The organism is Amycolatopsis ruanii, from assembly GCF_003385175.1.
Classification (GTDB): Bacteria; Actinomycetota; Actinomycetes; order Mycobacteriales; family Pseudonocardiaceae; genus Amycolatopsis_E; species Amycolatopsis_E thermalba.
This window is the reverse complement of sequence record NZ_PQHY01000053.1, coordinates 1-49,127: the sequence shown is the minus strand read 5'-3', so window position 1 is coordinate 49,127 and position 49,127 is coordinate 1. Positions and strand designations below refer to the sequence as shown.

The 49,127-nt window shown below is 71.4% G+C and carries 49 protein-coding genes and 1 pseudogene; 21 read left to right on the top strand and 29 right to left on the bottom strand.

Features of this window, described 5'->3' with window-relative positions:
• Nucleotides 1-388: pseudogene (locus D0D28_RS24820) on the bottom strand (hypothetical protein); the annotation flags it as partial.
• A 57-nt stretch (nucleotides 389-445) separates the two neighbouring features.
• On the bottom strand, nucleotides 446-1,279 hold the full coding sequence (locus D0D28_RS24815) for a helix-turn-helix transcriptional regulator (RefSeq protein ID WP_116112812.1): 834 nt from the start codon (nucleotides 1,277-1,279) through the stop codon (nucleotides 446-448).
• A gap of 139 nt (nucleotides 1,280-1,418) precedes the next feature.
• Between D0D28_RS24815 and D0D28_RS24810 the strand changes: the two genes are divergently transcribed.
• Genes D0D28_RS24810 through D0D28_RS24800 form a run of 3 tightly spaced genes read left to right on the top strand, consistent with a single transcriptional unit; the run spans nucleotide 1,419 to nucleotide 4,230 of the window.
• Nucleotides 1,419-2,792: an MFS transporter gene (locus D0D28_RS24810; protein ID WP_240323333.1), complete on the top strand. Its 1,374-nt coding sequence runs from the start codon at nucleotides 1,419-1,421 to the stop codon at nucleotides 2,790-2,792.
• 51 nt (nucleotides 2,793-2,843) lie between these two features.
• Complete coding sequence (locus D0D28_RS24805) at nucleotides 2,844-3,368, top strand: RNA polymerase sigma factor (RefSeq protein WP_116112807.1); 525 nt, start codon at nucleotides 2,844-2,846, stop codon at nucleotides 3,366-3,368.
• Complete coding sequence (locus D0D28_RS24800) at nucleotides 3,361-4,230, top strand: VOC family protein (protein ID WP_116112805.1); 870 nt, start codon at nucleotides 3,361-3,363, stop codon at nucleotides 4,228-4,230. Before D0D28_RS24805 ends, D0D28_RS24800 begins: the two co-directional genes overlap by 8 nt.
• Nucleotide 4,231: 1 nt before the next feature.
• Here the strand turns inward: D0D28_RS24800 and D0D28_RS24795 are convergent, their stop codons facing one another.
• Nucleotides 4,232-5,536 carry a UDP-glucose dehydrogenase family protein gene (locus D0D28_RS24795; RefSeq protein WP_116112803.1) on the bottom strand — a complete coding sequence of 435 codons (1,305 nt, stop codon included), beginning with the start codon at nucleotides 5,534-5,536 and terminating at the stop codon, nucleotides 4,232-4,234.
• Between the two features lie 157 nt (nucleotides 5,537-5,693).
• Here D0D28_RS24795 and D0D28_RS24790 point away from each other — a divergent pair, with 157 nt between their 5' ends.
• On the top strand, nucleotides 5,694-6,452 hold the full coding sequence (locus D0D28_RS24790; protein ID WP_094003437.1) for an SDR family NAD(P)-dependent oxidoreductase: 759 nt from the start codon (nucleotides 5,694-5,696) through the stop codon (nucleotides 6,450-6,452).
• A gap of 189 nt (nucleotides 6,453-6,641) precedes the next feature.
• Here D0D28_RS24790 and D0D28_RS24785 read toward each other — a convergent pair whose 3' ends face one another.
• The gene (locus D0D28_RS24785) at nucleotides 6,642-7,784 is read right to left on the bottom strand and encodes an erythromycin esterase family protein (protein WP_116112801.1); all 1,143 of its coding nucleotides are present in this window, start codon (nucleotides 7,782-7,784) and stop codon (nucleotides 6,642-6,644) included.
• Between the two features lie 82 nt (nucleotides 7,785-7,866).
• Here D0D28_RS24785 and D0D28_RS24780 point away from each other — a divergent pair, with 82 nt between their 5' ends.
• Complete coding sequence (locus D0D28_RS24780) at nucleotides 7,867-8,574, top strand: TioE family transcriptional regulator (protein WP_116112799.1); 708 nt, start codon at nucleotides 7,867-7,869, stop codon at nucleotides 8,572-8,574.
• On the opposite strand, the gene D0D28_RS24775 is transcribed toward D0D28_RS24780, so the two are convergent.
• Complete coding sequence (locus D0D28_RS24775; protein WP_116112796.1) at nucleotides 8,558-10,192, bottom strand: TM0106 family RecB-like putative nuclease; 1,635 nt, start codon at nucleotides 10,190-10,192, stop codon at nucleotides 8,558-8,560. The genes D0D28_RS24780 and D0D28_RS24775 overlap by 17 nt on opposite strands.
• Before the next feature lie 103 nt (nucleotides 10,193-10,295).
• Between D0D28_RS24775 and D0D28_RS24770 the strand changes: the two genes are divergently transcribed.
• Entirely contained in the window at nucleotides 10,296-10,760 is a 465-nt protein-coding gene (locus D0D28_RS24770; protein ID WP_116112794.1) for a DUF6474 family protein, read from the top strand.
• 6 nt (nucleotides 10,761-10,766) lie between these two features.
• On the opposite strand, the gene D0D28_RS24765 is transcribed toward D0D28_RS24770, so the two are convergent.
• Genes D0D28_RS24765 through D0D28_RS24750 form a run of 4 tightly spaced genes read right to left on the bottom strand, consistent with a single transcriptional unit; the run spans nucleotide 10,767 to nucleotide 14,329 of the window.
• On the bottom strand, nucleotides 10,767-11,729 hold the full coding sequence (locus D0D28_RS24765) for a glycine betaine ABC transporter substrate-binding protein (protein WP_116112791.1): 963 nt from the start codon (nucleotides 11,727-11,729) through the stop codon (nucleotides 10,767-10,769).
• Nucleotides 11,726-12,502, bottom strand: a complete 777-nt coding sequence (locus D0D28_RS24760) for an ABC transporter permease (protein WP_116112789.1) — start codon at nucleotides 12,500-12,502, stop codon at nucleotides 11,726-11,728. Before D0D28_RS24760 ends, D0D28_RS24765 begins: the two co-directional genes overlap by 4 nt.
• Nucleotides 12,499-13,644, bottom strand: a complete 1,146-nt coding sequence (locus D0D28_RS24755; RefSeq protein ID WP_116112819.1) for a betaine/proline/choline family ABC transporter ATP-binding protein — start codon at nucleotides 13,642-13,644, stop codon at nucleotides 12,499-12,501. Before D0D28_RS24755 ends, D0D28_RS24760 begins: the two co-directional genes overlap by 4 nt.
• 37 nt (nucleotides 13,645-13,681) lie before the next feature.
• A complete protein-coding gene (locus tag D0D28_RS24750; protein WP_094003430.1) occupies nucleotides 13,682-14,329 on the bottom strand; it encodes an ABC transporter permease in 648 nt (215 codons plus the stop codon).
• 187 nt (nucleotides 14,330-14,516) lie between these two features.
• On the opposite strand from D0D28_RS24750, the gene D0D28_RS24745 reads away from it, so the two are divergent.
• The 4 genes from D0D28_RS24745 to D0D28_RS24730 all read left to right on the top strand — a co-directional run bounded on the left by D0D28_RS24745 (nucleotide 14,517) and on the right by D0D28_RS24730 (nucleotide 17,457).
• On the top strand, nucleotides 14,517-15,071 hold the full coding sequence (locus tag D0D28_RS24745) for a hypothetical protein (protein WP_240323332.1): 555 nt from the start codon (nucleotides 14,517-14,519) through the stop codon (nucleotides 15,069-15,071).
• A 25-nt stretch (nucleotides 15,072-15,096) separates the two neighbouring features.
• Nucleotides 15,097-15,825: a YcnI family copper-binding membrane protein gene (locus D0D28_RS24740; RefSeq protein WP_116112784.1), complete on the top strand. Its 729-nt coding sequence runs from the start codon at nucleotides 15,097-15,099 to the stop codon at nucleotides 15,823-15,825.
• Nucleotides 15,825-16,358: a copper resistance CopC family protein gene (locus tag D0D28_RS24735; protein WP_094003427.1), complete on the top strand. Its 534-nt coding sequence runs from the start codon at nucleotides 15,825-15,827 to the stop codon at nucleotides 16,356-16,358. Before D0D28_RS24740 ends, D0D28_RS24735 begins: the two co-directional genes overlap by 1 nt.
• A 73-nt stretch (nucleotides 16,359-16,431) precedes the next feature.
• Entirely contained in the window at nucleotides 16,432-17,457 is a 1,026-nt protein-coding gene (locus tag D0D28_RS24730; RefSeq protein WP_116112782.1) for a copper resistance D family protein, read from the top strand.
• Between the two features lie 155 nt (nucleotides 17,458-17,612).
• On the opposite strand, the gene D0D28_RS24725 is transcribed toward D0D28_RS24730, so the two are convergent.
• Both D0D28_RS24725 and D0D28_RS24720 read right to left on the bottom strand, forming a co-directional pair.
• On the bottom strand, nucleotides 17,613-18,521 hold the full coding sequence (locus D0D28_RS24725) for a phosphotransferase family protein (RefSeq protein ID WP_094003425.1): 909 nt from the start codon (nucleotides 18,519-18,521) through the stop codon (nucleotides 17,613-17,615).
• Nucleotides 18,522-18,525: 4 nt separating this feature from the next.
• Nucleotides 18,526-19,908: a helix-turn-helix domain-containing protein gene (locus D0D28_RS24720; RefSeq protein WP_116112779.1), complete on the bottom strand. Its 1,383-nt coding sequence runs from the start codon at nucleotides 19,906-19,908 to the stop codon at nucleotides 18,526-18,528.
• Between the two features lie 287 nt (nucleotides 19,909-20,195).
• Between D0D28_RS24720 and D0D28_RS24715 the strand changes: the two genes are divergently transcribed.
• The gene (locus D0D28_RS24715; protein ID WP_094003423.1) at nucleotides 20,196-20,522 is read left to right on the top strand and encodes a hypothetical protein; all 327 of its coding nucleotides are present in this window, start codon (nucleotides 20,196-20,198) and stop codon (nucleotides 20,520-20,522) included.
• Nucleotides 20,523-20,533: 11 nt separating this feature from the next.
• Nucleotides 20,534-20,935: a hypothetical protein gene (locus D0D28_RS24710; protein WP_094003443.1), complete on the top strand. Its 402-nt coding sequence runs from the start codon at nucleotides 20,534-20,536 to the stop codon at nucleotides 20,933-20,935.
• 249 nt (nucleotides 20,936-21,184) lie between these two features.
• Here D0D28_RS24710 and D0D28_RS24705 read toward each other — a convergent pair whose 3' ends face one another.
• Both D0D28_RS24705 and D0D28_RS24700 read right to left on the bottom strand, forming a co-directional pair.
• A complete protein-coding gene (locus tag D0D28_RS24705) occupies nucleotides 21,185-22,432 on the bottom strand; it encodes an MFS transporter (protein ID WP_116112776.1) in 1,248 nt (415 codons plus the stop codon).
• Nucleotides 22,429-23,703, bottom strand: a complete 1,275-nt coding sequence (locus D0D28_RS24700; protein ID WP_116112774.1) for a GH1 family beta-glucosidase — start codon at nucleotides 23,701-23,703, stop codon at nucleotides 22,429-22,431. Before D0D28_RS24700 ends, D0D28_RS24705 begins: the two co-directional genes overlap by 4 nt.
• Before the next feature lie 121 nt (nucleotides 23,704-23,824).
• Between D0D28_RS24700 and D0D28_RS24695 the strand changes: the two genes are divergently transcribed.
• Nucleotides 23,825-24,451, top strand: coding sequence for a TetR/AcrR family transcriptional regulator (locus D0D28_RS24695; RefSeq protein WP_094003420.1), 627 nt, complete (start codon nucleotides 23,825-23,827; stop codon nucleotides 24,449-24,451).
• Nucleotide 24,452: 1 nt separating this feature from the next.
• On the opposite strand, the gene D0D28_RS24690 is transcribed toward D0D28_RS24695, so the two are convergent.
• Nucleotides 24,453-25,361, bottom strand: coding sequence for an SDR family oxidoreductase (locus D0D28_RS24690; protein WP_116112772.1), 909 nt, complete (start codon nucleotides 25,359-25,361; stop codon nucleotides 24,453-24,455).
• 87 nt (nucleotides 25,362-25,448) lie between these two features.
• Here D0D28_RS24690 and D0D28_RS24685 point away from each other — a divergent pair, with 87 nt between their 5' ends.
• Entirely contained in the window at nucleotides 25,449-26,021 is a 573-nt protein-coding gene (locus tag D0D28_RS24685; protein WP_116112770.1) for a TetR/AcrR family transcriptional regulator, read from the top strand.
• A 32-nt stretch (nucleotides 26,022-26,053) separates the two neighbouring features.
• Here D0D28_RS24685 and D0D28_RS24680 read toward each other — a convergent pair whose 3' ends face one another.
• Entirely contained in the window at nucleotides 26,054-27,241 is a 1,188-nt protein-coding gene (locus D0D28_RS24680) for an alanine racemase (protein ID WP_116112767.1), read from the bottom strand.
• A gap of 85 nt (nucleotides 27,242-27,326) precedes the next feature.
• On the opposite strand from D0D28_RS24680, the gene D0D28_RS24675 reads away from it, so the two are divergent.
• Nucleotides 27,327-28,634, top strand: a complete 1,308-nt coding sequence (locus D0D28_RS24675) for a D-arabinono-1,4-lactone oxidase (protein ID WP_116112764.1) — start codon at nucleotides 27,327-27,329, stop codon at nucleotides 28,632-28,634.
• Nucleotides 28,635-28,652: 18 nt separating this feature from the next.
• Here the strand turns inward: D0D28_RS24675 and D0D28_RS24670 are convergent, their stop codons facing one another.
• The 3 genes from D0D28_RS24670 to D0D28_RS24660 all read right to left on the bottom strand — a co-directional run bounded on the left by D0D28_RS24670 (nucleotide 28,653) and on the right by D0D28_RS24660 (nucleotide 31,988).
• Entirely contained in the window at nucleotides 28,653-29,303 is a 651-nt protein-coding gene (locus tag D0D28_RS24670; protein ID WP_116112761.1) for an SDR family oxidoreductase, read from the bottom strand.
• A gap of 21 nt (nucleotides 29,304-29,324) precedes the next feature.
• Nucleotides 29,325-29,960, bottom strand: a complete 636-nt coding sequence (locus tag D0D28_RS24665; protein ID WP_094003414.1) for a hypothetical protein — start codon at nucleotides 29,958-29,960, stop codon at nucleotides 29,325-29,327.
• 276 nt (nucleotides 29,961-30,236) lie between these two features.
• Nucleotides 30,237-31,988, bottom strand: a complete 1,752-nt coding sequence (locus tag D0D28_RS24660) for a serine/threonine-protein kinase (RefSeq protein ID WP_205413347.1) — start codon at nucleotides 31,986-31,988, stop codon at nucleotides 30,237-30,239.
• 93 nt (nucleotides 31,989-32,081) lie between these two features.
• Here D0D28_RS24660 and D0D28_RS24655 point away from each other — a divergent pair, with 93 nt between their 5' ends.
• The 4 genes from D0D28_RS24655 to D0D28_RS24640 all read left to right on the top strand — a co-directional run bounded on the left by D0D28_RS24655 (nucleotide 32,082) and on the right by D0D28_RS24640 (nucleotide 35,844).
• Nucleotides 32,082-33,152 carry an HpcH/HpaI aldolase/citrate lyase family protein gene (locus D0D28_RS24655; RefSeq protein WP_116112759.1) on the top strand — a complete coding sequence of 357 codons (1,071 nt, stop codon included), beginning with the start codon at nucleotides 32,082-32,084 and terminating at the stop codon, nucleotides 33,150-33,152.
• Nucleotides 33,149-34,012, top strand: a complete 864-nt coding sequence (locus D0D28_RS24650) for an HpcH/HpaI aldolase/citrate lyase family protein (protein WP_116112757.1) — start codon at nucleotides 33,149-33,151, stop codon at nucleotides 34,010-34,012. The genes D0D28_RS24655 and D0D28_RS24650 overlap by 4 nt, the downstream gene beginning before the upstream one ends.
• 67 nt (nucleotides 34,013-34,079) lie before the next feature.
• The gene (locus D0D28_RS24645) at nucleotides 34,080-35,180 is read left to right on the top strand and encodes an AAA family ATPase (protein ID WP_116112754.1); all 1,101 of its coding nucleotides are present in this window, start codon (nucleotides 34,080-34,082) and stop codon (nucleotides 35,178-35,180) included.
• Entirely contained in the window at nucleotides 35,140-35,844 is a 705-nt protein-coding gene (locus D0D28_RS24640; RefSeq protein ID WP_240323331.1) for a DUF4276 family protein, read from the top strand. The genes D0D28_RS24645 and D0D28_RS24640 overlap by 41 nt, the downstream gene beginning before the upstream one ends.
• On the opposite strand, the gene D0D28_RS24635 is transcribed toward D0D28_RS24640, so the two are convergent.
• The 9 genes from D0D28_RS24635 to D0D28_RS24595 are packed head-to-tail and all read right to left on the bottom strand — an operon-like array spanning nucleotide 35,841 to nucleotide 45,957.
• A complete protein-coding gene (locus tag D0D28_RS24635; RefSeq protein ID WP_094003408.1) occupies nucleotides 35,841-37,556 on the bottom strand; it encodes a hypothetical protein in 1,716 nt (571 codons plus the stop codon). The genes D0D28_RS24640 and D0D28_RS24635 overlap by 4 nt on opposite strands.
• Nucleotides 37,557-37,585: 29 nt before the next feature.
• Nucleotides 37,586-38,977, bottom strand: a complete 1,392-nt coding sequence (locus tag D0D28_RS24630) for an amidase (protein ID WP_116112752.1) — start codon at nucleotides 38,975-38,977, stop codon at nucleotides 37,586-37,588.
• Nucleotides 38,974-39,738, bottom strand: a complete 765-nt coding sequence (locus D0D28_RS24625; RefSeq protein ID WP_094003406.1) for an SDR family NAD(P)-dependent oxidoreductase — start codon at nucleotides 39,736-39,738, stop codon at nucleotides 38,974-38,976. The genes D0D28_RS24630 and D0D28_RS24625 overlap by 4 nt, the downstream gene beginning before the upstream one ends.
• A complete protein-coding gene (locus D0D28_RS24620) occupies nucleotides 39,735-41,174 on the bottom strand; it encodes an aldehyde dehydrogenase family protein (protein WP_094003405.1) in 1,440 nt (479 codons plus the stop codon). Before D0D28_RS24620 ends, D0D28_RS24625 begins: the two co-directional genes overlap by 4 nt.
• A complete protein-coding gene (locus D0D28_RS24615; RefSeq protein WP_116112749.1) occupies nucleotides 41,174-41,938 on the bottom strand; it encodes an ABC transporter ATP-binding protein in 765 nt (254 codons plus the stop codon). Before D0D28_RS24615 ends, D0D28_RS24620 begins: the two co-directional genes overlap by 1 nt.
• On the bottom strand, nucleotides 41,935-42,705 hold the full coding sequence (locus D0D28_RS24610; RefSeq protein ID WP_116112746.1) for an ATP-binding cassette domain-containing protein: 771 nt from the start codon (nucleotides 42,703-42,705) through the stop codon (nucleotides 41,935-41,937). Before D0D28_RS24610 ends, D0D28_RS24615 begins: the two co-directional genes overlap by 4 nt.
• Nucleotides 42,702-43,532 (bottom strand): ABC transporter permease, encoded by an 831-nt coding sequence (locus D0D28_RS24605; RefSeq protein ID WP_116112744.1) that lies wholly within the window; start codon nucleotides 43,530-43,532, stop codon nucleotides 42,702-42,704. The genes D0D28_RS24610 and D0D28_RS24605 overlap by 4 nt, the downstream gene beginning before the upstream one ends.
• Nucleotides 43,529-44,476, bottom strand: coding sequence for an ABC transporter permease (locus tag D0D28_RS24600; protein ID WP_116112741.1), 948 nt, complete (start codon nucleotides 44,474-44,476; stop codon nucleotides 43,529-43,531). Before D0D28_RS24600 ends, D0D28_RS24605 begins: the two co-directional genes overlap by 4 nt.
• Entirely contained in the window at nucleotides 44,476-45,957 is a 1,482-nt protein-coding gene (locus tag D0D28_RS24595) for an ABC transporter substrate-binding protein (RefSeq protein WP_116112738.1), read from the bottom strand. The genes D0D28_RS24600 and D0D28_RS24595 overlap by 1 nt, the downstream gene beginning before the upstream one ends.
• 75 nt (nucleotides 45,958-46,032) lie before the next feature.
• On the opposite strand from D0D28_RS24595, the gene D0D28_RS24590 reads away from it, so the two are divergent.
• Together D0D28_RS24590 and D0D28_RS24585 are read left to right on the top strand one after the other, a co-directional pair.
• On the top strand, nucleotides 46,033-46,773 hold the full coding sequence (locus D0D28_RS24590) for a FadR/GntR family transcriptional regulator (RefSeq protein ID WP_094003410.1): 741 nt from the start codon (nucleotides 46,033-46,035) through the stop codon (nucleotides 46,771-46,773).
• A gap of 43 nt (nucleotides 46,774-46,816) precedes the next feature.
• Nucleotides 46,817-47,668 (top strand): class I SAM-dependent methyltransferase, encoded by an 852-nt coding sequence (locus tag D0D28_RS24585; RefSeq protein WP_116112736.1) that lies wholly within the window; start codon nucleotides 46,817-46,819, stop codon nucleotides 47,666-47,668.
• On the opposite strand, the gene D0D28_RS24580 is transcribed toward D0D28_RS24585, so the two are convergent.
• Both D0D28_RS24580 and D0D28_RS24575 read right to left on the bottom strand, forming a co-directional pair.
• The gene (locus tag D0D28_RS24580; protein ID WP_094003398.1) at nucleotides 47,665-48,153 is read right to left on the bottom strand and encodes an SRPBCC family protein; all 489 of its coding nucleotides are present in this window, start codon (nucleotides 48,151-48,153) and stop codon (nucleotides 47,665-47,667) included. The genes D0D28_RS24585 and D0D28_RS24580 overlap by 4 nt on opposite strands.
• On the bottom strand, nucleotides 48,150-48,488 hold the full coding sequence (locus tag D0D28_RS24575; RefSeq protein WP_116112734.1) for an ArsR/SmtB family transcription factor: 339 nt from the start codon (nucleotides 48,486-48,488) through the stop codon (nucleotides 48,150-48,152). Before D0D28_RS24575 ends, D0D28_RS24580 begins: the two co-directional genes overlap by 4 nt.
• Nucleotides 48,489-49,127 lie beyond the last annotated feature (639 nt).

Sequence of the window (49,127 nt, the reverse complement as noted above, 5' to 3'; positions counted from 1 at the left end):
CCCCCTGACCGGCCCACCCCGCCGTACCACCCTCGACCTCGTTCTTCAAATCCCCCGCGACCACACCCACCTCGGCCGCCACATTCGCCCAGGTATCCGAAAACGACTGGATCACCGGCGGATCCCCCGCCAACCAGTCCAACGCCTCCTTCAACGGCCGCACGTGCTCGATCAACCACGCCACCCCGTACTGAGCCAGCGTCCCCAGCGGATCGATCACCATCGACAGAACCTCGAGACCAGTGCCCAACGCACCCAGCCCACCCTCGACCCACGACCCGTCCTTCACCCCGTTCGACAGGTCCTGCGCCGACTCCAGAATCCCGATGCCAGTGACCGCCGTCGTCTGGGACTGCGCCTGCGCCACCAGCGGGTTGCCCTCGGTCATCCGTCCCCCAATCCTCCGGGGTACGACGGAACCAGCCCGCCTACCGGTTCCGCAAGATCAACGCGCCCGCAACTCGGCGGTCGTCTCGCTGTCCGCGGGGGTGTAGGTGGTCAGCCGGACTTCGGAGTGCCTGCCGAACCACAGGTGGGTGAAGTCGAAGGTGAGCAGGCCGGCTTCCGGGTGCACGAACACCTTCGTCAGGTTGCACAGCGGCTGCACGTCGTGCTGGTTCCACACCGCCTCGAACTCCGGGGACTCCTGCCGCAGCCGCTTGACCAGCGCCTTCCAGCCCGGTTCGGCGATGTGCTCGGCCATCGAGGCGCGGAACTGCGCGACCGTGCGCGGCATCCCGTCCGCCCAGTCCCGCAGCCGCGCGCGCCACCTCGGGTTCGTGAAGCACTGCAGCAGCGAGTTGCGGTCCTCGAACGGGATGCTGTCCACGTCCATCAGCCAGTCGAAGGCGGCGTTGTAGGCGAGGATGTCGGTGCGCGCGTTCTGCACCACGGCGGGGAACGGCTCCAGCTGGTCCAGCATCGCCCGGACCTGGGGCGTGACGACCGTGCGGTCCACCTCGATCGGGGGTTCCGGCAGGCCGGCGAGGGTGTAGAGGTGGCTGCGCTCGTACGGGTCGAGCCGCAGGGTGCGCGCGATCGCGTTCAGCACCTGCTCCGACGCGCGGATGTCGCGGCCCTGCTCCAGCCAGGTGTACCAGGTGACGCCCACCCCGGCGAGCTGCGCGACTTCCTCGCGGCGCAGCCCGGGCGTGCGCCGACGGCCGCCGGAGGGCAACCCGACCTGCTCGGGCGAAATCCGTTCCCGCCGGCTGCGCAGGAACGACGCCAGCTCACGACGGCGGATCTCATCGGTGGAGGCGGCCAGGGCGGTGGTCATGATCCCAGCCTGACACGCCACCGACCCTGTTACCAGGTAGTCCGGATACCTGGATAAGCACTCACTGGTACCAGTCTCCAGCCGCGTTGATCGTGGTAGTCATGACGACAACCCTGGCGCCGCCGAGACCCGGCCGGCACTGACCCGAGGCGGGCTGTCCACCGTCCTGCTGGGGGCGGCGCTGGCGCCCATCGACCTGTTCATCGTCAACGTCGCACTGCCCACGATCAATGCCGACCTGCACACGACCACCGCCACCCTGGAGTGGATCGTCGCCGGGTACGGCATCGCGTTCGCCCTGCTGCTCGTCGTCGGCGGGCGGCTCGGGGACGCGTTCGGCCACCGCCGCGTGTTCTCGCTCGGCCTGGCCGCGTTCACCCTCACCTCGCTGGTCTGCGGGATCGCGCCGACCGCCGGGGTCCTCGTCGCGGCCCGCGTGGCCCAGGGCGCCGCGGCCGCGCTGATGGTGCCGCAGGTGCTCTCGATCATCCAGGCCACCACGACCGGCGAGCAGCGCTCGCGCACGATCGGCTACTACGGCGCGACCGGTGGAATCGCGATGGTCGTCGGGCAGCTACTCGGCGGCGTCCTGGTGTCCGCCGACCTGGCAGGCAGCGGCTGGCGGCCGATCTTCCTGGTCAACGTGCCGATCGGGGTGCTCGGCCTGGTCCTGGCCCGCCGCCTGCTGCCGGAGACCCGGGCGCGCAACCCGCTCGGCGTGGACGGCTGGGGCACCGGACTGCTCGGGCTGACGCTGCTCACGCTGCTGGTCCCGCTCATGGAGGGCCGCGCGCTGGGCTGGCCCGCGTGGTGCTGGGTGCTGCTCGCCGCGTTCCCGTTCGCCGCGGCGGCCTTCGTGACCGTGGAACGGCGGCTCGAAGCGCGCGGGGTGACGCCGCTGCTGCCGCCGTCGCTGGTGCGGATGCCGAGCGTGGGCCGCGGGCTGTCCGTCGCGGTGCCGTTCTTCCTCGGCTTCGGCGGGTTCCTGTTCGTCTACGCACTCGTGTTGCAGGACGGGCTGCACCTCGGCCCGCTCGCCTCGGGCCTCGCGCTCACCCCGATGGCCGTCGCGTTCCTGGTGATGTCCCTGCTCAGCAGCCGGTTCGTGGCCCGGCTCGGCCACCACGTCATCGTCCTCGGCACCACCGTGCAGGTGGTCGGGCTGCTCGCGTTGATCGGCGCGGTGCTGCTGTCCTGGCCGGACGTCACCGTCCTCGCCCTGACCCCCGGCATGCTGGTGACCGGCGCCGGGCAGGGGCTCGCCGGGCCGACGCTGGTCCGGGTCGTCCTGTCCCGCGTGCCGTCGGAGAGCGCGGGCGCGGGCAGCGGGATGCTCACCACGACCCAGCAGAGTTCGCTCGCGCTGGGGGTCGCGACGCTGGGCACGTTGTTCGTCGCGCTGACCGGCACGTGGGGCGTGGCGGGTGCGTTGCTGCTGGTCACCGGCGTGCAGGCGGTCATGATGGTAGGCGTGGCGGTGAGCGCGCGCCGGCTGCCGGACCCGCGCGGCTGAAAATCCGCCCGGAGACGTCGGAGAAGCGCCGTCCCGGACGACGATGGGGGTGTGAGCGAACCGCGGGTACGACCGGACCCGGCCTTCGCGCTGCTCGACCTGTACGAGACGGCGCTGCCGGAGGTGTACGGCTACCTGCTCGCGCGCTGCGGCGACCGGGGCGTGGCCGAGGAGCTGACCTCGGAGACGTTCCTCGGCGCCGTGAGCGCGTGCCGGAACCCGGGCGCCCCGCCGGTGAGCACGCCGTGGCTCATCGGGGTCGCCCGGCACAAGCTGGTCGACCACTGGCGGCGGCGGGAACGCGAGGAGCGCGGGCTGCGCGTGGTGCACGAGACGGAAGCCGCCTCGGTGGACCCGTGGGACGCCGAACTGGACGCCCTGCTGGCCCGCGAGGTGCTGGAGTCGCTGGGCGCGCACCACCGGGCCGCGCTGACGCTGCGGTACCTGGACGGGCTGCCGGTGCCGCAGGTCGCCCGGCTGCTGGGCCGGACCGTGCACGCCACGGAAGCGCTGCTGGTCCGGGCGCGAGCCGCGTTCCGGGCCGCCTACCGGGAGAAGGAGGTGCGGAATGACTGACCCCTTCGACGCCCTCCGCGCCCCCGTCCAGCCGGTCGACCCCGATCCGCGGTTCGCCGCCGAGCTGCGCGAGCGCCTGCGTCGCGCTGTGTTGAACGGAGGAGAGATGACCAGCACGGAAGCACCCGCACGGGCGGAACTGCACTCGCTGACCCCGTATCTCGCCGTGTCCGACGCGCGGCGGGCCCTGGACTTCTACGTGGAGGTGTTCGGCGCGCAGCGCCGCGGCGACCCGATCGTCATGCCGGACGGCCGGATCGGGCACGCCGAACTGGTGATCGGCGACACCGTCCTGATGCTGGCCGAGGAGTTCCCCGAGATCGGTCACGTCTCGGCGGCCGGTGGCGCGAGCGTCCGCATCGAGGTGTCCGATGTGGACGCCGCGGTGGAGCGCGCCGTCGAGCGGGGCGCGCAGGTGCTCGACCCGGTCTCCGACCGCGGGCACGGCCGCTCCGGCTCGATCCGCGACCCGTTCGGCCAGCGGTGGCTGCTCGCCCAGGCGCCGGTCCGCGCCAGCGGCCAGGACACCGCGCGGCACGGCCAGGCCATGTACTTCACGTTCCAGGTCCCCGACGACGAGGCCGCCAAGGCGTTCTACGGCAGCGTGCTCGGCTGGCAGTTCTCGCGTGGTTCCGTCGAAGGCGCCTGGGGTTTCGAAGGACCCGGCCTGGAGGGTGGCCTGTGGGGCGGGCCGCGGCAGGTCGGCTGGAAGCTGATGTACGCCGTGGACGACGTGCCCGCCGCGGTGGAGCGGGTCCGGGCCGCCGGCGGTCAGGTGACCGAAGTGGACCGGAAGCCGTACGGCCTGACCGCCGACTGCGTGGACAACCAGGGCATCGAGTTCTGGCTCTGGCAGCCGTGAGTCAGCCGGGCAGGGCGACGCGGGCCGTGCGGGGGCGGCCGAGCCCCACATAGGACAGTCCGGCGCCGGTGATGGTCCGCGGCTCCAGCAGGTTCCGCGTGTCCACCACCCCGTCGCCCTGCATCAGGTCCGCCGTGTAACCCCAGTCCAGCTTGGTGAACTCGGCCCACTCGGTGAGCACGACGATCGCGTCGGCGTCCTTGGCCACCTGGTACGGGTCGTCGACCACGGTCATGCCGGGCAGCGCCGCGCGCACCGCCGGGTCGTAGGCGGTGACCTCGGCGCCGTGCGCGGCGAGCATCGAGGTGACCGACAGCGCGGGCGAGTCGCGGAGGTCGTTGGTGCCGGCCTTGAACGCCAGGCCCAGCACCCCGATCCGGGAACCGGCCAGGCTGCCGCCCACCGCGCCGGCGATCTTCGCGACGATCCGGTCCCGCTGCGCGATGTTCTCCACGATCGCCGCGGTCAGCAGCGAGAAGTCGAACCCGACCGACTCGGCGACCTGCACCAGCGCGTGCGTGTCCTTGGGCAGGCACGAGCCGCCCCAGCCCGGGCCGGGCTTGAGGAACGACCGGCCGATGCGGCGGTCGTAGCCCATCCCCTCGGTCACCGACACGATGTCCGCGCCCAGCCGGTCGCACAGTTCGGCGATCGCGTTGACGTAGGACAGCTTCATCGCGAGGAAGCAGTTCGCCGCGTACTTGACCAGCTCGGCGCTGGCCGCGTCGGTGATGACGTTCGGCGCGGACAGGTCGCGGTACAGGTCGGCGATGCGCCGGGCGGCGTCCTCGTCGTCGGAGCCGACGACGATCCGGTCCGGGTGCAGGAAGTCGGCGACCGCGGTGCCCTCGCGCAGGAACTCGGGGTTGGCGACCACCGGCACGTCGTCGCGGCCGAGCAGGGCGCGGATGCGCTGGGCGGTGCCGACCGGGACGGTCGACTTGGTGACCACCGCGCACCCGGACGGCAGGACGTCGGCGATCTCGCCGATCACCGCTTCGACGGCCCGTAGGTCGGCGGCGCCGCCCGCGCCCATCGGGGTCGGCACGCACAGGTAGACCGCGTCCGCACCGGCCACCGCGTTGCGGGACCCGACGACGAACCGCAGCCTTCTCGCGGCGAGCCCGCGCGTGACCAGTTCCTCCAGGCCGGGTTCCAGGATGTCCACCCGTCCCGCGGCGAGCCGGGCCACCTTGACGTCGTCCACGTCCACGCAGGTCACCTGGTGTCCGAGGGCGGCGAGGCAGGCCCCGGTGGTCAGTCCGACGTATCCGGTGCCGATCACGACGATGCGAGCTCCGCTCATGAGCCGACGGTGACAGCCGGAGTTGACCGCAGTCCTAACGGAAGTCGTCCGCGCCGAATACGTCGCGCGACGGGTGAGGAGGGCCACGCCGGTGCCACGCAAACGAGCGTTAACCTCATGGGCAGAGCAGAGTGGCCGGCCACGGAAGGAACCGTTCATGCAGATCAAGGACACTGCCGCGATCGTCACGGGTGGCGCGTCGGGCCTCGGCGGCGCCACGGCGAAGGCGCTCGCCGCGCGGGGCGCGCACGTGTTCGCCCTGGACCTCGCCGCCGGGATCGAGAAGGCGGAGAAGGTCGAGGGGATCACCTACGTCGAGGCGGATGTCACCGACGGTGACCAGGTGGCGGCGGCGGTGGAGCAGGCCGCGGGCGGCGCGGTGCCGCTGCGGGTCGTGGTGAACTGCGCCGGGATCGGGCCGTCCGCGCGGATCCTGTCCAAGAAGGGCACCCACGACCTGAACCTGTTCCGCAAGGTCATCGAGGTGAACCTGATCGGCACCTTCAACGTGACGACCCTGGCCGCCGAAGCGATCGCCAAGACCGAGCCCGTCGAAGACGGCGCGCGCGGCGTCATCATCAACACCGCTTCGGTCGCCGCCTTCGACGGGCAGATCGGGCAGGTCGCGTACTCGGCGTCGAAGGGTGGCGTGGCCGGGATGACCCTGCCCGCCGCCCGCGACCTGGCCTCGCACGGCATCCGGGTCATGACGATCGCGCCGGGCATCATCGACACCCCGATGCTCGCCACCGTTTCCGAGGAGTTCCGCGCCGGCCTGGCGGCGGGCGTGCCGTTCCCGAAGCGCCTCGGCCGGCCCGACGAGTACGCCCAGCTCGCGGTGAACATCGTCGAGCACGACTACCTCAACGGCGAGGTCATCCGCATGGACGGCTCGCTGAGGATGGCCCCCCGCTAAAGGGTGTTCCGGAAGCGGCTTGCGTAGCGGCGCAGGTAGCGGAACCTGAGACGGCCCCTGGCTGTGGGATCGCCTCCTCATGTATGGCCGATACACCACGTCGGCGCTGTCCTCGCCAGGAGCCGCCTCAGAACCCGCGGCGGTGCCGGTTGACGGCCCGCGCAAGCGGCTCCGCCGCTTGTGAAGAACCTAGCCGCGCAGGGCGAGGGCCTGGGTGTCGGTGCCGGCGCTGACGTGCAGGATCGCGTCGGCGCCGTCCACCGTGTCCTGGTCCAGCGGGAAGTAGCCCTGCATCGGGTTGGTGTCGGTGCGGACGTCCGCCGGCGCGATGTCCCGCGCCGGCACCACACCCCAGGTCCCGATGCGGCGCTGCAGCAGCCCCTCGAAGGTCTCCGGCCGGGGCTCGCCCAGCTCGATCGCCCTGCTGCGGCCCAGGCTGCCGACGATCAGCCGGTACCGCTCGCCCACCAGCGACGACACGATGGCGCCCGCGCTGGACCAGTTCACGTCCATCGGCCCCATGCGCATGTGGCTCTCGTTGCGCTGCAGGTGGCGGTTCTGGGCGAAGACCAGCACCGGGCCGCGCTCGATGTCGCGGATGTCGAGCAGGTTCTGGGCCATCATCGCGTCGCGGAACGCGCTCATGCGGGTCCAGCGCGCGGTGTCCGCGCCGGGTTCGGCGGCCTGCCGGTGGTAACGCAGCAGGCCGAGACCCGCGGTGAGGTGGATCCTGGCCCGGTGCCACGCGGCGCGCGAGGTCGCCGCGATCAGCATCGGCGCGCTCGCGTGGAGGGTGACGAGCATGTCATCGGCGAGCACCCGGAGCCGGTCGGCCTCCGATGTGGCGCCGGGCGAGGAAGCCGCGTCCATCACCGCCTCCGTGCGGCTCCACCGTTCGTCGTCGCCGGTGAGGCCCGCGATGTCGTGGTCCAGGCCCAGGTAGTCGCGGGCGTGCTCCAGGTAGGTGCGCGGGCTGGGCGCGTTCATCATCTCGGTGGAGACGTCGAAGCCGTGGAAGGCCAGCGGCCGCTCGGCGGTCTCGTTGTACTCACGCATCCACTCGACCAGCCGCCGGTTGTTGTCGAGTTCGCCGAAGCGGTGCGAGAAACCGTCGCGCAGCACCGCGTCGAGCGTGCCCACGCCGTGCTGGACGTAGTCGTTCACGGTGAGCGCGGCGACGCGATCGGTCTCCAGGGCGATCCCGGTGAACCCGAGATCGGCCAGCTGCGCGAAGAGCTCGTTGCGGATCCGGGCGAAGGCCGACTCCAGGTGGGTGGGCTCGCCGAGGGCCAGGAAGTCGACGGCCGGGGTGAGCAGTTCTCGAATGTCCATGAGCCTCAATCGTATCTTTGAAACAACGGTTGAGACTTCACCAGCGATTTCCCCGGAACAGGTGGGGTAAAGTCTCCAACATGTGGTCACCTTGAAACCGGCCGACCTCGCGCGCGAGCACCGCATCTCGACCCAGGCGGTCCGCAACTACGAGCGGGACGGGTTCCTCCCGCCCGCCGGCCGCACGCCCAGCGGGTACCGGATCTACACGGAGGTGCACGCGGCGGCGCTGCGGGCGTTCCTGGCGCTCGTCCGGGCCTACGGGCACGCGGTGGCCGGACAGATCATGAACGCGGTCAACGACGGACGGCTCGACCAGGCGCTGACGCTCGTCGACCGCGGCCACGCCCAGCTGTTGCGCGACCGCGAGACCCTGGATTCGGTGCGCACGGCGATCGGCCACCTGACCGAGACCCCGTCCGTTCCGGACGCCGCACCGCGGACGATCGGCGAACTCGCCCGGAGGCTCCGGGTCACGCCGGCGACCCTGCGCAAGTGGGAGGCGGCGGGCATCGTCGCGCCCACCCGGGATCCGGCGACCGGGTACCGCCTCTACCAGGCCGCCGACGTGCGCGACGCCGAACTGGGGCACCTGCTGCGGCGCGGCGGTTACCTGCTGGAACACATCGCCGCGGTGGTGCGGCAGATCCGGGCCGCCGGCGGCACCGAGGCGCTAGCCGACGCGTTGACGGCGTGGCAGGAGAAACTGACCGCGCAGGGGGTGGCGATGCTGGACGCGGCCACCCACCTCAGCCGATATCTGCGCGTGGCGCCTACAGATCGCCCATGAACGGGATGCTGTTCGCGGTGGTGGTCATCCAGTGGCGCAGCGCGTGGGTGGCTCGCACGTCGTCCTCGTTGTAGCGCAGCAGCCGGTCACGCTGGCTCAGGTCCGGCTCGCCGCCGTCCATGCCGACCGCCTGGCGGTACCAGCGCATCGACGCCTCACCACCGGCTTCCGGGTCCCGCCAGGTGAACCCGGCCACCGGGGCGACGACCTTCAGCCCCTTGCCGCGCGCGCACAGGAACTGGTCGGACACGCTGCGGAACAGGTCCACCCACTCGTCGGAATCCACAAAGGACTGGATTTCCCGCTTGGCCGGCATGCCGGGGAAGTCGCCGAACCGCTCGACGGAGCCGAAGAGCCAGCGGTTCTCGGCCATCGCGTTGTAGCAGTAGGCCCGGAACGTCAGGCCCGCGGCGAGGGTGCGTTCCCGGACCTCGCGCAGCCACGTCCAGAACTCCGTGAACGACCGCGCCTCGTCGCCGGTGGGCAGCGGTTGCCAGGTGACGAACGCGCGGTAGCCCTGCTCGACGCCGATGTCCGCGCCGCTGAGCAGGCAGCCCCACAGGTAGGCGCCCGACTCGCCGAAGGACTCCATGTCGATGTCGACCTCGACGTCCGCGCGGGCCACCTCGACCTCGCGGACGCGGCGCACCATCGTCAGGTCCGCGAGCCACGCCCGAGCCAGTGCCACGGCGTCGGCGAACGGGCCGGACGTCCAGATGATCGGCGGCTCGTCGTCCGGGTCGAGCGCGGCGAGCTTGTCCACTGTGGAAACCCCGGCGCGGCGCAGCTCCATCGCGTCCTCACCGCGGACGACCAGGCTCACGTCCCGCATCGCGGTCAGCTCGGCCTCGCACGTCGGCCACCACGGGCACGTCCGGCACTCCAGCACGCGCGACGGTTCGGCCAGCGCGGGGCCGCCGGAGCGGGCGGCCTCGGCGATCGCCAGCCGGTCGGCGAACCGCAGGTCGTACTCGGTCAGCGCGGTGCGCCCGTTCGGCCAGGTGGCGGCGGTCAGGTCGTGCCACAGCACCACGTCGGCGTCCAGGCCGATGACGCCGCCGACGAGACGGCCGGACGCCACCCCGTGCGCCTCGAGCATGCGGCGCAGGTGGGCCAGGCGCATCTGGTCGCGCGGGTGGGAGCGGACCCGGCGCGCCGGGTCGGGGATCGCGTGACGCGGGTCCAGGTCGTGCGGCGGGGTGGTGACCGCGCCCGCGCCCGGGTCGGTGATCCGGTGCCGGACCACCAGCACCGGCAGGTACCCGCCGTCGGCGCGGACCAGCAGCTCGGACCCGCCGCGGCGGTGGCCGGCGCGGTCGGCGGGCAGCAGCGCGCCCCAGATGTAGTCGGCACCCCGCGCCATCGCCTGCTGGGTGGCGGCGGCGCGGCCCGGCGGCGGCAGCTCGCGGTCGACGACCACCCAGCTCGCGCCCGGGTTCGCCGCGATCAGCCGGTCGCGGATCTCGATCCGGTGGGCGGCCGCGTCGGCGATGCGCTGCTCCGCCGACGGGTCGGGCGGGGCCAGCGGCACCTCGCGCATCGCGGGGTCGTGGTCGAGGTGCACGCGACGACGGCAGCGGCTCACCGCGCCGGCCTCGAGCAGCACCTCAGTTTCCATGACACCTACTTTAGAGAGGACCACCGACAGTTCCGCGCCGAGTGTGAGCGGCGCATTACGTGCCGGACATGCTCCCGCCCGTGCCTGCCGCTACATTCAGCCCATGGCTCGCAAGAAGACCAGGACGCCGGCCGAGACGGGCATCACGCCGAAGAAGGCCAGGAACGCCGTCGCCGTGGCGAAGATCGTGGTGCCCGCGGTGGCCCCCGCGCTGGCACCGCTCGCGGTCAAGGCGGCGAGCGCGGTCCGCGACGCCTACGACCACTACCAGGCGCGACGGCTCGGCGTGCCGCTCGACCGGCTGTCGGAGTTCACCGGCCGCGGCGCGCACCTGCTGGCGCGGATCGCCGGCACGTCCGAGGCGCTGGCCGAGGTGCGCAAGGCCGAACGCGCGACCGAGGACGACGTCCGCTTCGCGAAGGACTCCCAGGCGACGCTGGAGCAGCTGACCGCCGCCATCCGGGCGGCCGAACGCATGCCCGGGTCCCGCCGCAAGGCCGCCCACCAGGCGGTGACGGCCGAGCTGGAGCGGATCGAGGGCCAGCTGCTCAAGCGCCTCGGCGTCTGAGCCCGGCTACTGGATGAAGCCCTTCGAGATCATCCAGTCCCGCGCCACTTCACCCGCGTCGCGGCCGTCGACGTCCACCTGCTTGCACAGTTCGATCATCTGCTGGTTGTCCAGCGCCTTCGCGACGGGTTCCAGCACTCCGCGGACGGCCGGGTGCGCGTCCAGGAACTCCTTCTTCATCGTGACCGCCGCGTTGTACTGCGGGAAGAACCGCTTGTCGTCGGTGAGCACCCGCAGGTTCAGGCCCGCGATGCGGCCGTCCGTCGTGAAGATCTCGCCGAAGTTGCAGGTGCCGCTGGCGACCGCGGAGTAGATCGTGCCCGTGCCGAACGTCTTGACCTCCGTGGTCGGGAACCCGTACGTCTTCTGCACCCCCGGCATTCCGTCCTGGCGGCTCGCGAACTCGGTCTCGACGCAGAAGATCGCCTGCTCCGGGTGCTGCTTCAGGAACTCCGTCATGTCCGAAGTGGACCGCAGGTTGTGCTGCCGCGCGTACGCCTCGGTGGTGGCGAAGGCGTAGGTGTCGTTCACCGGCGAGTAGTCCAGCCAGGTGATGCCGAACCGCTCCTCGTCCGCCTTCTTCGCCGCGTCGAACTGGGCCTTCTCGTCCGGGATCGGCTCGGTGTTGCCCTGGTAGGAGATCCACGCGGTGCCGGTGTACTCCCACGAGATGTCGATCTGCCCGTTGATCAGCGCCTGCCGCGCGGAGTTCGACCCGCTGATGTTGGTCAGGTCGGTGATGTCCGCCCCGGCCGCCGACAGCGCCAGCTCGGCCATGTAGCCCAGGATGATGTTCTCGGTGAAGTCCTTCGACCCCACCGCGATGTTCACGCCCGCCAGGCTCGGCACCGGCCGGATCGATCCGGGCTTCACCTCGTACGGCAGCGCCGCGTTCACGTCCAGACCGCACGCGGTCAGCGACGTCGTCAGCAACGCGGCGCCCACGATCGCCTTGAGCCGGTGCTTCACGACAACCCCCTCGGTCCGAAGACGCGTTCCATGACCGCGCCCAGCCAGTCGATCAGCAGCGCCAGGCCGACCGCCAGGATCGCGCCGAACACCAGCACCGGGACGCGGTTGAGCTTGTAGCCGGTGTCGATCAGCTCGCCGAGCCCGCCGCCGTTGACGAAGAACGCCAGCGTCGCCGTGCCGACCGCCAGCACCAGCGACGTGCGCAGCCCGGCCAGGACCAGCGGCACCGCCAGCGGCAGCTCGATCCGGAACAGCACCGCCCGGCCGGACATGCCGATCCCGCGGCCCGCGTCGATCAGCGCCGGGTCGACCGAGTTGATGCCGACGATCGTGTTCCGCAGCACCGGCAGCAGCGAGTAGAACGCGATCGGCAGGACCGCGCACCAGAACCCTTCCCAGCTGGTCCAGAGGAAGAACAGCACGATCACGCCGAGCGCGGGCGCGGCCTGCCCGATGTTCGCGATCGTCAGGAACACCGGCGCGACCGGCCGCGCCCAGGAGCGGGTGAGCACCGCGCCGAGCGGCACCGCGACGCCGACCACGATGACCGCGACCGCGACCGTGATCAGCAGGTGCTGCCACGTCGCCTCCAGCAGCCGGGCGGCGTTCAGGTTCTGCGCCTCGATGGCGTCGTTGTCCCGCAGCAGCGCCCAGGCCACGACCGCGGCGACGACCACCACGACCACCGCGGGCTGCACCAGCAGCCGCGCCCGTTCGGCGCGGCGGGAACCGGATTCGGTGGTGAACCCCTTGTCGACGGCTGTGGTCACGCCGGTCCCCCGTCGTCGGAGTGCTCCTCGCGCAGCCGCTGGATGGTGCCCATCACCGTGTCCAGCTCGATGATGCCGGCGTACTCGCCGCGCGCGCCGGTGACCGGCACGCCGCCGCCCTCGACCAGCATCGCCTCGAGCGCGTCCTGCAGCGTCGACTGCAGGCTCACGTAGTCGCCGATCGGCTTGCCCACGTCCGCCAGCGACGACGCGCTGCCCAGGTCGCGGACGTGCACCCAGCGGACCGGCCGGCGGCGGTGGTCGAGCACCAGCGCGTAGGTGTTGCGCCGCGAGGTCATCCGCTCGCGCAACTCGGCGGGCGAATCGGTGATCGACGCGGTCATCGCGTCCTGCTTCAGCTCGACGTCGCGCACCCGCAGCAGGGTGAGCTGCTTGAGCGAGGCGCCGGCGCCGACAAACCCGGCAACCGTGTCGTCGGCGGGGTTGGCCAGGATCGCGTCCGGGGTGTCGTACTGCAGGATCTTCGACTGGTTGCCGAGCACCGCGATCTTGTCGCCGAGCTTCACGGCCTCGTCGAAGTCGTGGGTCACGAACACGATCGTCTTGCGCAGCTCGGACTGCAGCCGCAGCAGCTCGTCCTGCAGGTTGCCGCGGGTGATCGGGTCGACCGCACCGAACGGCTCGTCCATCAGCAGCACGGGCGGGTCCGCGGCGAGCGCCCGGGCGACCCCGACGCGCTGCTGCTGGCCACCGGAGAGCTGGCGCGGGAACCGGTCGTGGAACTGCGCCGGGTCGAGACCGACCAGGTCGAGCATCTCGTCGACGCGGTCGGCGATCTTCTTCTTGTCCCACCCGAGCAGCCCGGGCACGACCGCGACGTTCTGCGCGACCGTGAAGTGCGGGAACAGCCCGGCCTGCTGGATCGCGTAGCCGACCTTGCGGCGCAGCCGGTCCGGGTTGAGGCTCAGCGCGTCCTCGCCGCCGATGGTGATCCGGCCGGACGTCGGCTCGATCAGCCGGTTGATCATGCGCATCGTGGTGGTCTTGCCGCAGCCGGACGGGCCGACCAGGATCACGATCTTCCCGGCCGGGATCGTCATGGTGACGTCGTCGACGGCAGGCTGGCGCGAGCCGGGGTAGCGCTTGGTGACGTGCTCGAGCTGGATCTCGACGCCGGACACCGCGCCGGAGTCCGCCTTGGCCGGCGATTCGATGGTTTCAGACACGGACACCCCTCGGAACGGTGAATCGGGCGATGAGGACGTAGATGCCGTCGAGGATCAGCGCGAGGACGACCACGCCGATCGTGCCGGTGAGGGCCTGGTTCATGGAGTTGGTGCTGCCCGCGTTGGTCAGCCCGGCGAACACCTCGGACCCCAGGCCCGGGCCCTTCGCGTAGGCGGCGATCACCGCGATGCCCATGAGCATCTGGGTCGCGACGCGCATGCCGGCGAGGATCGCGGGCCAGGCCAGGCGCAGCTCGACGCGCGTGAGCACGCCGAACCGGCTCATCCCGATGCCCTTCGCGGCGTCGGTGACCGCGGGATCGACCCCGCTCAGCCCGACGATGGTGTTCCGCACGATCGGCAGCAGCGCGTAGAGCACGAGCGGGATCACACTGGGCGCGACCCCCAGGCCGACGATCGGGATCAGCAGCCCGATCAGCGCGAACGACGGAATGGTGAGGACCGTGCTGGCCAGCGCGGTGGCCAGGGCCGATCCGATGGGGCTGCGGTAGACCGCGACGCCGATCAGGACACCGATGGCGGCGGCGATGATCGTGCACTGCACCACGGCGCTGACGTGGAGCCAGGCCTGCAACCCGAGTCTGCTCCAGCGATCGGCCACGTACTCGAACAGGTTCATCCCGTGCGGCCGCCTCCTCCCGATCAGTCGTTCACTCGTCCGGCCTACTTACCGTTGCCGAAAAACGTACGAGTCTCAACCACCGACACCGGCTGACTGTCCGATCGAGACCGATCCGGCTGGTCGGCCGCGTTCACCACCCGGGACGCGGTCGCGGTGATCAGCACCCGTCTCATACCCTGGATCGGTGAGCAGACGACCCCGGCGACACGGTGCGTTACGCAGCGTGCGCGGAGTCCTGCTCGCTTTCACCTCCGGCGGCCTGGCCGTCAGCGCGCACGCGCTCGCCCACGGCGGCGTGCCGGACACCGCGCTGACGCTGCTGCTCGTCCTGCTCGTCGGCTGGATCGGCACCGCGCTGGCCGACCGCACCCGCGGCCCGCTCGGCGTGCTCACCGTGCTCGGCGCGGCCCAGCTGCTGATGCACGTCGTGCTCGACGAGCTGATGCCGCATCCGGCGTCGATGCCCGGCGCGATGCTCGCCGCGCACGTCGCCGCCACGCTGCTGACCGGCCTGCTGCTGGCGTACGCCGAAGCGCTGCTGCACGTCGCCGCCGCGCGGCTGGCCCTGCTGCTGCCGGTCCTGTTCGGACCGCTTCCCCCACCGGTCCCGCTGCCCGCCGCGCTGGCGCTGGCGCCCGGCGTGCCGCAGGTGTTGGTGCTGTTGAGCCGCATGCACGCGAGGCGAGGCCCGCCCGTGCTCGCGACGCGCAACCCCCTTCACCTCAGCGCAGCGCGCTGACCCACTCTCTTCTTTCAGGAGCATCATGACGAACAACGCCGTCATCCGGCGCGGGCTCGTGCTGGCCGGCACCGTCGGTATCGCGGGCCTGCTCGGCGCGGGCGTCGCGTCCGCGCACGTCACCGCCAACGTCCTCGGCTCGGACCCGCGGCAGGGCGGGTACGGGGCGATCACCTTCCGCGTGCCGAACGAGGAGGAGACCGCCGCCACCGTCAAGGTGGAGATCGACTTCAAGCCGGAGTACGCGATCAGCTCGGTGCGCTACCAGCCGATCCCCGGCTGGACGGCGGAGGTCACCAAGACCCCGCTGCCGTCGCCGGTCAAGAACGGCAAGGGCCTGGACGTCACCGAGGCGGTCACGAAGATCGTCTTCACCGCGCAGCCAGGCACGAAGATCGGCCCCGGCGAGACCCAGTACCAGGACTTCGGCATCACCGCGGGCTCGCTGCCCGCGGTGGACGAACTGGTGCTGCCGGCCATCCAGACCTACGACAACGGCACCGTCGTGGCGTGGGACCAGGTCCAGGCTCCCGGAGCGGAGGAGCCGGAGCACCCGGCTCCGACCGTGAAGCTGGCCGAGGCGTCGGCCGACGGTCACTCGCACGACGCGACGACCGCCGCCGCCACCGCCGCGGCCGCGGACTCCACCGACGACACGGCCCGCTGGCTCGGCGGCGCCGGACTGGTCGTCGGCGCGCTCGGCCTCGGCGTCGGCGCCGGAGCGGTCCTGCGCGGCCGGAAGGTGTCGAAGTAATGCGCCGCCTGCTCGTCACGATCGCCGCCGCGCTGGTCGCGATGGTCGTCACCGCCACCCCGGCGCTGGCGCACAACGTGCTCGTCTCCTCCGACCCGGCCAAGGGCGCCACGCTCGACACCGCGCCGTCGCAGGTCACGCTGACCTTCGACGCGCCGGTGCAGGGCGGCAACGTCAACCAGGTCTCGGTCACCGGCCCGGGCGGCACCCAGTGGGCCGAGGGTGACGTGCGGATCAGCAGCAACGTGGTCACCGTCGCGGTGCGGCCGCTCGGCCCGGCCGGGCAGTACACCGTCGGGTTCCGGATCCTGTCCGCCGACGGGCACCCGGTGACCGGCGAGGTGCCGTTCACCCTCACCAAGGCCGGCACCGGCACCCCGGCGACGGCCAGTGCCGCGACCGGGACCGACACGGCGCAGCCCGCCGCGCAGTCCGGTGGCGGGGTCCCGGTGTGGGTGTGGATCGTCGGCGCGGTGGTCCTGCTGGCCATCGGGCTGACGCTGGCGCTGCGGATGGGCAGGGACAAGGCGTGACCCCGCGACAACGACGCACGAGCATCGCAGGGCCGGCCGCGGCCCAAGGAGCGCAGTGGGGAGGCGTCGCGGCATGACTACGGCGGCCGGGACCACCTCGCAAGTCCGTTACCAGGCGATCGTCGAGGTCGTCACCGCGGCGCTGGCCGGTGCGCTGATCGGCGTCGCGCTGACGGCCACCGCGCCGGTGCCGGGTGTGGCGGAGGTCAGCGAGGTGGTCTCGGCCGCCATCCCGATCGTCCGCGTGCTGCTCGACATGGCCGCGGTCACGACGATCGGGGTCGCCCTGCTGTCCGTGCTGGTCGGCTACGACCGGCCGAAGCTGACCGAGCCGATCATGCGGCGCGCCCGGCCGATCGCGCTGGCCGCGTCGCTGGTCTGGACGATGACCGCGCTGGTCACGCTCGTGCTGCAGACCGCCGAGTACCGGCCGCAGGTGCCCACGGTGAGCTTCGCCGACATCTGGGACTACGTGGTCGGAGTCGGCGCGGGCAAAGCGCTGCTCGTCGTCGCCGTGCTCGCGCTGGTCCAGGTCGGGCTCGGGGTGCTGACGCTGCGGCACGGCGAGAAGGTGCCGGCCGAGGTGCGCGTCGGGCTCGGCCTGTTCGCCCTGCTGCCGCTGCCGGTCACCGGGCACGCGGCGAACTGGGACTACCACGACTACACGATGATCTCGATGGAGCTGCACGTCATGGGCGCGGTCGCGTGGACCGGCGGCCTCGGCGCGATGGTCGTGCTGCTCGCCGGCAACCGGACGCTGCTCGCGCACGCGCTGCCGCGGTTTTCCAAGCTGGCCACGCTGTGCCTGGCCCTGACCGTGGCGACCGGCCTGTTCAACGCGGTCGTGGAGATCCTGCTCAACCCGACGATCGACCTGGTCACCGCGCTGTTCACCACGCCGTACGGGCAGCTCGTCGTGCTCAAGATCGGGTGCGCGGCCGGGATCGGCGTGCTCGGCGCGATGGTCCGGTGGAAGCTGATGCCGCGGATCATCCGGCACGAGCGGACCGCGCTGGCGACGTGGGCGACGCTCGAGCTGACCGTCATGGGGCTCGCCTTCGGGTTCGCCGTCGTGCTCACCCGCGCCCCGGTCAGCTAACCGTTAGTAGCTGCAACTTGCACGGGTGGGGGATCGATTAATCCAGGCAGGGTGACTAGCTGGGCCGAATTTCCTACTGCCCGCACATGCCTCCGCACATACGACGAGCGGTCTCCTGCGGTCGGTAAATGTCCACGTATTTCCCAGGATGTGGACTAGCGGTAGCGGGCCCATTCGGTGCCGGCGCGGCCCGCGCGCAGGTCGCCCAGCCGCCGACGCAGCTCACCGCGCACGTGCGGGTGGCTGCGCAGGATCGGCAGCACGCTGGTCACCAGCTTGAGCTCGCGGGCGGCCCGCAGCACGGCGAACCCGTCCCAGCGGGTGACGTCGAAGCCGTAGACGTCGGCGAGCATGCGGTAGCGGCCCGCCGGGTCACCGAACCGTTCGCGGCCCACGGCCAGCGGCGTGAGGTCCCATTCCGGCGGGCCGACGCACGAGGAGTCGAAGTCGCACAGCACCGGGCCGTCCGGGCCGACGATCACGTTGCCCGGGTGCGCGTCGCCGTGGATCAGGCTCCGTTCCAGCGGGAAGTCCAGCTCGCCGAGCGCGGCCTCGACCTCGGCGCTGCGGCGCAGCAGGAACCGCCGGTCGTCCGGGTCGAGTTCCTCGGCGTCGGCCACGCGGGCACGCACGTCCGCCAGCGGCGCCCACTCGCCGACGCCCTCCGGCGCGGGCAGGGCGTGCACGCGGCGCAGCAGCCTGCCCAGGTCGGCGGCGGTCGCGCGGCGCTCACCGGGCGGGACCCGGACCCACGCCGTGACGACGTGCTCGCCGACGTGGATCGGCTGGTCGACCCCGGGCAGCAGGCGGATCGCGGGCACGTCGTGGGCCTCGAAGTGCCGCGCGACCCGGACGACCTTGGCGACCCGGTGCCGCAGCGCCCGCGACCCGACGATCCGCATCACGACGGGCGCGCCGGCCAGCTGGTAGACGGCGTTGTTGGTGAACCGGAGCAGCTCGGCGCCCCGGTGGTCCAGCCCGAGCAGGGCGCACGCCTCGGCCAGCGCGGCGGCCAGTTTCTCCTTGGTGAACCGACCACCCAACTCGTCCGCGACGGCGCGCATCTTCCTAGGCGGCGAAGAACGAGCTGATGCGCTCGTCCAGGTCGCGGGCGTCCGGGTTGTTGCGGCGCTTCGCCGCTTCCTCCTGCATCGGCACCATGCGGTCCTTCACGCGGGCCGACTTGAGGCCGTCCGCGGACTCCAGCGCCAGCCGGCCGATCCGGGCGCCGTGGTCGATGTCGCCGTCGATGAGGTGGTTGGTGGCCAGCGCGGCCTGGTTGAACACCTTGCTGCGCTGCATGTCCTCGCCGTAGGCGTCGATCGCCCTGGTCAGCGCCGGGATCGCGTACTGCGTGTGCTTCGTGTCGACGCCGCGGGCCAACACCGTGTGGACGGTGCCGATCATCGCGTAGACGTCGGTCTCGTTGAAGAACTTCACCCAGTCCTCGGCCTCGGCCACGTTGGCCCGGGCGAACTCGTCCTTGGCCAGGCCGAGCAGCTTGAGCGACTGCTCCTCGTTGCCCATCATCGCGTAGGCCCACGCCTGGTTCGCCGCGAGCACGGAGATCGCCAGCTCGGAGCCGGATTCCTGCGCCGCGATCTGTCCCAGCTGGAACAGCTTGAGCGCGTCGTTGGGCGCCTCCTGGTGCAGGTAGACCCGGCCCATCCGGTACAGGATGTTGGCCACCAGGTGGTCGTTGTTGCCCTGTTTCGCCAGCTCCAGCGCGTTGGCGAAGTGCCCGCGCGCGGAGTCCATCAGTCCACTGTCGAACGACGTCCAACCGGCCAGGCTGTGCAGGTCGGCCAGCGCCACGAACAGGCGCGACCGGACCGGGGTGGCGGCCGAGGAGTCGAGCATCTGCTGCCCCCAGGACAGCTGGGCCACCACGGCGTCGCGGCAGAACCCGCCGCCGTACTGGTAGTCGAGCGCGCGCAGCGCTCTGGTCGCGGCCTCGACCTGGCGCACATCGGTCATCCCGATGTGGCCGGGTGCCGGCGTCCTCGCGGGGCTCGCCGCCCATGCCTTGGGCGACGATCCCAGGATGGCCGCCCCCATCGTGACCTGGGCGGCGTGCGCGAGGAAGTTCCGCCGCTTCACGGACTCGTCCTCCTCAGCCTGCTGCTCGTCGGCGGCGCCGACGACCTGAATCTCGGTGGCCTCGTCGTAGGCGAGGCCCATGTATCCACGGGGGACACCCAGGCCGTCGGCGATCCGGGCGAGCACGTCGTAGGCCATCACCTGGCGGCCCTTGAGGATCTCCGAGACCTCCGACTGGGACTGGCCGGTGAGTGCGGCGATCTGGCGCTGGGAGATGCCCTCCTTGCGCAGGTTCCGGTACACGGCACTGATGTTGCGGGCGGCCAGGGCCTCCCTCATCTCCCGCTTCTCCCAGGCATCCGAGCTGATCGGATGTCCCTGGCGGCCATCAGTGTTCTCACCGGCGTCCATTGCGCCCCCTCACCGTCCAGTCCGGGCGTCGATTCGCAGCGTAGGCATACCCATTGAACCGTGGGAAACGTCGTTTCGGGACCCCTGATCGGTCGGGGTGAACTCCGACGACCGTTCACCGGCCCGCCCGCGCCGGTCGCCGCTGTGACCGCGGTTCGCCTTCTCTTCGGCTGCGGTTCATCGCAATCTAGTTCTCGGGTTCGGCGTGACCGAGCGGATACAGGCAGCGATCACGCAGAGCTACGACGAACACGGACAGCAAGCCCGACACAGAGCGGAGACACGCGGTGGAGTTCATGAACTCGATCTCGGCACCACGCGCCCAGGTCCACCGGCGGTCCTTCGCCCCGTCCGGCGCCCCCGTCGCCAGCCGGTCGGCGATGCCGGCCGCGGACCCGCGTGCCGCGCAGCTGCGCCGCTACGAGGGCGGCCAGCTGGTGTGGCGGGTGCAGTGCGGCGACATGATCAACCGCGACCGCTGCGTCACCGTGCTCGTCCAGGACGACCAGGTGGTCCTCGTCGGACCGCCCGGGGAAACGGCCCGCCTCACCGCGGGTCAGCTCGGCCAGCTCCAGGCGGCGTTGAACGAAGCCGCCAAACTGGCGGAAAGGTGACGGTGAGTTCCGTGGATCAGATCCTTGGGCAGGTACTCCGCAATGCCGTGTGGGAACGCCTCGACATGCTCGCCGACCTCGCCACCAGGGCGGACGCGCAGTCCCTGGTCTCGGTGGCCCGGTCGGAGCTGCCGCGGCTGACCGAGGGCTGGCGCGCGATGCTGACCGCCCACGAGCCCGACGAGCGGGGCGACTGCCCCACCTGCTCCACCCGGTGGCACCGCTGCAAGGCGCCGTGCTCGGTGTGGCAGGTCGCGCACGAGCACCTCGTCGCCGGTGGCCTCGCCCCGCAGCGGGACCTGCGCCGCCCGTGGCGCCGGAAGACCAACCCGGTTCCGCCTCAGCCGCGCGGTACGACGCCGGGTGAGTCGACCGGTCGCCACGCGCTGATGCCGCAGGTCGCGAACCGCTGACCACTCGGCGATTAATCGAAAAAACTAGGCCACAACCTCTGGCGGAACACTCCCGTCACCGCTATGTTGTCGATCATGGTCGAGGTCGCGAAGTTGCAGATCGCACCTTGACCGACCCCGCCCCCGCGGGCCCCGAAACTCCGCGGACCGGTGCCGTTGCACTCCCCTCCCCCGACCGGCACCGGCCCGCGGGCCCAAAAGGTACGGAGCCGAAGGCTCCTCCGGACTCCGGAGGAGCCTTCGGTGATTTCAGCGGACCGAGCGGACGCCGAGGACGGACGCCCCGGCCGCGAGCGTCGCGACGGCCGACGCGGCGAACAGCCCCGGATACCCGCCCAGTTCGGCCAGGATGACCGTGGCCGCGAGCGGTGCGATCACCTGCGGCAGCGCGTTCGCGATGTTGATGACCCCGAGGTCCTTGGCGCGATCCTGCGCGGCGGGCAGCACCTCGGTGAGGATCGCCAGCGCGACCGCCCAGTAGGCGCCGAATCCGATGCCGCGCAGCGGGGACGCCGCCAGCGCCGCCGGCCAGGTCTGCCACAGCACCAGCACGAGCGCCGCCGCGGCCATCACGACCACCGCGCCCAGCACGAACGGCTTGCGGCGGCCGGTCCGGTCGGACAGCGGCCCGACCACCAGGCCGGCGATCACCAGCGCGACGCCGTAGAGGCCCATCATGATCAGCAGCCCGGTGTCCGGATCCGGGTGGTGGACCGCGTCCGTCAGGAAGAACAGCAGGAAGAACGTGCCGAGCGAGTTGCCCAGGTTGATCAGGAAGTGGCAACCCCAGGCCCACGCGAAGTCCGGGTGCCGTCGCGGCGACACCCACAGCCCCCGCAGGTCCACGCGCCATCCGGTGGCCGGCCGGCCGGACGCGACGGCGGTGGTGTCCGCGGTCCGCAGCACGAACGCCGCCACGCCGAGGACCACGACCACCGCGCACGCCAGGTAGCCGCCGGGCAGGCTGGTGACCAGGACCGTCACCAGCACGGCGCCGAGCACGGTGCCCAGCATCTGGCTGATGCCGACCAGCCCGCCGATCCGCGCGCGCTGGCCGACCGGGACCCGGTCCGGCACCGCGGAGGTGAGCGTCGCGAGCATGCCGCCGAGCCCGGCCTGCACCAGGCACCAGCCGGCGACCATGACCGCCACGTTCGGCGCCAGCGCCAGCACCACCAGGCCGAGGGCCCCGCACACCGCGCCGGCGAACGTCCACGGGTGCCGTCGCCCGAACCGCGAGCGCGTGCGGTCCGAGGCCAGCCCGACCAGCGGGTTGGTGAGCAGCGCGACCACCGCGCCGACGCCGGTGACGATGCCGAACACCAGTTCCTTGTGCGCGGCGTCCAGGTGCGCGGCCTGCTCGGGCAGCAGCACCTGGATCGGGGCGTAGATGCCCAGCCACAGCCCGGTGTTCGCGCCGAAGAGCAGGCTGATCCAGCCGGGCCGGACGGGAACCGTCGGCTCGCCGAGCGCGCCCGGCGTCCGCGTTTCCGTCATGACCGCACCAGCTTCCGGTACCAGGAGAAGGAGTCCTTCGGGGTCCGGCGCTGGGTTTCGTAGTCGACGTGCACCAGGCCGAATCGCGGCGCGTATCCCTTGGACCATTCGAAATTGTCGATCAACGACCAAACGAAATACCCACGGACTTCAACTCCCGCCGTTATCGCAGTGGCGACGGACCGCAGGTGCGCGTCCAGGAACTCGATGCGTTCCCGATCATGAATGCCGTCGAAGCTCGCGCCGTTCTCGGTCAGGTACACCGGTGGCAGCTTCTCGCCGTAGCGGTCGCGCAGGCCGACCAGCAGCTCGTGCAGGGCTTCCGGCACGATCGGGGAGTCGTTGGTGGTCCGCGGAAAACCCTCGATCGGGCGAAGTTCGAACGGCAGCGGATTGCCCTCGCCGGGCGCGGCGGCGCCGTGCGGCTCGTAATAGTTGACGCCGTAAAAATCCAGCGGTTGAGCGATGTTCACCAGGTCATCGGCATGTCCGGCGGGAAGGTACGGGACGATTTCGGCGGGATAACTCCCGAGTAGCACCGGGTCCGAAAAGGTCCGGTTGAGCAACGCGTCCAGCCGGCGCGCGGCATCATGATCAGCTGACGAGTTTGAAGTAGGCCAAACTGGACAATGATGGTTGGCGGTGCCGATGTTCGACGCACCCGCGGCCCGCAGAGCCTGGACCGCGAGGCCATGGGCGAGGTGTTGGTGGTGTGCGGTGGGAAGGGCGTCCAGCAGGAGCGTCCGGCCGGGCGCGTACTCGCCGATCGCGTACCCGAACACCGTCGTCACCATCGGCTCGTTGAGGGGGATCCACATCCGCACGCGATCAGCGAAGCGCTCGCCGAGGACCGAGGCGTACTCGGCGAACCGGAGCGCGGTGTCCCGGTTCAGCCAGCCGCCGGCGTCCTCGAGCGGCTGCGGGGTGTCCCAGTGGTAGACCGTCGCCACCGGCGCGATGCCCGCTTCGCAGAGCGCGTCGACCAGCCGGTCGTAGAAGGCCAGGCCCTTCGGGTTCGGCGCGCCGGACCCCGGCGGCTGGATCCGCGGCCAGGCGAAGGAGAAGCGGTAGGCGCCGACCCCCAGCTCGGTCAGCAGCGCCACGTCCTCCGGCCAGCGGTGGTAGTGGTCGCACGCGACGTCGGCCTGCCCCGGGGCGAAGGTGTCCCAGACCGACGGACCGCGCCCGTCCTCGCTGGTGGCGCCCTCGATCTGGAAGGCCGAGGTGGACACGCCCCACAGGAAACCGGGCGGGAAGTCGAGGTTCTCCACGAGCGCGGTCCCTTCATCGGGGCTAACGTGAAAATTTCTCAAATGCTAGCCCTTCCCGCCATCGGGGGGAAGTGGTCCGGGGCGCTAAAGTCCCTGTTCAGAGCACCAGAAGGAGCACAACGTGTCGGAGACCCAGGCGACGACGACCCCGCTTCGCCGGCAGCCCGTCCAGCAGCGCAGCGCGAAACGGGTCGAGCAGATGCTGGACGCGAGCGCCGAGCTGATCGACGAGGTCGGTTATGACGCGTTGACCACCACCTTGATCGCCAAGCGCGCCGGGGTCGCCGTCGGCTCGCTGTACCAGTTCTTCCCGGACAAGCGGGCGGTCGTGCGGGCGCTGACGCAGCGCAACCTCGACCGGTTCGTGCACGCGGTGAGCGAGCGGCTGAGCCGCGAGGACCCGCGGCACTGGTGGGACGTGGTCGACTCGGTGCTGGACATCTACCTGGAGATGCACCGGACCGTGCCGGGCTTTTCCAAGGTCCACTTCGGTGACGTGGTGGACCGGCAGCTGCTCGACGACAGCCGGGACAACAACCGGGTGATCGCGGACTCGCTGGCCGACCTGGTGGGCAAGTACATCGACCTGAACACGCCACGGCTGTCGCTGGCGATGACGGTCGCGATCGAGGCCGCGGACGGGCTGCTGAAGCTCGCCTTCCACCGCGACCCCGACGGCGACGCCGAAATCGTCGGCGAGACCAAGCACCTCATCAAGCTGTACCTGGCCTCGCGACTGGGGGAATAGCTCACTCCGCCTCGAAGTAGTGGCCCTGGCCGAGGTCGGCGAGGAGGCCGGGGTGCTCCGGCTTCCAGTCCAGCACCTGGCGGGTGCGGGCGGACGACGTCGGGATGTCCAGGCCGGCGAACCGGGCCAGGAAGCCGAAGTGCGCCTCGGCCCGGTCGGCCGGGATCGACTCGGTGGGCAGGCCCAGGTGGCGGCCGATGGTCTCGGCGATCACCCGGACCGGGACGCCCTCGTCGTCGACCACGTGCAGCCGGCTGCCGGCCGGGGCCTTCTCCAGCGCCAGCCGGTAGGCCCGCGCGGCGTCCAGGGTGTGCACGGCGGGCCAGCGGTTGGCGCCGTCGCCGAGGTAGCCGGACCGGCCCGCCTTCCGCGCGGCGGCGATCAGCACCGTGAGGAAGCCGTGCTTGTCCAGTGAGCTGTGCACGGTCGGCGGGAGCCGCACGACCGAGGTGCGGATGCCGCGGTCGGCGTAGGCGATCAGCTCGTTCTCCGAGTCGACCCGGTAGCCGCCGGGGAGCACGTCGTCCTCGGTGCCGGCGCGGGCGGGGGCGAGCCCGGCGATGATCGCGGTGCCCGAGGTCCCGACCAGCGGCTTGCCCGTGCCGGCCAGTGCCTCGCCGAACGCCCGCACCACGGCGAGGTCGGTGTCGCCCGCGGACGCGAAGTCCCCAGCGGTCATGGCTTCGTGGTCGAAGGCGAGGTGGATGACACCGTCCGCTCCGGCCGCCGCCTCCCGCAGGCCGTCCAAGTCGCGCAGGTCGCCGCGCCGCACCCGGGCTCCGGCCGCGGTCAGCTTCGCCGCCGACGCGTCCGACCGCGCCAGTCCGACGACCTCGTGACCAGCCGAAAGCAGCTCCGGGACGAGTGCCGAACCGATGTGCCCGGACGCGCCCGTGACGAAAACTCGCATGAGATCCTCCTGGATTCCAGTGATGTCACCTGGTGCCATCACTGTAGCACCGCATGACACCAAGTGTCATCACCTAGACTGTCCGGTATGGGCCGGTGGGAGCCGAACGCGCAAGAGCGCCTGACGCGGGCCGCGCTCGAGCTGTTCGCCGAGCGCGGGTACGACAGCACGACGGTCGCGGAGATCGCCGACCGCGCGGGGCTGACCAAGCGGACCTTCTTCCGGCACTTCGCCGACAAGCGCGAAGTGCTGTTCCGCGGCGAGGAAGTGCTGAGCCGGCTCATCTCCGACGGCATCGCCGGCGCTCCCGCTTCCGCGACGCCGCTCCACGCGGTCGGCGCGGGGCTCGAAGCCGCTGCCACGGCGTTCGGGCCGGAGCGGCGGGAGTGGTCGCGACAGCGTCAGGCCGTGATCGCCGACAACCGTGAGCTACGCGAGCGGGAGCTGCTGAAGAGCACCGCGCTCACCGCCGCGATGGCGGACGCCCTCCGCGAACGCGGTGTCCCGGACCTCACCGCGGACCTCGCCGCCGAGATCGGGTACCTCGCGTTCCGGACCAGCTACGCGCGCTGGATCGAGCCCGCCGACGAGCAGGACTTCGCCGAGCTGACACGGCGGACGCTCAAGGAGCTGCGGGAGGCCTTGGGGGCAGTCGGCTGAGTTGTCCACAGATGTGTGGACATGTGGACAACTCAGCCGAAGTTCTGGTGTTCGCCCCGGTAGGTGGGCACGGTGCGCTCCACCCGGCCGTCCACCACGATGTGGTAGGCGGTGAACCGTTCGGCGAGTTCGCCCGCCTTCGCGTGCCGCATCCACACCCGGTCGCCGACCCGCAGGTCACGCGCCGCCTTGCCGGTCACGGGCGTCTGCACCTCGCCGGCGCCCTCGAACGGCAGCAGGCGCAGCCCCGCCGGCAGGTACGGGGACGGCAGGCGGGTCGCCGAGGCGGCGCCGGAGGCGACGAAGCCGCCGGAGTAGAGCGTCGCGATCGAGCGGGTGGGCTTGTGGACAACCGGGAGCGCGAACAGCACCGCGGGCCGCGGACGGAAACGGGAGTACCCGTCGAACAGGGTCGAGCCGATCAGCCCGGATCCGGCCGCCACCTCCGTGACCACCTGGTTCGCGCGGGTCAGCTCGATGCTGCCGCTGCCACCGCCGTTGACGAACTCCAGGTCGGCGACCTCCCGCACCGCGGTCACGGCGGCCGCCCGGCGGCGCGCCAGCGCGGCCGCTGACCGGCGCTGCATCCAGCGCACGGCGAGGTCGTTGAGACGGCTCCCGGTGGCATCGCCCAGCCCGGCGATCTGGCCCTCGTAGGCCATGACGCCGACCAGGCGGAAGCCCGGCCGCGCCGCGATCCGGCGCGCGAGCGCTCCGGCCTGCTTCGCGGTGAAGACCGGCGAGCGGCGGGTTCCGACGTGCACGAACGGCAGCGGACGCCAGGACGCGTCGAGTTCCAGGCACACCCGGATCTCCGGGTGGTCGTGGCCGAGCGCGGCGTCCACCAGGTCCAGGTGCTCGATGGAGTCGACCATGATCGTGATCGCGGCTCGCGCCCGCTCGTCGGCCGCGAGCGCGCGCAGGGCGCCGAAATCGGCGGTCGGGTAGGCGACCAGGATGTCGTCGCTCGTGCCGAGGCCGGCGTGCCAGAGCGCCTCGGCCAGCGAGTAGCACATCAGCCCGGCGAACCCGCGCGTGGCGAGCGCGCGCTCGATCAGGTAGCGGCAGCGCACGGACTTGCTGACCAGGCGGATCGGCGTGCCCGCGGCGCGCTGGACCAGATCGGCGGCGTTGGCGTCGAACGCGGCCAGATCGACGACGGCGAGCGGCGGATCGAGATCCTTCGTCGCCGTGTCGTAGGTGGTCGCGGTGGTCGCCATGCTAGGACCGTACGTCAGAACGACTTGAAACGCGAATACCTTTCACCTACGGTTTCGTCACTCGACACGGACGGGTGAGTACTTGATGAGCCGGTGGCACAACTGGGCGGGGACCGCGAGCGCGGACCCGCAGCGCATCCACACCCCGCGCAGCGCGGCCGAGATCGCCGAGGTCGTCACGGACGTGGCGGTGAACGGCCGTCGCGTCCGCGCGTGGGGCAGCGGGCACTCGTTCACGCCGATCGCGGTGGCCGACTCGGACGCGATCGACCTCCGCGGGTGGACCGGGATCGCCTCGGTCGACGCGGAAACCCGCCGCGTGACGGTGCGGTCGGGCACCACGCTCCGGCAGCTCAACGCCGAGCTGGACCGGCTGGGCCTGGCGATGACCAACCTCGGCGACATCGACGCGCAGACCATCGCGGGCGCGGTGTCGACCGGGACCCACGGCACCGGCGCGCGGCTCGGCGGGCTGGCGACCCAGATCGTCCAGCTGGAGCTGGTGCTCGCCGACGGTTCGGTGGTGACCTGCTCGGCCGACCGGCAGCCGGACCTGTTCACCGCCGCGCGAGTGGGGCTCGGCGCGCTCGGCGTGATCACGAACGTGACCCTGCAGTGCGAGCCGGCGTTCGCGCTCGCCGCGCAGGAGCGGCCGGAGCCGCTGGAACAGGTGCTGGAGGGGTTCGACACCTTCGCCGCGGAGAACGACCACTTCGAGTTCTACTGGTTCCCGTACGGGAAGAACGCGCTGGTCAAGCGCAACAACCGGCTGCCGGCCGGGTCGGCGACGCAGCCGCTGGGCCGGGCCAGGGAGTTCTTCGACTACGACATCGTGGAGAACGTCGCGTTCGGCACGCTGTGCCGCATCGGCCGCGCGGTGCCGCGGCTGGTCCAGCCGCTCGGCCGGTTCGCGTCGGCGGTGCTGTCCGCGCGCGAGTACTCGGACACCTCGCACCGGGTGTTCGTGACGCACCGCGGGGTGCGGTTCGTGGAGTCGGAGTACGCGGTTCCACGTGAATCAGTGCACGAGGTGCTGCGCGAGCTGCGGGCGCTGGTGCCGCGGCTGGAGAACCCGGTGGCGTTCCCGGTGGAGGTGCGGGTCGCCGCGGCGGACGACATCTGGCTGTCCACGGCGCAGGGCCGCGACTCCGCCTACATCGCGATCCACCAGTTCGTGGGCATGCCCTACCGCGAGTACTTCGCCGGCTTCGAGTCGATCGTCGCGGCGGTCGGCGGGCGCCCGCACTGGGGCAAGATGCACAGCCTGGACGCCACCGCCCTGCGCGAGCGCTACCCGCACTTCGACGACTTCGTGGAGGTGGCGCGACGCTGCGATCCGGCCGGGGTGTTCCGGAACTCCTATGTGGACCGCGTGCTGGGCCCGCTCCCCTAGCCGTCCCTTGTGGACGCTCTACAGGCGGGTGATCGCCTCGTCGATCGGGGTGTTGCCGGTCACCAGTTCCAGGGTGCGGCGGAACGAGCGCGGCTCCTCGAAGAGCGCGATCAGCACCGCGGCCACGTCCTCGCGCGGAACCTGGCCGTAGTCGACGGTGTCGGCCAGGTGGACCTCGCCGATGGCGGGCTCGTCGGTGAGGCTACCGGGGCGCAGAATGGTCCAGTCCAGGTCACGGGCGCGCAAGTCGTCCTCGGCGGCCTTCTTCGCGCGCAGGTACGTCGCGAACACCTCGTCGGCGCCGGGGCGGGGCGGGCGGTCGACGCCGATCGAGCCGATCTGGATGAACCGCCGGACGCCCGCGCGTTCGGCCCCGTCGGCGAACAGCCGCGCGGCGCCGAAGTCCACGGTCTCCTTGCGGGCCGCGCCGCTGCCGGGGCCGGCGCCCGCGGCGAACACCGCGACGTCCGCGCCCTTCAGCACGTCGGCGACCTCGTCCCCCGCGGCGGACTCCAGGTCGAGCACGACCGGCTCGGCGCTGAGGTCGCGCAGCGCGGGCGCCTGCTCCACGTTGCGGATGATGCCGACCGCCTCGTCCCCGGCCTCGGCCAGCAGCCGCTCCAGGTGACGCGCGATCTTCCCGTGCCCTCCGGCGATGACGACTCGCATGGTTCCGACTCTAGGCCGGGGTCAGGCCACCGGCAGGTCGTAGGAGGCGAGGAGCTGTTCGTAGACCATCTCGTTCACCCAGCGGGACACCGCGTCCTCGGGGAGGAGGATGCGCTCGCGGCGCACGTCGATGTCCAGGTCGACCCGGGCGTCCTCGTCGGCGGTGACCACGGCCACGCCGTAGGAGCGGGCGCGCGGCAGGCAGTTGTCCAGGTAGTCGCGGCTCAGCACGGCCGAGGTCGGCAGCACCATCGCCGCGTCGCCGTAGCGGCTGAACGGCACGGCGGAGGCCATCGCGGTGCGCCAGTGCCGGGCGACGGCCAGGACGCCGACGATCTCGGCGGCGGGGGCCGGGGCGGTCGGCGCGAACTCCGGCCACGTCCAGGTGGCGACGGTCGCGCGGTCGGTCACCGGGGCGACGCCCATCGCGATCCGCTCGGCGTGGGTGTCGGTGCGCAGCTTCGCCACGACGCACACGCGGCGGCCGAGCATCGTCACCTCGGGCAGGACCACGCCGTGCCAGCCCAGCTGGGCGGCGGCGTCGCGGGCCAGCTGGCTGACGCTGGCCGGCAGCTCGATGGGCGGCACCACGCGGGTGGGGAACGATCGTCCGCCGGCCACCACCGAGTTTCCGGTGTGCCCTGGTGTAACCGCCACGATCCGCCTCCTCTTACCGCTGATTCCCTACCCGCACCTCGTGAAAAGAGGCACATGAAAGAGGTACCAGGGGTGGGCCGGTTGATCGGTGGACAACGGGAGCGCCTGCGATCGGCGGCGCTCAACGGTCGGTGACCGGTCGATGAGCGGTATCCGGACTTCAGCCCGACACTGCTTCCGAATGGGTGACGGACCGCTGAACGACGTGACGCCCAGGGTTCCCGTACCGCCGAACGGAGCAATATCCTTCACGTTCCACTATGGACAACGCACGTGTCAAGGAAGGAGTTCCCGTCCCAGCGGGGTCATCAGGTCGGCGACCTCGGCGTAGGGCACCACTACCTCGTAGTACCCGCACGCCATCGGATAATTCCGCGCGTCCGTCGCCAGCCCGAACACGACGCCGTCGGCCCGGAGGCCGGCCTGGAGCGCGGGCACGTCCAGCACGCCCCACGGCCGCAGGTCCTGCGGCCCGAGCGGGGTGCGCTCGCCGAACGGTTCGCTACCGTCGCAGTAGCCGCCGGGCGACCGGGCGAGGATCCGGGACTCCAGCGCGCTCATCGCGTTCTGGTCGGTGGCGATGCCGTCGAAGACGTCCCCGGCCGTGACCACCTGCCCGGTCGACAAGTCGATGTTGAGCCACGTCGTGGCGTAGCCGCCGTGGTTGCCGAACTGGCTCGACTGGACCATGAGGTCGTAGCGCACCGAGACCATCTTCTGGTCCTGCCGACCGATGGTGGCCGTGTTCTGGACGACCGGGTCCTCGGTCGGGTCGAGCAGCCCGGACTGCACATAGTGGATGAAGTCGTCCAGCGGGCGCACCAGCGCGGCGTTGATCCGGTCCTGCAGCGCGCGGTCCGGCACGCCGCTCACCGCCGCGTACTGCGCGTCGACGTGGAACCCGGCGCCGGGCTCGGTGCGCGTCAGCAGGCTCACCTGCACCGCCGTCTGCTGCTCGGCCGGTGGCGCCGCGGCGACCGGCGGCGCGGGTTCGCCGTTGCCGATCACCGCGATCGTGCCGACGACCGCGCCGACCCCGACCGCGACGGCGACCAGCGTGGCGCCGATCTTCGCGCCCAGGCCCATGCCGGTGCCGACCGCCGCCAGCCCGCCCGCGGCCGCCCCCGGCGCGGCCGCGGTCCCGGCGCCGAGCAGCGCCAGCGGCGACAGGGCCAGCAGCGCCCCCGCCCGCTGCGCCAGCCTGCCCAGACCGCGCTGCTCCCAGCCCGGGCCGTACCCGGCGACCGCGGCGACCTCCAGCTCGGCGACGAGCTCCGCCGCCGCCGACGGCCGCCGGTCCCCGTCCTTCGCCATGCCGCGCGCGATCAGCCCGCGCACCGGTTCCGGCACCGCGTCGACCGGCACCGGCGCGTTCTCGTGCAGGGCCTGCAGCTCACCGGTGGTCGCGCCGTCGTACGGCTGCCGCCCGGTGATGCTCTGGAAGAACACGCAGGTCGCCGCGTACACGTCCGTCGCCGGGGTCGCGGGCGCGCCACGCCACTGCTCGGGGGCCATGTACGCCGGGGTGCCCGCCGGCACGCCGGGCTGACCGGCGAGCACGGCGATGCCGAAGTCCACGAGCTTGCTCTCCCGGCCGGGCCCGACCAGCACGTTCGCCGGTTTGTAGTCGCGGTGCACGACACCGGCGCGGTGCGCGTCGGCCAGTCCGAGCAGCGAGCCCTTCAGCACCGCCAGCGCCGATTCGGGCGGCAGCACGCCGTCGTGGCCGAGGACCTCGCGCAGCGAGACGCCGTGGATGGCCTCCATCACGATCGCCGCACCGTGCGGGCCCTCGTGGAATTCGTACAGCCGGGTGGCGTGCGGCGACACCACGCGGCTCAGCAGCGCGGCCTCGTGCCGGAACGCGGCGAGCCGCGACGGGTCGCCGAGGTGCTCGCTGAACAGGTACTTGATCGCGACGAGCGTGCCGGACGGATCGTGTCTGGCGAGCACGACCTCGCCGAATCCGCCGTCGCCCAGTCGGTGGAATTCGGTGTAGCCCGGCACCGCCCAGTTCCGCGTTCGCACGTTCACTCCGAGGTGAGCTTCGCCGCAGCGGTTCCCCTGGATTCGCGGTTAGGGTTACTCGCTGGTTACACCGGCCGTGCCAAGGGAGGACCGATGCGCTCGCCGAAGGACTTCTTCGCGCCCCTCGCCGTGGGGGCGCCGGATCCCGTTCGTGAGATCCCCGCGCTGCCGTCGCGGATGATCCACTTCTTCGACCCGAGCAACGAGAAGATGGCGGCGAAGGTCCCCGACCTGGCGAAGAAGGTCGACGTCCTGCTCGGCAACCTGGAGGACGCGGTGCGCGCCGACCGCAAGGAGGCCGCGCGCCGGGGGCTGGTGGAGATCGCGCGGGCCAACGACTTCGGCGCCACCCAGCTGTGGACGCGGATCAACAGCCTCGACTCGCCGTGGGTGCTGGACGACCTGATCACGCTGGTCACCGAGATCGGCGACAAGCTGGACGTGATCATGGTGCCGAAGGTCGAGGGCGCGCAGGACATCCACTACGTCGACCGGCTGCTGGCCCAGCTGGAGGCGCGGGCCGGGGTGCGGATCGCGCTGCTGGTGCACGCGATCCTGGAGACGGCCAGCGGGGTCGCGAACGTCGAGGAGATCGCCGGCGCGAGCCCGCGCATGCAGGGCATTTCGCTCGGCCCGGCGGACCTCGCCGCGAGCCGCCGGATGAAGACCACCCGGGTCGGCGGCGGGCACCCGGGGTACCTGGTGCGGACCGACCCGGTCGGCGAGGACCTGCACACCGGCCGCACGACCTACCAGCAGGACCTGTGGCACTACACGGTCGCCCGGATGGTCGACGCGTGCGCGATGCACGGGATCCTGCCCTACTACGGGCCGTTCGGGGACATCCGCGACGTCGTGGCCTGCGAGGACCAGTTCCGCAACGCGTTCCTGCTCGGCTGCGTCGGCACGTGGACGCTGCACCCGGTGCAGGTGGACATCGCGCGGCGGGTGTTCTCGCCGGAGCCGTCGGACGTGGCGTGGGCGCGGAAGGTGATCGCCGCGATGGGCGACGGCACCGGCGCGGTGATGATCGACGGGAAGATGCAGGACGACGCCTCGGTCAAGCAGTGCCGGGTGGTCGCGGAGCTGGCGGACAAGCTGGCCGAGCGCGACCCCGAGCTGAAGCAGGCGTACGACGAGGCGACGAAGGAAGCACTGGCATGAGTGAAGTGAAGCCGCGGCGGTCGGTGCTGTACATGCCCGGCGCGAACGAGCGGGCGCTGGAGAAGGCGAAGACGCTGCCGGCGGACGCGTTGATCCTGGACCTGGAGGACGCGGTCGCCCCGGACGCGAAGGAGGCGGCGCGGGAACGCGTGTGCGCCGCCGTGGGCTCCTACGGGGCCCGCGAGGTGACGATCCGGGTCAACGGCCTGGACACCGAATGGCACGACGCCGACCTGCGGGCGGCGGCCCAGGCCGGCCCGGACGCGGTGGTCGTGCCGAAGGTGAACTCGGCGGCCGAGGTGCACAACATCGAGCGCGCGCTGGAGCTGGGCGGGGCGCCGGAGAAGACGAAGATCTGGGCGATGGTCGAGACCCCGGTGGCGATGCTGCACGCGGAGGAGATCGCGTCGGCCAGCGAGCGGCTGACGGTGCTCGTGATGGGCACGAATGATCTGGCGAAGGAGCTGCACGCCGAGTTCGTGCCCGGCCGGGCCCCGCTGCTGGGTGGACTGTCGCTGTGCCTGCTCGCCGCGCGGGCGACGGGCAAGGTGATCCTGGACGGCGTCTACAACGACGTGCGGGACCTGGCGGGTTTCGAGGCGGAGTGCCTGCAGGGACGGCAGTTCGGGTTCGACGGCAAGACCCTGATCCATCCCGGCCAGATCGAGCCGTGCAACCGGGTGTTCGCGCCGTCGGAGGACGAGATCGCCCACGCGCGGAAGATCATCACCGCGTTCGAGGAGGCGAAGGCCGAGGGACGCGGCGTGGTGACGGTGGACGGGCGGATGATCGAGAACCTGCACGTGGACAACGCACAGCGAGTACTGGCACTGGCAGAGGCGATCGCGGCGAAGGGCTGATTTGTTTCGACCCGCTCGTGAGACGGCAATGCCATAAGCGTCTCACCACGGACAGTAGGCTGAGGACATGCCGGGGCGGCGACTGGAACGGATCGAGATCGAGGGCTTCACCTCGATCCGCTCTGCCGCGGTCGAACTCGGTCCGCTGAACGTGCTCGTGGGCGCCAATGGCGCGGGTAAGAGCAATTTCGTCCAAGCACTGGGCATGCTCGGACGGATTGTCGCCGAGGAGCTGAACTACTTCGTCAACCTGAACGGCGGCGCCTCCGCACTGCTTGACGTGGCGGGCACCTCCGACCACATCCGCATCCGGTTGGATGCCTCGCCGAACGCCTATGAGGCCGTACTCGTGCCTGCCGCGAACGACGAGCTCATCTTCGACCGCGAAGTCGTCTACTTCCAGGGCGATGGATACGAGCGGCCTTACAACGACATCATCGGTCGCGGACAACGGGAGACCCGGCTGACCGGGCACACCGGCGGGATACCCGCGTACGTCCTGCAACTGCTCGAAGGCTGCCGCGTCTACCACTTCCACGACACGAGCGCGGATGCTCCCGTGAAGCAGTTCAGCTCGACAGCGGACAACCTCAACCTCCGCAACGACGCCGGAAACCTCGCCGCCGTCCTCCTGCACCTGCGCGAGCACGAGCGGCCTGCCTACAACCGCATCATCGGGGCGATTCGCCAGGTGGCGCCATTCTTCCGGGACTTCGTGCTCGAGCCGGAAGGAACGGACCGCATCCGGCTCCGCTGGCGGCAGAAGGACACCGACGCGGTGTTCTCCGCCAACCAGATGTCCGACGGAACCCTGCGTTTCGTCTGCTTGGCCACTCTCCTCCTGCAACCCGAGTTACCCGCGCTCGTGGTTCTGGACGAGCCGGAACTCGGCCTGCACCCGTTTGCGATAGTCCAGCTGGCGGGACTCCTCCGCGCAGCGTCGACCCGCAGTCAGGTCCTGATCGCCACGCAGTCGGTCACGCTGATGAACCAGTTCGAGGTCGACGACCTGATCGTGGTCGAGCGGGAGAACGGCGGATCGACGTTCAACCGGCCGGACCGGGACAAACTGGAAGCGTGGCTCGCCGAGTACTCCCTCGGGGAGCTTTGGGAGAAGAACCTGATCGGTGGCAGGCCGGGAGATCGAGGCGCCTCCGCGCATGGTTAACCGGTTCCGTCGTCTGCATCTGCTCGTGGAAGGGCAGACCGAAGAGATCGTCGTCAACCAGGTCCTGGAGCCGTATCTCGCCGAACGAGGCTGGTCGGTGAGCAAGTCGCTGTTCACCACCAAACGGCCCGGGGGCGGCCCGAACCACAAGGGCGGGATCACCGGCTGGAGCAGGTTGAAGCGGGAGATCCAGCTTCTCCTGCGCGACTCCAGCCTCGACGTGCTGACCACGTTGATCGACTACTACGCGTTTCCGGATTCGAGCCCAGGTATGGCGGATCGCCCCCACGGAGATGCTTACACCCGGGTGGCGCATGTGGAGAAAGCGTTGTGCGCCGACATCGGTGACGAAAGGTTTCTCCCGCACCTCGTCCTGCACGAGCTCGAAGCCTGGGTTTTCGCCGCCGCCGACGAGCTCGGCGACCTGGAGGACGACCCCGGCCTGGCGTCGAAGCTCCGAGATGACGTGATCCGGGCCGGTGGTCCTGAACTGGTCAACGACGGCGTCGACACCGCACCCTCGAAGCGCCTGAAGAGATACTCGCCGGGGTACATCAAGACCCTGCACGGACCGATCGTCATCGAAAGCCTCGGCGTTGAGTCGCTCCGTGGGCAATGCCCGCATTTCGCCCGCTGGCTGGCCGCTCTCGAAAACCTCGCCTAGAACGGCTCGTCGTGCAGCCAGTCCAAGGCTTTGCGCGCCGCGTTGGACACGGCTCGGTCGGGGTGCGCTACCACGACCGACTCCAGTACCTCGCGTGCGCTCGGGTGGCCGCAGATCGTCGCGCCGGCCAGGAACAGCAGCTGGTCCGGGCGGGGTTGTGACGCGAAGTCGGCGAGGGCCTTCTCCCGTCCTTCCGTCCGGATGTCCGCCGCCAGCAGGTCCACCTTGCTGTACGTGCGGTCCCGGCCGGCGACCTCGCTGCGGTCGATCAGGCCCGCGTCGAACAGCCACGTCAAGGCCGCGGGGCCGGCGGCCGAATGGTCCCGCAACCCGGCGATCGCCGCGACGCCGTCTCCGCCCAGGCGCGCCAGCAGGCGGAACGTCAGCATCCGGTGCTCGAAATCATCCGTCCGCCGGGCGAGCGCGGACAGCTCGGCGATCGCGCGTTCCGGGTCCCGGGCGCGCAGCCACGTCGCGGCGCCCTCGTCCAGGACCTGCGCGTCCAGCGGCGCCAGGCGCGCGAACAGGACCTCCGCGGTCTCGCCCGCCAGGTCCGCCACCGTCAGCACCGGCTCGCCCTCCGCGACCCGCAGCTCGTACGCCGCCTGCACGCCGAGCGGCAGCAGCCGCACCACCTGCCGCTCCTCCTCCGGCACCTCGTCGAGGTAGTCCACCCCCGCGAAGTCCAGCAGGTCCTCGTAGTGCTCCTCGCCCGCCGGGAAGATCTCCACCAGGCCGTACTCGGCCAGCCGGGCCACCACGCGCAGGATCGTGCTCCCGTCGCCGCCCAGCATCTCCACCAGCATCGGGATCGTCGCCGGTTCCGCGGCCAGCTCGGTGATCATCTCCGCGGCTAGCGGGTTGGCCAGGATCGATCCGACCGCCGCCCGCCACAACTCCACCGGGTCCGCCAGCCGCCGCGCGGCCTTCTTCACCGGCACCAGCCGTCCGCGGTAGACCCGCACCACCCCAGCGCGCTTGGCCATCGTGACGAACTCGGCCGGTGCGCTGATCTCGGCCAGGTCCCGGCCCTCGCCGATCCACTCGACGAACCGGCGCAGCTGCGGCACCACCGCCGTGACCTCGGCCTCCGCCGCCAGCCGCTCCGCCGAGGCGAGCGGGAACACCGGGGACGGCGCGGCCGCCTCCGCGTCCGGGTCGCCCTGGTAGTGGCGGTAGGCCAGGTCGTGCAGCAACGTCTGGTCGACCTCGACCTCACCCCGCCGCACCCGGTCGATGAACGCCTGCGCCGCCACCTCGTTCAGCGGGTCGATGCCGTGCTCGGCCATCGCGACCGCCCAGAACTTCGCCAGCCCGAAGTTCGACGGCTCGTTCATGGCCGTGTCGAACCGGTCCGCGATCGCGGTCAGGTAGGTCCGCAGCACCGCCGGCTGCTCGCTGCGCTCGTCCAGCAGGTCGGCGTCGTCGAAGAAGTCCATCAGCGCCTCGACCGTGGACAGCACGGCCGAGGAGTGCGGGTCGAGCAGCACGACCTTGCGCGGGAACCACACCAGCAGCGCGTTGCGGAGGATGTCGCGCGTCCAGCGGCCGAGCAGGCCGTCCCGTTCGAAGCGGAAGTCCAGCATCGCGCCCGCGACCACCGGGTCCACCACCCGTTGCCGCATCTGCGACCAGGCGTCCAGCTCGACGAGCAGCCGCTGCCGGGCGTCGATGAACTCTTCCTCGTCCGCTCCGGTGTACACCATCCGCATGGGTCGATCGTCCCGCAGATGGCGCGTAATCACACCCCCGGCGACCGCTGCGGATCGCGAATTCCTTCGAATGCTGCAGCCACCTGCAGCACACCGAGGTCGTCGAACCGCCGTCCGGCGATCTGCAGCCCGACCGGCTGTCCCTCACTCGTATAACCGCAGTTCAACGACACCGCGGGCTGCCCGGACATGTTGTAGGGCACGGTGAACGCGATGTGTTCGAACGGCCGCGCCGGGTCGTTCGTCGGCGAGGCCCACTCGGCGGGCGGGGCGGACACCGGGCAGGTCGGCGACAGCACGAAGTCGTACGGCTCACCGGCCCGCAACGCGGCGACGGCGATCGTGTCCATCTGGGCGAACCCGCGGTAGGCCGCGACGCCGGAGACCTCCGCGCCGCCCTGCGCCCAGGCCGCGATGTAGGGCAGCACCAGCGCCTGCCGTTCCGGTGGGAGCGCGCTGATGTCGCACCACGCCCGCACGCGCCAGAAGTCGTCCAGCCCGTCCAGCATCTCCCTGGTCAGGAACGGTTCGACCGGTTCGACGATCGCGCCGGCTGCCTCGAACCGCCGCGCCGCGTCGAGCACCGCGGCCCGCACGTCGTCCTCCACCGGCAGCCCGGCCCCGGCGTCCAGCTGCAGCCCGAGCCGCAGTCCGGTGACGTCGAAATCCAACTGTGACCAGGCGATTTCCGCCGGCGGCAGGCTCAGGTGGTCCCGGCTGTCCGGCGCGGACAACACGCCCATCAGCAACGCCGCGTCCGCCACCGTCCGCGTCATCGGGCCGACCACCCGCCCGGGGAACGGCGGGTGCACCGGCACCCGCCCGAAGCTCGGCTTGAGCCCGACCAGTCCGCACCACCCGGCAGGCAGCCGGATCGACCCGCCGATGTCGGTGCCCACGTGCAGCGGCCCGTACCCGGCGGCGGCCGCGGCGGCGGCGCCCGCGCTCGACCCGCCGGGCGTCCGCGACAGGTCCCACGGGTTGCGGCTCGCGGCGTGGAAGCTGGACAACCCCGAGGTCAGCATGCCGTAGTCGGGCATGGTGGTCTTGCCGAGCATCACCGCGCCGGCCTCGCGGACGCGGGCGGCGGCGGGCGCGTCCGCCGGGGCCGGGACCAGCTCCGGCGCCGTGGTGCGCAGCGGCACCGGCGTCCCCCGGGTCGCGATGTTCTCCTTCAACGTGAGCGGCACGCCGTCGAGCGCCCCCGCCTCGCCCGCGGTCCACCGCTGCTCGGACGCCTTCGCCGCGTCCCGTGCCTGCGCCGGGTCGTAGGCGTAGAGCGCGTGCAGGGACGGTTCGAGCGCGTCGATGCGGGTCAGCACCGCCTCGGTGACCTCGACCGGGGACAACGTCCCGGCGCGGTAGGCGGCGAGCAGTTCGGTCGCGGACAGGCCGGTCGGCTCCACGGGGTCCCTCCTCATTCCGGCGGTGTGTAGCGGCCGTCGACCGCGGTCCAGCCACCGTCGACGGCCAGCACGGCCCCGGTGACGAAGCTCGCGGCGTCGGAGGCCAGGTAGACGACGGCCCCGGCCAGCTCGGACGCCTTGGCCCAGCGGCCGAGCGCACTCTTGCCGGCGTACGCGGCGTACCAGTCGGGGCTGGCCTTGATCTGCTCGGTCAGCGGGGTTTCGACCACGCCGGGCGCGATCGCGTTGACCCGCACCCCGGCCGGGCCGAACTCGGCCGCGGCGGTCCGGAACAGCTGCACGAGCCCGGCCTTGGTCGCCGCGTACGGCCCCTGACCTGGTTCGACGGTGGTGCCGCGGATCGAGGAGAACCCGATGATGCTGCCCCGCCCGCGCTCGACCATGCCCGCGCCGAAGGCCCGGACGACATCGAACGTGGCGCCCAGGTTGAGCGCGACGACCCGGTCGAACTCCTCGCGCCGGTAGTCCAGCAGCCGTTTGCGCACGTTGGTCGCCGCGGTCAGCACGACGACGTCCACCGCGCCGAGCTCCGCCGCCGCCCGCTCGACGGCCGCCGAGTCCAGCACGTCGATCTCGTAGGACTCACCCCGGATCTCCCGCGCGGTCTCGTCCGCGGCACCGGCGTTGCGGTCGGCGCAGATCACCTCGGCGCCGTGCGCGGCCAGGGCGAGCGCCGACTCCCGGCCGATGCCGCTGCCCGCGCCGACCACCACGGCCCGCTTCCCGTCGAGCCGGAACAGCTTCTCGTAGTTCACGCCCGGATCACCGCCATCCGGGTCACGGTCAGCTCCTCGATCGCGAACCGCGGCCCCTCGCGTCCGATGCCGGAGTCCTTCACGCCGCCGTACGGCATGATGTCCGACCGGAACCCGGGCACCTCGTTCACCACGACCCCACCGACCTCCAGTTCGTCGATCGCCCGCACGGTCGTGCGCAGCGAGCGGGTGAACACGCTCGCGTGCAGCCCGTACCGCGAGTCGTTGACCAGCGCGAACGCCGTCTCGACGTCGGGCACCCGGCGCAGGCACACCACCGGCCCGAAGATCTCCTCGTCCCAGCAGTCCACGCCGTCGGGCACGTCGGTCAGCACGGTCGGCCGGACGATCCCGTCGACCGCGTCGCCGCCCGCGGCCACCTTCGCGCCCGCCGCGACCGCCGCGGAGATCCAGTCGAGCACGCGACGGGTGGACCGTTCGTCGATCAGCGCCGACACCCGCGTCTTCTCGTCCCGCGGGTCCCCGATGACGACCTCCGGCAGCCGGGCCAGCAGGCGCTCGGTGAACTCCTCCGCCACCGCGTCCACGACCAGCAGCCGCTGCACCGAGATGCACGCCTGCCCGGACGCGTAGAACCCGCCGCGCAGCACGGCGTCCACCGCCGCGTCCAGGTCCGCGTCCGCGGCCACCACCAGCGCGGCGTTCGAGCCCAGCTCCAGCAACGTCTTGCGGGGCGCGGCGTCCCGCGCGATCCGGTGCCCGACCGCCGCCGAGCCGGTGAACGACACCGCGCCGATCCGCGGGTCGGTGACCAGCGCCGATCCGACCCCGGCGTCCCCGGTGACCAGCTGGACCATCGACAGCGGCGCGCCGACCGCGGCCGCCGCCTCACGCACGAGGTGCACCAGCCACAGCGTCGACAGCGGCGTCTGCGGCGCCGGTTTCACGATCACCGGGCACCCGGCCGCGATCGCCGGGGCGATCTTGTGCGAGGCGAGCAACAACGGGTAGTTGAACCCGGCGATGCCGACCACCACACCGATCGGCTTGCGCACCCAGAACCCGGTCAGCCCCTCGCCGGAGGGAGCCACGTCCAGCGGCACGGTCTCGCCGTGCAGCCGGGCGACCTCCTCGGCGGCGGCCTGCCAGGTCACCAGCGTGCGGGCCACCTCGACGCGGCAGTCGACGAGCGGTTTGCCGGTCTCCACGACCAGCAGCCCCTCCAGCTCGTCGCGCCACTCCAGCAGCGACCGGTGCACGCCCAGCAGGACCTCGCGGCGCACGTGCGACGGCAGCTTCGCCACCTCCCGCGCGACCAGCACGGCCTCGCTGACCGCGAGGTGCGCCAGCTCGGCCGTGCCCACCGGCGCCCGCGCCACCACGCAGCCGTCGTAGGGGAACCTGATCTCCGTGGTGTCCGGTGTGGACACCCAGTCGGACCCGATCGGCAGCCCGTCGGGATAGGGGTCGAACATCATCGTCCTCCCTGCAGCCTGGCCAGTTCCGCACGCAGGTTCGGCGCCGCCGCCACGAGTTCCCGCGTGTAGGGATGTCGCGGATCGTCGTAGACCTGTTCCACCGCGCCCAGCTCGACGAGCTCCCCGCGCCGCATCACGGCGACCGTGTCGCAGACCCGGCGTACCACGGCGAGGTCGTGCGAAACGAACACGAGCGTCAGCGCGAAACGCTCGGTCAGCTCGGCGAGGAGGTCGAGGATCTGTTTGCGCACCGACACGTCCAGCGCGCTGACCGGCTCGTCCGCGATCAGCACGCGCGGCCGCGGCGCGAGCGCGCGGGCGATCGCCACGCGCTGCCGCTGCCCGCCGGAGAACTGGTGCGGGTACCGGCCGGCCGCGTCCGCGGGCAGTCCGACCGCGGTCAGCAGCTCCGCGACGCGGTCCGGATCGCGGCGGCCCAGTGGCTCGGAGATGATGTCCCGCACGCGCATCCGCGGGTCGAGCGAGCCCATCGGGTCCTGGAACACGACCTGCAGCGCCTCGCGGAGGAAGCCCAGCTTCCGCTCGGGCAGGCCGTCGATCCGCTTGCCCTCGAAGGAGATCTCGCCGGAGGTGGGCCGGTCCAGCCCGGCCAGCAGGCGGACGAGCGTGGACTTGCCGGAGCCGGACTCGCCGACGATGCCGAACCGCCGCCCGGCCTCGACGGTGAACGACACCCCGCGCAGCGCGTGCACCTCACGCGGCCGCCGGTAGCGGCGGTGGACGTCCCGCAGTTCGATCACGCCGCCTCCAGGTCCGACGCGGCCAGCAGCTTCTTCGTGTAGTCGTGCCGCGGCTGGGTGAGAACGTCCGAAGTGGACCCCTCCTCCACCACCCGGCCCTCGTACATCACGAGCACCCGCGTGCACACCTTCGCCACCACCGCGAGGTCGTGCGTGATGAACAGCAACGCGGTCTCCCGCTCCGCGACCCCGGTCAGGATCAGGTCGAGCACCTGCGCCTGCACCGTCACGTCCAGCGCGGTGGTCGGCTCGTCGCAGATCAGCAGCGCCGGGTCGTTGGCCAGCGCGATCGCCAGCATCACCCGCTGCCGCTGCCCGCCGGAGAGCTGGTGCGGGTAGGCCCGCGCGAGCTGGGCCGGATCGGGCAGCTTCACCGCGTCCAGCAACGCGACCGCGTCCTGCTGTGCCGCGCGCCGGGACTTGCCGGTGTGCAGCCGGATCGACTCGGCGACCTGGCGGCCCACGCGCATCAGCGGGTTCAGCGCGGTCATCGGCTCCTGGAACACCATCGCCAGGTCCCGTCCGCGGCGCCGCGACAACTCGCGCTCGGACGCGCCCAGCAGCTCGGTGCCGGTCAGCTTCGCCGAACCGGTCGCGTGCAGTCCCTCCGGCAGCAGGCCCATCACCGCGGACGCGGTCAGCGACTTGCCGGACCCGGACTCGCCGATCAGCCCGACCCGCTCACCCCGGCCGACGGTGAACGACACCTCGCGCACCAGCGGCTGCGCGCCGGCGTGCACCGACAGTTCGGACACTTCGAGGGTCATCGCCGCTCCAGCCGGGGGTCCAGACGGTCCCGCAGACCGTCGCCGAGCAGGTTGAACCCGAGCACCGCGATCGCGATCGCCAGGCCCGGCACCAGCGCGAGCCGCGGCTGCACGGTCTGCAGCTCCTGCGACTCCTGCAGCATCCGGCCCCAGGACGGCGTCGGCGGCCGGGTGCCGAACCCGAGGAACGACAGCGCCGCCTCGGCCAGCACCGCGATGCCGAACGACACCGAGCACTGCACGGTCACCAGCCCGCCGATGTTGGGCAGCACGTGCCGCCGCGCGATGAAGAACCGCGACCGGCCCGCCGACCGCGCCGCGAGCACGTACTCGGTGCTCATCACCTGCAACGTGCCGGAGCGGGCCACCCGAGCGAACGACGGGATGGTCGCGACGCCGATCGCGATCATCGCGGTCACCGTGCTCGCGCCGTAGACCGCGCCGAGCATGATCGCCAGCAGCAGCGCGGGGAACGCGAGCACCAGGTCGTTGACGCGCATGACGAACTCGCCGAGCCACCGCTTCGACATCCCGGCGAGGATGCCCAGCGGCGTGCCGACCAGCGCGGCGACGCCCACCGCGATCACGCCGACGTACAGCGTGGTGCGCGCGCCGACCAGGATCTGGCTGAACACGTCCCGGCCGAACTTGTCGGTGCCGAACCAGTGGTCGCCGGTCGGGCCGAGCAGCCGCGCGGTCGACTCCACCTTCAGCGGATCGTGCGGCGTCCACGCGAACGACACCAGCGCCGCGAGCACCACCAGCCCGACCAGTACCGCGCCGGCGACCAGCGTCGGCGACGTCCGTCCCGTGACCGGTGCACTCATCGCGCCGCCCTCAGCCGGGGGTCGATCACCACGTACAGCAGGTCGACCACGAAGTTGACCACCAGCACCGCGACCACCAGCACGAGCACGATGCCCTGCACCGACAGCAGATCGCGCGCGGACACCGAGTCCAGCAGCATGCTGCCCAGTCCGGGCAGCACGAACACCCGCTCCACCACGACCGCGCCGATCAGCAGCGTCGTCAGCTGCAGCCCGAGCACGGTCACCACCGGCACGGCCGCGTTGCGCATGCCGTGCCGCATCAGCGCCGGGTACGGGCGCAGGCCCTTCGACCGGGCGGTGCGCAGGTAGTCCTGGCCGAGTGTGTCCAGCACCGCCGACCGCACGTACCTCGTGAGCACCGCGCCCTGCACGATCCCGAGCGACAGCGCGGGCAGGACCAGGCCGCGCAGGAACTCGCCGGTGTCGGCGTTCGGCGGCGTCCACCCGCCCGAGGGCAGCCACCGCAACTGCACGGCGAACACCTGCACCAGCAGGATCCCGGCGAGGAACGCGGGCACCGCCACACCCAGCTGGGACAGTCCGGAGATCGCCGTGCCACCGAAGCGCCGGTGCCACACCGCGGCGAGCGCGCCGAACGGCACCGCGAGCACGACCGCGACGAGCATCCCGGCGCCCACCAGCCACAGCGTCACGCCGAGCCGGTCGACCAGCTGCGGCCCGATCGCCTCACCGGTCACGTAAGAGCGGCCGAAGTCGCCCTGCAGCACCCCGCCCATCCAGCTCAGGTACTGCTCGACCAGCGGCCGGTCCAGCCCGAAGTCGGCGCGGGTCTTGGCGAGCAGCTCCGGGGTGGCGTTGATGCCGAGCGCGACCTGCGCCGGATCGCCGGGCAGCACGGCCATGAACGCGAACACCACGATCGAGGCCACCAGCACGCTGGCCACCAGGATCGCCACGCGGCGCAGGATCGCGGCGGCCATCAGCCCAACCCCGTGAGGTCGAAGGACTCGCTGACCTGGTTGGCGGCCAGCCCGGTCACCTTCTTCTTCGCCACGACCACGTTCGGGTACAGGAACAGCCAGTCGGCGGCGGCGTCGGCGGTGATGGTGCGGGCGACCTGGCGCATGTTCGCGGCCTGCTCCTCGGGTGTCCCCGCGTCCGCGGCCGCGATCAGCTGCTTGACCTGCGGGTTGTCGTATCCCCAGTAGTACTTGGGGTTGCCGAAGGTGGTGATGTCGCGGGCCTCGACGTGCTGGACGATCGAGGCGTCGAAGTCGTGGTCGGTGAAGACCTGCTTGAGCCACACCGCCGGGAAGTCCAGCGGCTCGATCGTGACGCGGACGCCGATGTCGGCCAGATCGGAGGCGACGACCTGCGCGGCGGCCGTCGCGTACGGCAGGTTCGCGATGCGCAGCCGGATCGACAGGTTCGTCTGCCCCGCCTCCGCGAGCAGCGCCTTCGCCCGCGCGGGATCGTGCGGGTAGTAGCCGGACAGGTCCTCGTACCAGGGGTCGGTGGGCGGGACCATGCTGCCGAGCACCGTGCCGCGGCCGGCCCACGCGGTGTCCAGCAACGCCTTCCGGTCGATGGCGAGGGTGAGCGCGCGGCGGACGCGTACGTCGTTGAACGGGGCCTTCGCGCCGTTGAAGGAGAGCACGACCTCGCCGTTCGTGGTGCCCTGCAGGACGGTGAAGCGGGTGTCGTTCTCGAACTGCGGGATCGAGTCCGGCGCGGTGATCTGCGCGATGACGTCGATGCCGTTGCTGAGCAGCGCGTTGTTCAGCGCCGTCGGATCCTTGATGTACTTGAGGATCACGGTCCGGTAGGCCGGTGGCTTGCCCCAGTAAGCGGGGTTCGCGGCGAGGATGATCGAATCGCCGCGCCGCCGGGACTGCACTTCGTACGGCCCGGTGCCGACCGGGGTGTTCGCCAGGTCCGCGACCCCGGTCGGGCTGAACATCGCGCCGACGCGGCCGGTCATGTCGAACAGCCAGCCGTTGCTCGGTTTCTTCAGCACCACGCGGGCGTGCAGCGGATCGACCACCTCGACGCGGTCCACGACGTCCATCTTGGACTTGATGGAAATCGTCCAGTCGGTCTTGACCCGGTCGATCGAGAACTTCACGTCCTCGGCGGTGAACAGCGCGCCGTTGCTGAACGTCACGCCGGGCTGGAGCTGGAAGTCGTAGGTGCGCCGGTCCTCGCTCACCGTCCAGGACCGGGCGAGCAGCGGCACGATCTTGCCACTGCTGTCGAGCTTCACGAGGCCCTCGTAGACGTTGTAGAGCAGGGCCTGCGGGATGGCGGTGCCGTCGGTGCGGGTGAAGTCGAAGTTGGCCGGCTCGGCGGTGAACCCGACGGCGAGGGTGTCCGGGCCCGAACTCACCGAGGCCGTGGACCCGGCGGAACAGGCCGAGATCACCAGCAGTAGCGCCAGTGCCGCGGAAATTCGGACTTTCATCCTCACCCCGAGTCAGTATGCTGGTCCGACCAGTAGCCTAGGTTTGCACCAGACGGGGTGAAGGTCAAGACGACGATGGAGTTCGAGCCGGTCAGCCCGGTCCGCGCGTACGAGCGGATCGTGGAACAGATCGAGCAGGCCGTGCTCACCGGCCGGCTCCGGCCCGGCGAGCGCCTGCCCGGGGAACGCGAGCTGATGGCCCAGTTCGGCGTCAGCCGCTCCACCATCCGGGAGGCGCTGCGGGTGCTGCAGGCGGGCGAGGTGATCCGGTCGCGCCCCGGCGATCCACGCGGGCCGGAAATCCTGCCCGCGTCCCCGGCGCGACTGCGGAAGTCGCTGGACCGGCTGGCGCGCGCGGAGACGCTCGGGCTGGCCGAGCTGTTGCAGTTCCGGATGATCGTGGAGGGTTCGGCCTACCGGCTGGCCGCGGAGCTGCGCACCGAGGAGGACCTGGCGGAGCTGCGCGCGGCGCTGGCGGCGATGACCGCGAGCCTGGACGACTACGCCACCTTCAGCCGCGCCGACGTCGCCTTCCACGACGTGGTCGCGCGGGCGGGGCGGAACACGCTGATCGTGGTGTGCGGCAACGTCGTGCGCGGCGTGGTGCTGGACCTGATCGCGGGCAAGCTGGAGAACTCGACGGACCGGCAGGCGCTGATGGAGGCGTCGGTGGCGCACCACAAGGAAGTGCTGCGCGCGGTCGAGGAGGGCGACGGCCCGCTGGCGGCGCGGCTGGCGCGGCGCGCGTTGTACGACTACTACGCGGAGTACGTCGGCGCGGACGAGCGGGTCGTGCTGGAGCACCTGCTGGACTGAAATTCCGTGGTGGCTCATCGCGGGTGATCGCTACCGTCCGGGCGTGGCGTACGAACACCCACTGGCCTACGTCCTCGGACTGGAAGGCCTGGCGCTGCTGCGATCCTTCCGCGGCGAGCACGACCGCGCGTTCGTGGCGGAGCGCCTGGCCGAGATCCGGCGGCTGCTGGACGAGTCCCCGGACGGTGTCGAGGTCACGCACGTCGATCCCGCCGAGGGCTACGACCTCTGGGCCGCCACGTACGACGCGCCCAATCCGGCGTTCGACTTCGACGAACCGTTCGTGCGCGCGGTCGCCGGCCGGATGCCGCCCGGCGTCGCGCTGGACGCGGCCTGCGGGACCGGACGCGTGGCGGCGGTGCTGGCCGGGTGCGGGCACCGGGTGATCGGGGTGGACGGCTCGGCGGGGATGCTCGAACAGGCCCGGAAACGCGTGCCGGAGGCGGAATTCCACCTCGGGACCCTGACCGCGCTGCCGGTCGCCCAGGTCGATCTCGTCACGTGCTCGCTCGCGCTGACGCACGTGCCGGACCTCGGCCCGGTGTTCGCGGAGTTCGCGCGCGTGCTGCGGCCGGGCGGGCGCCTGGTGATCGCCGACGTGCACCCGGAGCAGGTGGCCCGCGGGCACGTCCCGGCGGTGCGCCGCGCGGACGGTTCCCCGGCGCGGGTGCGCTCGCACTGCCACCGCACGGGCGACTACCTGCGGGCCGCGCTCGCCGCCGGGTTCGAACTGCGCCGGTGCGAGGAACCGGTGGCGCCGTCGCGGGAAATCCCGGCGTCGGAGCCGGGCCCGTGGGAGGCGTGGCCGTGGTCGCTGGCCGGACTGGCGCCGGCGGCCGCGCGGGCCGCCGGCGCCGGAGTGCCGTCGATGATCCTGTGGGAGTTCCGGAACTAGTCCTCGGCGAGGATGGCGTCGATCTGGCCCTCGGCGAGCTTCATGCCCTCCTCCATGCCCATTTCGATCAGCTTCTCCAGCTGCTCCAGGCTGGCGAAGGAGTTGACCGTGGTCATCCGGGTGCCGGAGCCGTTCGCCTCGAGGGTGACCGCGCAGTGGATGACCGGCATCTCGCTGTTCGGCTCGCCCTCGTCGTCGGCGAAGCCGTCGTCGAACTCCAGCCGGTGCGGGGCGTCGACCGCGGTGATCTCCCACCAGCCGCCGGACTTCGTGCCGTCCGGGCCGGTCATGAAGTAGCGGGAGCGGCCGCCGACCTTGAAGTCGTGCTGCTCGAACGTCGCGGGCCAGCTCGGCGGGCCCCACCACCGCTCGAGCTTGCGCGGGTCCTCCCACACGCGCCAGACGCGGTCCGGCGCCGCGTCGTACTCGGCGACGATCGTGAGGGTCAACGCCTCGGTGTCCTTGTGCGAGCTGATGACAGTCATTCGTCCTCCTCGGACAGGATGTCCGCGATGGCCTGGGCGCGGTGGCGCCAGATCCGTTCGTATTCGTCGAGCAGCCGGGCTGCCTTGCGCAGAACCTCGGGATTGCCGTGCACGAGCTGCTCCCTCCCGCTCCGCTGTTTGACGACGAGCGACGCCCGCGCGAGCACCGCCACGTGCTTCTGCACGGCGGCGAAACTCATGTCGTACCGGCGGGCGAGCTGGGAAATCGACTCCTCCCGCCGGAGCACCCGGGTGACGATGTCGCGCCGGGTGGCATCCGCGAGTGCGTGGAAGATCCGGTCGATCTCCGTGTCGTCGAGTTGACTTACAACCACATGGTTGTACGTTAGTGGCCGCGTGGGCCCGTGGCAAGGGTGTCCGGGCCCACCAGCTGACGCGGTGGACAGGTGGGTGGTCGCCGAGCGCGGTGTGGGGCCGGTGGTGGCTGTAGCCGTGGAGCCAGGCCGGTAGCGAGGCGACACCCTCGGCGGAGGAGTCGTCGACCGTGGCGTAGGCCCATTCGACGGCGGGGCAGTGGCGCGGCGGACGAACCCGGCGCGGGCGTGCTGGTTCTCCTCGCCCTCGGCAGTGCTGATGACCTCGATGTAGCTCTCCGGTGGGGGTCGAGGTCGATCAACCGCGAGATGCCGAACCGACCAGCACGTTGTGCACCCCGGCCGCGCAAATTCGCGTGCCGTGCGAGGCATTACGGTGCGGCACGACGCCTCCGGGCTTCGAGGTGCGGTTCCTGGACAGCTCCACACCGCGCCCGGAGGTCCTCCCTACATCAAGATCATCCGTCCTGGTGTGTCCGCACCCACCGCGTCACCAACCTCCACAGGTTGGACAGCTAGCTGTTGCGGGTCATGACGTTGGTGTCGGCTGCGGGGGCTTGAGACGAGGGGACGGGTCTTTCGGCGGCAGGATGAGAAGTGCGACCCACTCATCCGCCGAGAGAAAGACCCGTCCATGCA

Coding starts and splice junctions, on each gene's coding strand:
- D0D28_RS24815 (WP_116112812.1), bottom strand. CDS start 1,279: ATGACCACCGCCCTGGCCGCCTCCACCGATGAGATCCGCCGTCGTGAG.
- D0D28_RS24800 (WP_116112805.1), top strand. CDS start 3,361: ATGACTGACCCCTTCGACGCCCTCCGCGCCCCCGTCCAGCCGGTCGAC.
- D0D28_RS24795 (WP_116112803.1), bottom strand. CDS start 5,536: ATGAGCGGAGCTCGCATCGTCGTGATCGGCACCGGATACGTCGGACTG.
- D0D28_RS24790 (WP_094003437.1), top strand. CDS start 5,694: ATGCAGATCAAGGACACTGCCGCGATCGTCACGGGTGGCGCGTCGGGC.
- D0D28_RS24785 (WP_116112801.1), bottom strand. CDS start 7,784: ATGGACATTCGAGAACTGCTCACCCCGGCCGTCGACTTCCTGGCCCTC.
- D0D28_RS24775 (WP_116112796.1), bottom strand. CDS start 10,192: ATGGAAACTGAGGTGCTGCTCGAGGCCGGCGCGGTGAGCCGCTGCCGT.
- D0D28_RS24770 (WP_116112794.1), top strand. CDS start 10,296: ATGGCTCGCAAGAAGACCAGGACGCCGGCCGAGACGGGCATCACGCCG.
- D0D28_RS24750 (WP_094003430.1), bottom strand. CDS start 14,329: ATGAACCTGTTCGAGTACGTGGCCGATCGCTGGAGCAGACTCGGGTTG.
- D0D28_RS24740 (WP_116112784.1), top strand. CDS start 15,097: ATGACGAACAACGCCGTCATCCGGCGCGGGCTCGTGCTGGCCGGCACC.
- D0D28_RS24735 (WP_094003427.1), top strand. CDS start 15,825: ATGCGCCGCCTGCTCGTCACGATCGCCGCCGCGCTGGTCGCGATGGTC.
- D0D28_RS24730 (WP_116112782.1), top strand. CDS start 16,432: ATGACTACGGCGGCCGGGACCACCTCGCAAGTCCGTTACCAGGCGATC.
- D0D28_RS24725 (WP_094003425.1), bottom strand. CDS start 18,521: ATGCGCGCCGTCGCGGACGAGTTGGGTGGTCGGTTCACCAAGGAGAAA.
- D0D28_RS24720 (WP_116112779.1), bottom strand. CDS start 19,908: ATGGACGCCGGTGAGAACACTGATGGCCGCCAGGGACATCCGATCAGC.
- D0D28_RS24705 (WP_116112776.1), bottom strand. CDS start 22,432: ATGACGGAAACGCGGACGCCGGGCGCGCTCGGCGAGCCGACGGTTCCC.
- D0D28_RS24690 (WP_116112772.1), bottom strand. CDS start 25,361: ATGCGAGTTTTCGTCACGGGCGCGTCCGGGCACATCGGTTCGGCACTC.
- D0D28_RS24685 (WP_116112770.1), top strand. CDS start 25,449: ATGGGCCGGTGGGAGCCGAACGCGCAAGAGCGCCTGACGCGGGCCGCG.
- D0D28_RS24680 (WP_116112767.1), bottom strand. CDS start 27,241: ATGGCGACCACCGCGACCACCTACGACACGGCGACGAAGGATCTCGAT.
- D0D28_RS24675 (WP_116112764.1), top strand. CDS start 27,327: ATGAGCCGGTGGCACAACTGGGCGGGGACCGCGAGCGCGGACCCGCAG.
- D0D28_RS24670 (WP_116112761.1), bottom strand. CDS start 29,303: ATGCGAGTCGTCATCGCCGGAGGGCACGGGAAGATCGCGCGTCACCTG.
- D0D28_RS24655 (WP_116112759.1), top strand. CDS start 32,082: ATGCGCTCGCCGAAGGACTTCTTCGCGCCCCTCGCCGTGGGGGCGCCG.
- D0D28_RS24650 (WP_116112757.1), top strand. CDS start 33,149: ATGAGTGAAGTGAAGCCGCGGCGGTCGGTGCTGTACATGCCCGGCGCG.
- D0D28_RS24645 (WP_116112754.1), top strand. CDS start 34,080: ATGCCGGGGCGGCGACTGGAACGGATCGAGATCGAGGGCTTCACCTCG.
- D0D28_RS24635 (WP_094003408.1), bottom strand. CDS start 37,556: ATGCGGATGGTGTACACCGGAGCGGACGAGGAAGAGTTCATCGACGCC.
- D0D28_RS24630 (WP_116112752.1), bottom strand. CDS start 38,977: ATGAGGAGGGACCCCGTGGAGCCGACCGGCCTGTCCGCGACCGAACTG.
- D0D28_RS24620 (WP_094003405.1), bottom strand. CDS start 41,174: ATGTTCGACCCCTATCCCGACGGGCTGCCGATCGGGTCCGACTGGGTG.
- D0D28_RS24610 (WP_116112746.1), bottom strand. CDS start 42,705: ATGACCCTCGAAGTGTCCGAACTGTCGGTGCACGCCGGCGCGCAGCCG.
- D0D28_RS24605 (WP_116112744.1), bottom strand. CDS start 43,532: ATGAGTGCACCGGTCACGGGACGGACGTCGCCGACGCTGGTCGCCGGC.
- D0D28_RS24600 (WP_116112741.1), bottom strand. CDS start 44,476: ATGGCCGCCGCGATCCTGCGCCGCGTGGCGATCCTGGTGGCCAGCGTG.
- D0D28_RS24595 (WP_116112738.1), bottom strand. CDS start 45,957: ATGAAAGTCCGAATTTCCGCGGCACTGGCGCTACTGCTGGTGATCTCG.
- D0D28_RS24590 (WP_094003410.1), top strand. CDS start 46,033: ATGGAGTTCGAGCCGGTCAGCCCGGTCCGCGCGTACGAGCGGATCGTG.
- D0D28_RS24580 (WP_094003398.1), bottom strand. CDS start 48,153: ATGACTGTCATCAGCTCGCACAAGGACACCGAGGCGTTGACCCTCACG.